This is a genomic window from Sphingomonas floccifaciens (assembly GCF_042681125.1).
GTDB lineage: Bacteria > Pseudomonadota > Alphaproteobacteria > Sphingomonadales > Sphingomonadaceae > Sphingomonas > Sphingomonas floccifaciens.
The window spans coordinates 301,300-355,361 of record NZ_JBHUFC010000001.1; the positions used below are offsets into that span (position 1 = coordinate 301,300).

The window sequence follows — 54,062 nt, forward strand, 5'->3', positions numbered from 1 at the left end:
CATGGTGATATTCGCCACGATCATGAGCATCGTGTGGGAGCGGGCGTACCGGCGGGAGCTAGATGGAGCGCGACATGGGCGCTGAACGGCTGGACCCGCTGATCCACCCACCGGCGCGGCTACAGCTCATGGCATTGTTGGCCGATGTGAGCGAGATGGAGTTTGGGATCGCGCGCGACATCATCGGGGTCAGCGATTCCGTTCTGTCCAAGCATCTCGCGCAATTGAGTGATGGTGGATACATCGAGTTGCGGAAGGCTACGGTGAACACCCGCCAAAGGACGTGGATCGCTGCTACGGCCGCGGGGCGAAAGGCCTTCAAGGGCCATGTCTCGGCGTTGCAGGCACTTGCGTCTGGACGGGTGCCTGACGGTGCGTGACAGCCTGGACAACGCCAGACCGGGTCGCGAGGCTGGTGTAAAGGGGTTGAATCCTCGAGCTTCAGACGCCTCTGATCGACGGGCTGCATGACCAAGGTGGCAGTTAGCGGCTTGGTGAGCGAGCCGATCCGATACCGCAGGGCAGGACCGCTCGCCTGGCGTGGAGCTACGCTTGCGAGGCCATATGACTGCCGTAACAGGACACGACCATTCCGTGCGACCAGCACCGTCCCGTTGAAGCCGCGCCGCTTGGCATAGCTGTCCACCAGCGCCTTTAGATCGTGGACGATTACCTTGGCCGAAGCAGTCTCGGTCGCGGCCGGAGCCGCCAGCGCGACTGTCGCGGCCAACCCCAACGCAAACTTGCAAGCCTTTCGAATGAACCAGAGAGGTGCGAGAGAATGACACGCGTTCAAACCGAACATGGCAGACGACCCCATCGACTACATTTGTAGTCGATTGCCGCCCTGGCGGCAGTGCTGTCAACGACGACGGTCCCAGCCGCTGTGAGGATTACGCGGGTCCGCGGGCTTTTACGCCTGACATGTGCATGTAAGAAACAGGTTACGGCTTGGATCGCGCCGGATTACCGTCCTTCGGTTGAACCGATCGAAATACGGCTCAGGCAGCGAAAGTATCATGATCGTGCTACGATCAAGGCTTTGCGCAGGATGCGATACCAGGCACGAAAACATCGGCGATGCTATCGATAAACGTTTCAGGTTCTGCGCCAACCAGATTGGTAAGCACGATCACTGCCAAACCGTCGTCTGGATAGACGTAGAAGGCGGAGCGGGCACCCCCGATCCCGGCATAAGCCGGATGACATGCCGTTCTGACGGCGGGCCATCCCGCGCCCCAAGGGCCAAACCCACCGCCAGCCAGCGGTTCGGGTGCCCACATCTCTGCCAGCCTGGAGCGATCCTTGATGAGTTTGCCGTCCTGCAAGGCGATGATCCACTGCGCAAGCTCCTGAGCGATTGTCTGGATTCCGCCGCCGGTGCGCAGACCCGCCGGCAAGTCTTCCGCCCAGCGGCTCAGGCTCTTTGTCTCGACAGCCGCCTGACCCGGAACCTTGCGCATGAAGGCATAAGGCGTTGCCGCATTCGGAACGACGTCGAACGTGTCGCCGAATGTCGTCTGGATCATGCCGGCGGGGATAAACTGACGCTGACGATAATATTGCTCGAAGGGCATCCCCGAAAGCTTGGCAATGATGCGGGCGAGCAAGGCGTAGTTCGTCTGATTGTAGGCAAAGCGCGTTCCGGTGGGCGCGTCCAGCGGCAAGGTCGTTATCTTGGCCCATGCCTCCGCCTCGCTGCCCCCGCCGATCAAGCCGCGACGATCAACGATGTTCGGTAGGCCCGAGGTGTGCGCGAGCAGTTGGCGGATACGGATCGCGCGCCAGGATGCTGGAAGATCATCCAGATAGCGCGAAATGGGAGCCTGGAGGTCGACCTTGCCTGCCTCTACAAGCTGCATCATCGCAACGCCGGTGAAGGACTTGGTCGCCGAGTTGATCGCGAAAAGGGTCTTGTCGCTGACCGGAACATGGCTCTCGACATTTGATAGGCCGAGTCCGCGCTGGAGTATGATCCGCCCGTCTTTGACCACGGCAACTTGAAGCCCGGGTATGCGACGATCCCTCATCTCATGCTCGATGATGGCGAGCGCGCGCGCTGTTTGAGCTTTGATATCGCCTCGCGCGGATTCATCACCATGACGTTGAATTACCGTGCGGGTCATTGGGCTGATAGGCGCGATAGCGGCGGCGGGCATCGCAATCACGCCAACGGCGGCGATTGCAGGCATCAGCTTCGATGCTCGCTTACGAACCGCTGCGCCAATCATGCCGATACCAGTCTTGTCGATTACAGATGTGGTCGATTAATCAGTCCCTACGTGGGTTGTCAACGCGGCTAGGGACGGCACCAAGTGAGAAGCCTCTCGCGAGCTACCTGTCAGTTGCGCTTCGCTGCTCCACAGGTATCGCGGCGCGGTGCCAATACGATCCTTTCAGGTCATTTGCCCGCGGAGGAAGGCGATCAGCTTCGGATCGCTTCCCGTGCTTTCGAGGATAGGCAGGATGACTCGCCACCCGTTGTCGCTGTTCGTCAGGATCACGATGCCGTCGCCGCTTGTGCGATTGATCGCGGCGAAGGTGAAAGCTCCTGCATCCTTGCCGGTGTGGAGCATCGTCGTGCCCTCAGGAAAGCCGAGGAGCTGCCAACCTAATCCAAAGCCGGTCCAGGGCGGGCAGGTGGCCGCTTTCGATCCGGCACATATTCCGGGCGTCAGGTCGGCCTGCGATTTGCTGCGCTCGGCCGCAACCGACGGGACCAGGCCCCGATCGTTGCGGGCGTCGATGAGAAAACGCGCATAATCCCGCGCGGTCGCGTGCGCCAGATCGGCAGCGTTGTATTGCGTCACTTGCGCGACCGGCAGCGGCTTGCCTGAGTCGTCGTAGGGCACGGCGATCGGCACCGTCTCGCCTTGCGCCGACACATAGCCCGACGCGCGCATGCGGGCGGGCGCGAACAGCCAGCGACCAGCAAGCGTCTCGAACGATTGTCCGGTACGGTGTTCGGCGTAGCGCGACGCATATTGATAGCCTTCGCCCGAATAGCCGGTCGTCGTGCCGGGATCATGATCGAACGCCAGCCCCTTGGCATTGCGCCAGTTCGGCAGCCCGGTGCGATGACTCAGCGCCATGCGGACCGTCAGCTTCATCCGCCGGGGATCGCGCGACAGGTCGGGGTCGCTCCAGTAGCGATCCATCGGCTCATCGAGCGACAGCTTGCCGGCCGACACCAGCCGCAGGATGACCTCTGCCGTGAGTGGCTTCGTCAGCGAGGCGAGGTTATAGGGCGTGGCAACGGTCGCCGCCCGGTCGGGGCCAGCCATGCCCCAAGCACCCGTCGAGACGATCCGTCCGTTGCGGATTAAGGCGACAGAGGCGCTCTCAACGCGCTGCTCGCGCAGGGTTGCGGTCATATTCGGCAGTGTGGAATTCGATCTGGCATCCGCCACGAAAGCAGTAGCCGCCAGCGCGATCAAACCGCTGTAGACTGCCTGCTTCAGCATGCCAGCTGTATTACTCATGTGTAACAGTTAGCGGTATGTAAGCGCGGTCGCAATCTGGATCTTGAATGACCGTTTCTGGGTCGTTTGAACCGCTTCTCGAATGAGCCGTTTACGACAGGACGCGCATTCCTGCGCACCGACGGAGCTCGAATGACCGATACGATCAACACCACCGAAACTGGCGGCAAGACCGGCTTGTCCGATGCCTTTCGGGAACATTTTTCGGGTGACGCGCCGCTGACGCATAAGGCGACGAATTTCGCGAAGGCGCGGCCGTGGACCAGTGCAGCACTCGCCGGCGTCGCAGCCATGGCGGTGTTGAATAGCCTGCGTGGTCGCAGCTGAGTTCATGAGACGGCGCGCAAGCCGTCCATGTCAGCCAGCATGATCGGAAATGAATGGCGCGCAAGCAGAAGCTGAAAGTGTTTCGGACCCCTATCGGGTTTCATGATGCCTATGTTGCGGCGCCAAGCCGCAGACTGGCTTTGAAGGCATGGGGTGCCGATGCCGACCTGTTCGCGCGGGGCGTCGCCGAGGAGGTTACGGACGCCGCCTTGATAGGAGCGCCGCTCGACCGGCCTGGCGAGATCATAAAAGTGGCGCGCGGGAGCGAGGCGGAGCATCTGGCGGCGGCAAGCTCCAAGCGCGGCAAGCCCAAAAAAAGGCTTGGCGCGAGTTCGCGTGGCGAGACAGTCAAGTCGCAACCGCAGCCATCGCGGAGGAACTTGGATGCTGCCGAAGCGGACGTGCGAAAGCTGGACGAGGCGTACCAGGCGGCCGCGGGCAAATTAACCGAGCAAGCGGAAGACCTTAAGCGACAGCTTGCCGATCTAGAAAACGAGCGACGCGAACTGGATGCAATGCACGACCGAGACCACGACGAAGCACAGGCGGCCGTCGATTGCGAGCGCAAGCGCCATTCCGCGGCGCTAGAGACTTGGCTTACCGCTCAGGGCTGACGATAGCTACGACGTGGAGTTTGCAAATCGGACAACGGGCTGTTCCAGCGGCGGCGATGCGGCCACCGGGCGAGAAATTCGCTCGAACCTGAGATTTTTGCTCATTCGATTATCGCTCATTCGATGATCAGAGCGGTTTCTGCCCCGTTCCACTTTCCCGCGAGACCACTTCGCGGGTTAGGCCAAATTTGCGTGCCCGGACGCAATGCGCGTATGACGATAATATCGCCGACATCGACGGACTTGGGCGCAGCTCCTTAAATGGCGCGGCGCATCCGGCGCTACTCGTTTGCAACGCCGCTGCGCAGGGAGTGGCTTGAGCAGACGCGTAACGAGGTCGAAACCGGCGTGCCACGTAGCGTGCAGCACGCCGGTGCGTCGGCGATCAGCCCGACACGGCGTCCTTGGCCTTTTCCGCCAACTTGGTCAGCAAACCTTTCTCCGCCTCCTCGGCTTCCGCCTTGGTCCGAAAGGCCGCACCTTCGGGCTCGGCGGGTGGGGCATAGACTGAGTAGAGCTTGAGCGCCGACGAGCCCTTGTTGACGATATTGTGCTCGGCACCCTTGGGCACGACGACCAGATGGTTGGGACCGGCCTTGGTATGGCTTCCGTCGATCGTCACCTGCGCTTCGCCCTCGACGACAAACGTGGTCTGGTCGGCGCGATGCGTCTCCATGCCTATCTCCTCGCCAGCGGGAATGCTCATGAGGACGATCTGAACCTTGTTGTCGCGATACACTTCCTTCTGCCACAACTCGTTTTTCGCGGTTAGCTGGATGATGTCCTTGTTGAAGATCGTCACGGTTGGTTCTCCCAGATGTCCCGGGTCAACGATCGCAACGGAGAGGGGATGCATGGACCCATTGATGCAACCTCGCGGCTACATAAAAGTCCGCTGACGAATGCCTGTGGATACGTGGCGGTAAGGGCAGAATGGCAGATCGGGTTGCGCAAATAGCCTGAAAAAGACTCAATCGCCCTCTGTTTTCGGGGGTTTACCCCCGCACTTCTCACTTAAACTTCTCTTTTCGGGATGCTTCTCGAAAGGTGTTGGACCGATCGTCCGCCCGGAAACGACCAGACGTCGGGAAATGTCAGCCAGAGTGCGAATGAGCGTCTGCAACCAAGTCATATCGACGCGGATGGACAGGTTGCCGCCTACTGTTTTCCAATACCTCGCTCACGCCCCCAGACGACTGCGCCACTGCGGCGGTTTACTCCGATTTTTGAGTAGATCTTGGCCACATGATTTCGGACGGTGTTTCGCGATATTTCGAGACGCTCGGCAATCGCCGCGTCGTCGAGGGCGTCGCAGACCAGCTCGAGGATTTCGCGCTCGCGTGGACTGAGCTCGGCTGCGGGTGGATGAGAAGACGGTCGTCGGAGCGTAGCCAGCTTGTCGAGGATTGATCGGCTAAGCCAGCTCGTATCTTTCAGAACTTCGTCGATCGCCGTGCCGAGCTCAGCTTCGCTGCGTCGTCGTTCGGTCACATCCTGATAGATCCAGAGTACGCATGGCGTGCCGTCGACGCTGATCGTTTCGGCCGACACCGCGCAATCGATGACGGTCCCGCTCTGTGACACCAGTCTGGCATCAATGTCGCGAACCCGACCGTCTCGGGCGACATCCGCTTCCACCGCCGCGCGTCGCTCCGCACTTTCCCAGAGTGCGACCTCGTCGGCGGTGCGATGGTTCAGGATGTCGGCGCCGTACCCCGTAAGCGTGCGGAACGCGGCATTGGTCGTGGTGATGCGGTGGTCGGCGTCTCGAGTGGTTGCCATCGGCACCGGCGCCATTTCGAAGACGGCCTGGAGGTGACGCTCGCTCGCGGCAAGGGAGGCCTCAGCTTGGCGACGCGGCTCGAGATCGGCAAAGGTCAGCAGTAGGGCGTCGTCGCCGGTGACGTCGATTGGCTGCCCGGCGAAGAGTACCAGTCGGCGCGCGCCGTCCGCGACCAGCAGCTCCGCATCGGTCTGGGGCACGACCTCGCCTGCTTCGATGCCGCGGCGGACCGCGTGACGGTCCGACAGGTCGGCGAACAGGCCGGCGCCGAAGATAGACTTGCCGATGATTTGGGCGGGCGTGAAGCCGGTGAGGGCGAGGAAGCCGGCGTTGGCTTCGACGATCCGCTGATCGCGCAGGCGCACGATGATAGCGGGGGCGGGGTTCGCCTGGAACATTGCCTTGAACCGCGCCTCGGCGTCGAAGCGTTGCGATATGTCGCTGAGCACGAGCGCGAGATAGTCGGGCTCCCCGCCGTCGACGTCCAGGACGACGTCCCGGACCTTATGTACCCAGCGCGCCTCGTCCTCTCCTGCGGGCGCGACCTCGACGATCATGTCCGCAATGTCGTCGCCGGCCAGGAGGTTGAAGAGGGGATATTCGCGACGCTTCAGGCGGCGATGGTCCGCCGACCACAGGGTGAAGCGTTCGGCATAAGCTTCCGCGGTGTCGCCGAATTCTGCAACGCTCTGCACTCCATGCATCGCTAGAGCGGCGGGGTTCGCGCTCAGGATCGTGCCCGTAGGATCGATCAGGATCACACCGTCGAGGAGGCGTGCCATCAACTGCTCAAGGTGACGCAACGTCGGGGAATGATCAGTGATCGGCGGCTGGCTCGACATGACGCTGAAGCGCCCGAATACTCCAGGCGTTCCGTGCCAGATACTAATCGCCGTAGTTCAAGCGCACTAGGTCGAGTGACTGCGATCGGGGGCCGGTCTGAACATTGAACCCCCGTGCGGGTTCTGACGTCCGATACATTTCTCGAAAGGAACACCCATGGGCCTCATCGTGCTTCTCGTCGTCGGCGGACTGATCGGCTGGGTTGCCAGCCTGATCATGCGCACTGATGGCCAGCAGGGGATCATCCTGAACGTCGTCGTGGGCATCGTTGGTGCGCTGCTTGCCGGGTTCATCGTGACCCCGCTGATCGGCGGCGCTCCGATCACCAGCGGCGTGATCAGCATCCCGTCGGTGCTCGTGTCGCTGCTCGGTGCGGTCGTCCTGCTCGCGATCATCAACCTCTTTCGCCGCGGTTCGGTGCGTTGACCCAAGGAGACATGACAATGACCCCATCTCTGGCCTCGGCCATCTTCGACAGCCAGGCGGAAGCGCAGCGCGCCGTGGCGGAACTCCGCAGTGCGGGCGTACCCGATGCGGCGCTCTCGGTCCTTACCCAGCGCGACGGCGTGACAACCACGTCCGACGCAGACGGCGCGGTCACCGATGAAGAGCATGGCAGCGTGCTGCGCGGCATCCTGGGCGGTGGCGCACTGGGTGCCGGGCTGGGTGTGGCGGCACTCGCGATACCCGGCGTCGGGCCTCTCGTCGCCGCCGGCGCGATCGCCGCATCCGCCGTCCCCGGCGCGATGGCGATCGGTGCCGCTGCCGGCGCTGCCGCGGGCACGCTGAACGAAACGCTGGTCAAACACGGCATCGACGAGGACGATGCGGCCTACTACGGCGACGGTCTCGGTCGCGGCGGCGTGCTGGTTTCGGTCGACACGAGCGCCGGCTCGATCCCTGCGGAAACCGTGTCCGACATCCTGCACAGCAACGGCGGTCACAATTCGCGGCAATCGCGCGCCGCCAGCTACTGACCGCCGTCTGACATCATGAGGCCGGGACGCCGCGAGGCATCCCGGCCTCATCGCGTGGCACAACGACGCAAGAACGGCATAGCCGCTGCTCGTCCGCGAAGCTTCATTCTGTATGCCCGCCCCGATGCCTGTGCCTTGCCCGCGCTGACGTGCTAGGGCCGCCGCTATGTCGAAGTCTCAATGTACCGTTGGCGCCGTCGATATCGATGGCGCCACCTATGATTGGCATCTCCACCGCGAACCTCATCAGTCGGACGACGAGGGATGGAAGGGCATGACGATCTCCCTTATTCAGCGCGATGCCAAGCGCGAGGCATGGGTGGAATTCCCGCCGCCGAAGCGGCTTTTGAGGGGACTGCCGCGCGGTCGCCTTCAGCTCGATGACGCGACGATTTCCCGGTCCATCCGCGCTGCGCTGGCGGCCGGATGGGAGCCGATGTCGCGGGGCAAACCCGTCCTTTTCGCAGTGGACGCCGACGGCAATTGATGTGCTCGCTAGCCGGACCGGTCACTGCGCCCGTCAGCGTCGAATGCTGCCAACGCCAAAAAAATTCTGCTAGCGCGGTCCAATGCTCAAATTGCAGACCAAGCGGCGACTGCTGAATGCCGGTCGTGACCGCGACCGCTTGGTCGCCATTGAGGCCTCCGTCGCGGCGCTGACCGACGATGATCTCCTCGACCTCGCCGACATCTTTGCCCGCGCCGGCCCCACGCCGCTTCGGGATATCGCGGGCGCCTAGATGAAGCGTCGCAACATCACGCTGTGACCCGGTATCCCTTACGCTGGTCCTGTCAGCCTAAGACGAATCGATCTCTCCAAGGTGATTTTCAGGCTTTATGCGCTCGCAAGGATTTGCCACTCAGCCAGGGCGGCTGAGCGGCGTTCTTTGTGGGTCGGTCGATCGACGAGGTGGCGTTCGAGGCTGAAAAGACTGTGAACGTTGGCATGGACGGAGGCGAACTTTTGTAAGCTGCTTATCCGCCTGAAGCGCAGCATCGCTAGCTCCCGTCGTCGGAATGAAAGGTGGCTGTCTTCCACCCGGTTGTTCGCCCAGCGACCCGTCTCCTGCTTCCCGCGGCAGCCTAACTCGTCCATCGCTACGCCGTAGCTGCGCGGTCCGTCGGTCGTAATCGCTGCGGGTGACCCATGGCGCTTAAGTGCCTTCTTCATGAAGGCCAGAGCGGCAGCTTTGTCACGTGACTTGGTGATGTAACTGTCGAGGATTTCACCCTCGTGGTCGACCGCCCGCCAGAGGTAGACCGCCTCGCCATTCAATTTCACGTACGTCTCGTCGAGCTGCCATCGCCAGCGCCGAAACCCGCGCATGCGGCTCCCTCGCTGTCGGCGTATGTCACCTGCGAACAGCGGCCCGAACCTGTTTCATCGCATCCGCACCCTCTCGTGGCAAATGTCGATCTCACGCTCGAACAGCAGATCCTCCACGTTGCGCAGCGACAGTGGGAACCGGACGTACACCATTACCCCCAGCCGGATCACTTCGGGCGACGGGTTGAAGTAGCGAAACGGGCTATTTGGTTTGCGCGGGCAAGGCATCGCCGAGCGTTGGCATAAGGTACGTCACGGCTGGTGCGTTTAGCCTGACAGCGCCGCTCTCCGCGGTACGACACGTGCGAAGTCGGCGCAGTTTGGCGCCGGTTTCCGCTTGGATGTGTCAAATGTCGGATTTTTGCAGACTAGATGGCGGAGCGGGAGGGATTCGAACCCTCGATACGGTTTTGCCGTATACTCACTTTCCAGGCGAGCGCCTTCGACCACTCGGCCACCGCTCCGCATGCACTGGAGTTGCGCGGACTAGGGGGAGTTTCGGCTTTCCGCAAGTCGGTTGCTTGCGCTTCGTGCGCGTGCCAGCTTGGGCGCCATGACGATCGCTCTTCTCGCTGCCGCGGCCGCCCTCGTTCAGGCCACTCCTGCACCCGCCGCCGCGCCTGCAGCCAAACCCTATGACGCGTTGCCCGGCGACTGGGTTGCGGTGCCGGATGACGAGATGCTGGTGTTCACGCTCGGCAACGGGCGGCGCTTCGTCGTGCGGCTGGCGCCGTCTCGCTATGTGCCGGTGCATGTCGACAACATCCGCCGGATCGCGCGGGCGAAATGGTGGGACGGGGAGAGCGTCTACCGTGTCCAGGACAATTATGTCGCGCAGTGGGGCGACGCGACCGAGAAGAAGCCGTTGCCGGCCGGTGTCGTCGCCAACCCGCCGGCCGAATATAGCTGGCCTGCGTTCGATGCCGTGGCGACGCTGAGCAAGGGCGATCCCTATGCGACGAAGGCGGGTTATAGCCGCGACGGCTGGCCGCTCGCGACGAACGGGCGCGAGGCGTGGATTCCCCATTGCTACGGCATGGTCGGCGTCGCGCGCGACCTGGCGCCATCGACCGGGTCGGGCGGCGACCTTTATACCAACATCGGCCATGCGCCGCGGCATCTGGATAGAAATATCGTGATCGTCGGGCGGGTGATCGAGGGGATCGACGCATTGTCGACGCTGCCGCGCGGTACCGGGGGCGGGCTGGGGCTGTACGAGGACCCCAAGCAATATGTCCCGATCGTCTCCGCGCGCCTGGCCAGCGACCTGCCAGCCGCGGAACGCCCGCGCTATCAGTATCGCAAGACCGAGGGGCCGCGCTTTGCCGCCTGGATCGCGGCGCGCGAGAATCGCGAGCCGCCGTTCTTCACGGTGCCGGCGGGGGGCGCGGACATCTGCAACGCGCTGCCTCCGGTGCGCAAGACGCCGTAAGGGGCGGCGCTCCGGCGAGGGCCGGAGCGTTGGCGTTTAAGGGCTGCGGGTGCCAAGGCTCCGACCGTCGCCGGAGCACAAGGGGCGTGATTGCGTGTCTCGTGCTTATCACGCCTAAGTCCGCCACGCCGTCAGACGGACCGACTGCGCCGGTCCGCTGCCCGACGTGACGTCTCCTCGTCTTGCTTACGCAAGCCGAGGGCGTCCGCGCCTTACCGCCCGACCCAGTCCGCCACTTCAGTCGCGACCTGGTTCGCGGCCTGATTGATCGCTGGGCCGACCGTCATCGCATCGATCGGCGACACCGGCACGCGAGCCTCGAAGCGGCGCTTCTCGACCGGCTTGCCACCGTCGCGCTGAAGCATCGCGTCGAAGGTCACGACTGCGCTCGACGTCGGTTCGTCGATGCCGAAGCTGCGCAGGTCGCCCGCCAGGCTCGCGCCCGGTTCGCCCATCAGGCGGGTCGCGATGACGACGCGGCCGGTGCGGGTGGTGACCGCGTCCGACATCAGCCGCGCGAACAACCGGTTCGGCGGCTCGACCCAACGCGTGTCCTTCACATAGGCGACCGCCGTGTCGCTGGAGCGCACCGGCACGCGTAGCGTCGCGACCTCCTGCGGGATCGACGGGACCGCAATGGTCACGGTGCCCGACGTCGCCGTCTGCGTCTGGCCGACCGCGACCGGTTGCGCCGCGGTCAGCGTGAGCAGCGAGGCCGGGGGCTTCTCCCCGAAGCTGAGGCAGCCGCCGAGCGTGAGGGCGAGCAGCGCGGGCGCGAACGCGGTGGCTTTCATGGGCGATCTCACTTCTTGGGCTTATAGTCGGGGAGCTTGGGCGAACCGATCAGCGAGCCCGCGCCCTGCTGGTCGACCTTTTCGGCGACCGCGGAGAGCGAGGCCGACATGACGCGCAGGTCGTGGACCAGCTGGTTCACCTCGGGCAGCGTGTTGCGGCTGAAGCCCTGTACCGCGGGCTTGGCGTCGGTGATGACGTCGTTCAGCGAGTCCATGCTCTTCTGCGCGGAGCCGATCGCCTTGTTGAGGTTCGCCATCGCCGGCTTCACGTCGTTGGCGACGACGCCGTTGGTCGTCTCCGCCAGATCGCCGATCTGCTTTGCGGCGTTGCCTGCCTGTTCGATCGCGACGCGGGTCTGCGCGAGCGTCGCGGCGATCTCCGGCCCGCGGTCGGCCAGCGCGTCGGTCAAGCGGTTGGTATTGTCGAGGATGCCGGCGATCGACGCCTGGTTGCGGTCGCTGAGCAGGCCGGTCAACCGTTCGGTCAGCGTCGTCAGCCGTTCGAGCAACTGCGGCGCCGAACTGAGCAGCGCGCCCAGACCACCCGCGCGCGGCGGGATCAGCGGCACGCCGAACGGACAGGCGCGCTGCGGCTCGACATCGGGGCAGGCAATGGGCGGGGCGCCGGGGCGCGCGCCGTCGATCTGGACCGTGCTGGTGCCGGTGAAGCTGCCGACGACGGCCGCGGTCGCGCCCTGCAATACCGGGGTTTCCGGCCGCACCGACACGCGGACGCGCACCAGCTGCGGATCGGGCGGATAGAGCGCGATGTCCTTGACCTGGCCGACCGGGACGCCGGAATAATTGACCACCGACCCGCGCGCGAGGCCGTCGACCGCCTGCTTGAACAGGATGTCATATTCCTTGTCCTCGGCGACCCCCATGCGGGACAGCCAGACGGTGAAGAGCGCCAGCACCAGCAGCAGGATCAGCACGACGCCGCCGACGAGGACGTGGTTCGAACGGGTTTCCATCAGCCTGTCACCTGCTTGGGAGTCTGCGCGTTGGTTTGCTCCTCCGTCCGCGCGATCGCGGCGGTGGCGGCGCGGCCGCGCGGGCCGTTGAAATATTCCTGGATCCACGGGTGATCCAGTTCGAGCAGTTCGGGGATCGTGCCGACCGCGATCACGCGCTTGTCGGCCAGCACCGCGACGCGGTCGCAGATGGCGTAGAGCGTGTCGAGATCGTGGGTGATCAGGAACACGGTCAGCCCCATCGTCCGCTGGAGCGACTTGGTCAATTCATCGAACGCCGCCGCGCCGATCGGGTCGAGACCCGCGGTCGGTTCGTCGAGGAACAGCAGCTCGGGATCGAGCGCCAGCGCGCGGGCGAGGCCGGCGCGCTTCTTCATGCCGCCCGACAGTTCGGACGGGTATTTCGGTCCGGCCTCGGCGGGCAGGCCGGTCATCACCACCTTGTAGCCCGCGATCTCGGCCATCAGCAGCGGGTCGAGTTCGGGATAGAATTCGCGCAGCGGCACCTGGATATTCTCGCTGACCGTCAGCGTCGAGAACAGTGCGCCGCCCTGGAACAGCACGCCCCAGCGCTTGCGCACCGCGATCGCGTTGCGGCCCTCCTCATCGGTGTCCTTGCCGAACACGCCGACGGTGCCGGCATCGGCCGATTGGAGGCCGATGATCGAGCGCATCAGCACCGACTTGCCGGTACCCGACCCGCCGACCACGCCCAGGATCTCGCCCTTGCGCACGTCGAGGTCGAGGTTCTCGTGCACCACCTGATCGCCGAAGCTGTTCTTCAGTCCCCGCACGCGGATGATGGCTTCGCCGGAAAAGGTCGGATCGGTGCCCATCAGATCCACCCGATATAGGTAAAGAAGACCGCGAAGAACGCGTCGAGCACGATGACGAGGAAGATCGCCTGCACGACCGCCGCGGTGGTGCGCGTACCGACCTGCTCCGCGTCGCCCTCAACCTGCATGCCCTGGAAACAGCCGGCGATGGCGATGATCGCGCCGAACACCGGCGCCTTGACCAGGCCGACGTACAGGTCAGTGATCGGCACGACTTCGCGGATTCGCTGGATGAAGGTGATCGGCGGGATGTCGAGGCTGATCCAGCACAGCAGCCCGCCGCCGATGATCGCGATCAGCGAGGAATAGAAGCCGAGCAGCGGCATCAGCAGGATCGCCGCGATCGTGCGCGGCACCACCAGCGCCTCCATCGGCGACACGCCAATCGTGCGCATCGCGTCGATTTCCTCGGTCAGCTTCATCGTGCCGAGCTGTGCGGCGAAGGCCGAGCCGGAGCGGCCCGCGACCATGATCGCGGTCATCAACACGCCGAGTTCGCGAAGGGTAATGCGGCCGATCAGGTTGATCGTGAACACCTCCGCACCGAACTGGCGCAGCTGCACCGCGCCCTGCTGGGCGATGACGATGCCGATCAGGAAGCTCATCAGCCCGATGATGCCGAGCGCGGAGACGCCGACGACCTCGAACCGCTGGACTACGGCGTTGAAGCGGAAGCGGCCGGGATGGCGGATCAACGCCCAGAAGGCGAGGACCGTCGCACCGAAGAAGCCGAGCAACCCGACCATCGTGCGGCCCGCGGTCGCGGTCGCTTCGCCGATCTCGCCGACGACGCGCAGGAACGAGGGCAGGGGCGTGGGCGGCGGGGCGATCGGCGCATCGGCCTTTTGCACCTGTTCCAGCAGATGGCGGCCGTCCTCCGACAGCCCCTCGACCGCGATGCCGTTGCGGTCGGCATAGCGATGGACCACCCAGGCACCGACGGTATCGATCCGCTCGATCCCCGACAGGTCGATCGCCCGCACGCCGGTCGTGGCATCGAGTCGCTCGGGCAGGTCGCCCATGCAGGCCAGCGACAGATCGCCCGAAAATCTCAGGGTGCCGCCGTCTTCGGTAAAGGTCGCTGGCTTGCTCATCCGCGGCCCTCTTTCCCGATTAGTTCTTCCACGGCAAGCCGAGGCGTGCGTACAGAGCGATAATGCGCACGAAGCTCGCCATCTACGACATGGACAAGACGATCACGCGAACGCCGACGTGGACGCCGTTCCTGGCCTTCGCGATGCGGCGCCGGGCGAAATGGCGGCTCGCCCTGTTGCCATGGGCGGCGATCGCGGGCCTCGCCTATGTCGCCAAGGTCATCGACCGCGCGCGCCTCAAGCAGACTACCCAGAAATGGCTGCTCGGCGGACAGATCGCGGCGGATCATGTCACGACGCTGAGCGACGCCTTCGCCGATCACGTCGTCGCGACCGGCGTTCTCGACGGCGCGCGGACGCGAATCGCGGAGGATCGCGCAGCCGGATACCGGCTGGTCATGGCGACCGCGTCCTACGCCTTCTACGCCCGCGCGATCGCCGAGCGGCTGGGCTTCGACGACGTCATCGCGACCGAGAGCGAGCATGATCCCGCCGGCGCGCTGACCCCGCGGATCGCGGGCGAGAACGTCTATGGCATGGGTAAGCTGCGCGCGGTCGAGGCGTGGATGACGCGGACCGGCCGCGTGCGGAGCGACTGCCATATTCGCTTCTACAGCGACCATGTGTCCGATGCGCCGGTCTTCGAATGGTCGGACGAGGCGTTTCCGGTGAATGCGCATGGGCCGTTGAAGCTGCTGGCCAAGGCCAGGGGCTGGCCGATGCTGGATTGGCGCTCCTAACCCCCGCGTCCATTCTTCCACCGTTCGTTTCGAGTAGTCGTCGAGCTTGTCGAGACGACGTATCGAGAAAGCTGTCTCGATGCGCGCTCTCGACTTCGCTCGATCGCTACTCGACACGAACAGGGTAGGGGGCAATCGATCCACCCTCACAACCAAGCCCCCACGGTATGGATCGTTACCCCGACCAGCCCACCGACCAATGTCCCGTTGACCCGGATGTACTGAAGGTCCTTGCCGACCGTGTTCTCCAGGCGGGTCGTCAGCGTCTGCGTGTCCCATCCGCGTATCGTGTCGCTGACCAGCCGGACGATGCCGTCGCCATAGTCCGACGCCGCGCCCACCGCCGCGCGGCGGACGAAGCGGTTGATCGTCGCGGCGAGCTTCGGGTCGCTCTGCAACGTCTCGCCCAACTGGCGCAGCGCGCCGCCCAGCTGGCCGGTCAGCAGCGTGTCGGGATCGCGGGTCGCGCGCAGCATCGCCTGACGCGCCTGATCCCACAGTCCCTGCCACCAGTCGGCGAGCGCGGGATTGTCGAGCATGTCGTTCTTGAACCCCTCGACCTTCGCGCGGGCCGACGAATTGCGCTGCAGGTCGACGGCCAGCGTCGCCAAACCCTCCTCCGCCTTGGCGCGGACGGGGTGTTCGGGGTCCTCCGCCATTTCCAGCAACAGCTTGTAGAGCCCGTCGAGGATCGCGTTCGCCAGCGTCTCGTCTAGCCCGGTCCAGCGCAGGATATTGCCCGCCTTGGACGAGATCATGCCGCGCAGGATCGGTTCGTTCGCCTCGATCGTCTTGCCGGCCCAGCGCACGACCGCGTCGATGATCGGCTGGTGCCGGTTCTGCACGATCGCGGCCTGAAGCGCCTTGCCGAGCAGGGGCGAGACTTCGATCCGGCGCAACTGCCCCGCCAGCGCCGAGCGGACCATGCCGCCGAGCCGCTCCTGATCGAGCGATTCGAGGATGTCGCTGGCGAGGCGCGACGCCCCGCGCCGCAGCCGCCCCGCGCCGACTCCGGTCGGGCTCGACAACCAGCGGCCCATCGCACCCGCGACGTCGATCCGCCCCATGCGCCGTGCGACGACGCGCGGAATCAGGAAGTTCTGGCGCAGGAAGGTGCCGAGCGTATCGGCGATCCGTTCCTTGTTGCGCGGCACGATCGCGGTGTGCGGGATCGGCAGGCCGAGGGGGTGACGGAACAGCGCGGTGACCGCGAACCAGTCGGCGAGACCCCCGACCATCGCCGCTTCGGCAAAGGCGCGTACGTATCCGACAGCGGGATGCGCGGCCTCGTTAATGCGGGCGACGACGTACACGACGGCCATCGCCACCAGCAGCCCGGTGGCGACGATACGCATCCGCCGGAGGGCGGGGGGAGGGGCTCCCCCGACTCCGAGGGCGGTTCCGGCAAGTGCCATGGGCGAAACAATCCCCGAAACCGGGGATTGTTCAAGCACCAATGGCGTTATTCCGCCGGCTGCGGCGCCTCGTCGCCCTTATCGACGCCGATCTTGCGCTGACCCTGTCCCAGCATCGGACGATCCGGGCCGTCATGGTCGATCACCGGCTGGCCGTCGTCGCCCGGGCGATAGGTCAGCAGGCGACGGCCGAGCTTCGGCCCGATCCAGCGCTCGATGCCCACCGCCAGGCTGAACGACGCGGGGACGATGACCAGTGTCAGGAGCGTCGACAGGATCAGGCCGCCGATCACGACAACGCTCATCGGCTGGCGGAACGACCCGTCGCCCGACAGTGACAGCGCGGTCGGCACCATGCCGGCGACCATCGCCACGGTGGTCATTACGATCGGCTGGGCGCGCTTGTGCCCGGCGTCGAGGATGGCGTCGAGCGGATGGACGCCCTTCTCCATCTCTTCCAGCGCGAAGTCGATCAGCAGGATCGAATTCTTCGCGACAATGCCGAGGAGCATCAGGATGCCGATATAGACCGACAGCGAGATCGGCATGCCGCAGATCCACAGCGCGATCAGCCCGCCGAGCGGCGCCAGCATGAGCGAGCCCATGTTGACGAACGGCGGCATCACGCGGCGATAGAGCAGGACCAGCACCGAGAAGACAAGGAAGATACCCGCCAGCACAGCGCCGACGAAGTTCTGGATCATCTCCGCCTGCTGCTTCGATTCGCCCAGCTTCAGTTCGCTGACGCCGATCGGCAGGTTCTGCATCGCCGGCAGGGCGCGGATCTTCTTCATCGCCTCGCCCGAGACTTCGCCCGGTGCCAGATCGGCGCCGATCGTCAGGCGACGGACCTGGCCCGAACGCTCGATCTTGGTCGGGCCGGCGCCGAAGCCGATGTCGGCGACAACCTTCAGCGGCACCGATCCGCCCCCGGCGGTCGGGACGGGCAAATCCTCGATCGTCGACAGGCGTTGGCGCGCCGACTGGTTGAGCGCGACGCGGATCGGCACCTGACGATCGCTGAGCGAGAAGCGGGCAGAATTCTGGTCGATGTCGCCCAAAGTCGCGATACGGATCGCCGAGGACAGGGCCGAGGTGGTCACGCCGAGCTGCGCCGCCAGGTCGAGACGCGGGCGGATGACGATTTCCGGCCGCTTCAGGTCGCCGGTGATCAGCGGATTGCGGACCGTCGGCAGCTTGCGCATCTGGTCGACGATCGCGACCGCGGCCTGGTTCAGCTTGACGGGATCGTCGCCGCCCAGCGTGATCGTCAGCGCGCGACCCGAACCGCCGCCCCAGCCACCGGCCCGGAACGACACGCGGGCGTCCGGGATCTGGCTGAGCGTCGGGCCGATCGCGCGCTGGAATTCGAAGCTCTTCTGCTTGCGATCTTCCTTCAACTGCGCGGTCACGCGGCCCTGGCCGACGAACGAACGGGTGTAGACCGACGACACGTCCGGCTGCGCGCGCAGCACGTCGGCGGTCTTCTGCACCACGGCCTCGGTCTGCGCGAGGGTCGAGCCGGGGACCAGCTCGACGATCGCGGTGACCGAATCATTGTCCTCTTCCGGCAGGAACGTGTTGGGCAGCACCATGAACATCAGCACCGTCGCGACGAGCGAGACGATGCCGCCGACGACCGCCGACCAGCGGTGCATCAGCGTCCAGCGCAGGATGGACATGTACCAGTCCATCAGCTTGCCCTCGCCGTGCGCGGCGTGGCCCTTCGCCTTGAGAAAATAGGCCGCGATCATCGGCGTCAGCAGACGCGCGACCGCCAGCGACATCAGCACGGAAGCGACGACGGTCAGGCCGAAGTTCTTGAAGAACTGACCCGACACGCCCGGCATCAGGCCGACCGGCAGGAAGACCGCGACGATCGACATGGTGGTCGCGAGCACCGCGACACCGATCTCGTCGGCCGCGTCGATCGAGGCCTGGTAGGCGGATTTGCCCATGCGCATGTGCCGGACGATGTTCTCGATCTCCACGATCGCATCGTCGACCAGCACGCCGGCCACAAGGCTGAGCGCGAGCAACGTCATCTGGTTGAGGTCGAAGCCCAGCAACTCCATGAACCAGAAGCTGGGGATGGCCGACAGCGGGATCGCCAAGGCCGAGATGAATGTCGCACGCCAGTCGCGCAGGAACAGGAACACGACCAGAATGGCCAAGCCGGCGCCTTCGAGCATCGCATGGATCGCGACCTCATACTGCTTCTCGGCATATTTCGAATAGTTGAAGAGCAGGTGGAACTGGACCTGCGGATTGCGCTTCTGAAGCGCTTCCAGCTTCTTCTCTGCTTCCTTGAACACGGTGACGTCCGACGCGCCCTTCGCGCGCTGGAAGTCGAAGCTGAGCACCTGATGCCCGTCCGCGGTCGAAAGCGACCGCTGTTCGGCGTAGAGATCGCGCACTTCGCCGACGTCGGACAGGCGGATCGAACGGCCGCCGACCGAGATCTGCGTCTGCCCCAGCGAATAGGCATCGCGCGCATTGCCGAGCACGCGGACCGACTGTTCGGAGCCGGCGATTTCGGCGCGGCCACCGGCGGCGTCGACGTTCACCTGCCGCAGCGCCTGGTTGACCTGGCTCGCGGTCAGGCCCTGGGCCTGGAGCTTTAGCGGATCGAGGATGACGCGGATTTCGCGATCCACGCCGCCGTTGCGGTCGACCGCGGCCATGCCCGGTACCGACAGCAATTCGCGGCTGACGGTATTGTCGATGTACCAGCTGAGCTGTTCCAGCGTCATCGACGTCGTCGACGCGGTGAAGCTCGCCACGTCGTTGCCGCTGGTGTTGATGCGGCCGATCTGCGGCTCCAGGATGCCGTCGGGCAGGTCGCCGCGGATCTGCTGGATCGCGTCGCGGATGTCGTTGACCGTCCGGTCGATCGGTGTGCCGAGGTCAAGCTGGACGACCGTCTGCGACTGACCCTCCGTCACCGTCGAGTTGATCTCGTCGATGCCTTGCAGCGATCGCACGGCGGCCTCGACGCGCTGCGTGACCTGGCCTTCCAGTTCGCTGGGCGCCGCGCCCGGCTGGCTGATCGAGATGAACGCTACGGGGAAGTCGATGTCCGGCTGGTTGTTCACGTCCATCCGCATGAAGCTGACCAGCCCCATGATCGTCAGGAACAGGAACAGGACGATCGGCGGAACCGGGTTGCGGATCGACCAGGCCGAGATGTTGCGGAAACCCATGAGCTAGCCTTCGACAACCGAGTGCGTGACAATGTTGCTTACGTATCTGAACCCATTCCCGTTCGCCCTGCGCCTGTCGAAGGGCCGTTCTTCGATCCGCACGCAATGACTTTGCGGATCAGAGAACGGTGCTTGGACACGCTCAGCACGAACGGGGGCGTGGGTCATTATCGCGACTTCTGCAGCTGCGGCTTGACCTGCTGACCTTCGTTCAGGAACGCGCCGGCCGACGCCACGACCCGCTCGCTGCCGTCGAGCCCGCCGGCGATCGAGACGCCCGCGTCGGACACTTCGCCGACCTTGACGTCGCGGCGCACCGCCTTGTTCGCGCCGTCGACGATGTAGACATAGTTGCCCTTGCCGTCGCTCAGCACCGCCGATTCGGGGAGCAGGGGGGCCTGGACGCCGCCGACGTCGATGCTGGCGCTGGCGAAGCCGCCTGGGCGCAGCGCGGTGTCATAGCGAAGCGCGATTCGCGCGATGCCCTGGCGCGTCTGCGGGTCGATGATCGGCGATACCTGCCACACCTCGCCGGTGAAGACCTTGGTCGATCCGACCGGCGTCACGCGGCCGACCATACCGGTGCGTACACGAGCAAGGTCGGTTTCGGCCATCTGCGCGCGCATCTCCATCTGGCCGCCCATCGCGATGCGGAACAGCTGGCCGCTGCCCGAGCTGACGATCTGGCCCGGCTCGACGCCGCGGGTCAGGACCAGGCCCTCGGCGGGCGCGCGGATGTCGAGCCGCTGATTACGGGCACGCGTCTCGGCCAGCTGCGCCTGCGCCACGCGGACGCGCGCGGTCGCCTGCGCCAGCGTCGCCTCGCGCCGCTGGACATCGGCCTTCGACACGAAGCCGCGGTCGACCAACTGCTTCGCGCGATCAAGTTCGGCCTTCGCCAGATCGGCATCGGCGCGCGCGACGCTGATGCTCGCCGACTGGCTCTGGGCGGTCTGCGCCTGGACCGAACGGTCGATCGTCGCGAGCACCTGGCCGGTGCGGACCCAGCTGCCGGGCTCGACCAGCACGCGCGTCACCATGCCGCCTTCGCCCGCGACGCCGACCGGCATCTCGCGCCGTGCGGCGATGGTGCCGTTGCCGGTCACGACCGTCGCGACGGCGGAGCGGCCGGGAACGACGACGGAGACGGTGGGCACGCCCTGGCCGCCCTTGGCCGCCGCGCCGCCGGCAGCAGGAGTGTCGGACTTTCCGCCGCGCAGGGCCAGCGCCACGCCGATCGCGAGCAACACCACCGCAACGATCGCGATGATGATCCACGTCCGCTTGCCCGATCGCGCACGATCATCGGTCAGCGCGAATTGCGTCTCGTTCCCCTGCATCAAGCTCTCGTCTTTTCCGTATCGTCCAGCCCCTCCGCGCCCCCCGCGAAGAGATATCGGCAACTGTATTAGACAAATAAGTCACCAAGCTCAAGCGCGGAACAAGCGCAAGTCGCGCGCGCGTGGCAAGGCTTTTCGTCGCCGACCGCCCTTATGCTGCAACGAAATGGCTGGATTGCGGCGACCCGGTTCCGGCGCTGCCGCAAAAGTGGCTGATCCAGATCGTTCATCGCGCGTTGCCGCACCGCGCGGTAGCGTGTGCAAACCAACAGGAGAAAGTCCCGCCGATGCCCATTTTCGCCATGCTTGCCACTGCCGCCGTCGCCGCGCAGGTGCCGGCCCAGCCGGTCGCGATCGTCGATGGCACCATCCTCGACGTGACTGCGGTCGGCAAGACCAGCCAGGCGCCGGACGTCGCGACGATCAGCGCCGGCGTCGTGACCCAGGCGGCGAGCGCGGAGGCGGCGCTTGCCAGCAATGCCGAACGCGTGCGGCGGGTGCTCGCCGCGCTCAAGGCCGCGCGCGTCGCCGACCGCGACATCCAGACCTCGACCATCTCGCTTCAGCCGCAATATCGCTACGGCGAGAATGTGCCGCCGGTCATCACCGGTTATCAGGCGTCGAACAGCGTCTCGATCCGATTCCGCGATGTCGCGCGCAGCGGCGCGATCCTCGATGCGCTGGTGAAGGTCGGTGCGAATCAGATCGACGGGCCGAACCTGTCGATCGACAAGCCCGAGGCCGCGGAAGACGCAGCGCGCACCGATGCGATCGCCAAGGCCCGCGCGCGCGCCGAAGTCTATGCGCGCGCCGCGGGCCTGCGCGTCGATCGCATCCTGTCGATCACCGAAGGCGGCGGGTACCAGCCGCCGATCGGACCCATGCCCGCCATGGCGATGCGGATGGAAGCCAAGGCCGCCGACACCGCCATCGTGCCTGGCGAGCAGGACGTTCGCGTGACGACGACGGTGAGGTTTCTGCTGAAGTGAAGGGGAGGGGGGCGGGCTGTGCGTCCGTCCCCGACCTTTTGGGGTTGAGCTGCAGGAAGTTACCAGGCTGCCCGCGCGCTGACGAAGGGCGTGACCGTGCTACGCGCAGGCCTGAGCGTTGTTCCGGATCGACCTTCACCGATTGAGGGACGTCCGCTCATCTTTCTTCGTCATCCCGAACTTGATTCGGGATTCAGAGCCAAGAGCCGTCCCGCTTGGAACTCTGGATTCCGGATTAAGCTTTGGGCGACACCGTCTTCCGAATATCTATTCGCCGCAGGGTTGTAAGGCGCCGGCTCGTATATGTTTGAAGCGACACAGTTTTCGCACCCGCACCACATAGAAAAAGGGGCCGCCCCATGGGCGACCCCTTTTCACGACCGTATCGTGCAGGCTGGCGCTTAGCGCATCGACCCGCGACGGACGAGGTTGACGATCGCGAGCAGCACGATCGCGCCGATCAGCGAGTACAGGAAGCTCATCACGGTGATGCCGTTGTTGATGTTGGCACCGGTGACGAAGCCGGCGATGACGGCACCGACGATGCCGACGACGATGTTCAGGAAGATGCCCTGCTGTGCGTCGGTGCGCATGATGATGCTTGCGAGCCAACCGACAACGCCACCGACGACCAGCCAAATAATGATACCCATGACCAATCCCTCCGTTACATCCGGCCCTTTCCGGACTGTGTGACGGGAAAATGCGGCAGGGCGTGCTTTTGTTCCGGCGGCGTTTCTAATCATAGGTTGGAAAGTCGTTGAAAGCGGACCCGAAAGCGAAACGGCCCGCCTTCCCGGAGAGGGAAGACGGGCCGTTCCTGCGGATGACGTCAGGGGAGTCGACGCCGGACCTCGTCAAAATTTCTGCTGGCGTTCGTACAGCGAGCGATAGTGCTGGATGCGGGTCACGCGCAGGCCGGGCATGCCCGACCGGTCGATTGCGCGTTGCCAGCCGGCAAATTCCTCGGCGGTCAGGCCGTAACGATCGCAAACCTCGTCGACGGTCAGCAGGCCGCCATTAACTGCGGCCACGACTTCGGCCTTGCGCCGCACCACCCAGCGGGTCGTGCTTGGCGGCGGCAGCGTGTCCAGCGTCAGCGGTTCGCCGAGCGGGCCGATGACCTTCGCGGGCCGGATTTTCTGGTTCTCGATCATTCGTACCTCAAAAATCGGATGCGGTCCCGTCGCCGGATGCCGCCTCCCATTCCCATTCCTGTCTAACGACCGTTAGCGGCCGAGCTTGAACATCCTCTCAAGCGCCTCGGTAAACGGCGCCTTCATTCCTCTTTCCACCGTCTTAGCGCCGAGGCGGTAGTTTCACTAAAGCTGCCGGCAGCCGGCGCCATCAACGCATCGACCGGACCTATGCGATCAATCGCCGCCTGGATCCGTGCGGTCGGGCTCGCTGCCTGGCGGCTCGCCACCCCGACCATCAGCACGGCCAGCTCGACGGGCAGGGCGGTGACCTGTCCGGCGTTGAGGCGGGTGAAGCTGAGGTCCAAGTGCGCGTATCCGTTACAGGTGTCGATCCGAGACCCGGCTAATGCGGTAAGAGTGCTGAAGGGCGGGTAAAGGCGATGCGAATTTTGCGTCGAGCCGTTCGTCCCGCTAAGGGACGTCCACCATGTCCCCGGTTTCGTTCGACCTCTCCCAGCCGCTGTCGAAGCGGCGCATCGTCGTCGCCATGTCGGGCGGCGTCGATTCCTCCGTCGTCGCCGCGCTTGCCGCGCGATCGGGAGCGGAGACGATCGGCGTCACGCTACAGCTCTACGATCACGGCGAGGCGGTCGGTCGCGCGGGTGCCTGCTGCGCCGGCCGCGACATCCGCGATGCGCGTGCGGTGTGCGACGGCTTGGGCATCGCCCATTATGTCTTCGACCATGCCTCTTCGTTCCGCGAGCAGGTGATCGAGGATTTCGCCGACGAATATCTCGCCGGGCGCACGCCGATTCCCTGCGTGAAGTGCAACATGGGGCCGAAGTTCACCGACCTGTTCGCGCTTGCCCGCGATCTCGGCGCCGATTGCCTGGCGACCGGTCATTATGTCCGCCGCGTTGAGGGGGAGGGCGGGGCCGAGCTTCACCGCGCGCTCGATCCCGCGCGCGACCAGAGCTATTTCCTCTTCGCGACGACGCAGGATCAGCTCGACTATCTCCGCTTTCCCCTGGGCGGTCTGCCCAAGGCGCGGGTGCGCGAGATCGCGGCGGAGATGGGGCTCGGGGTCGCGGCAAAGCCCGACAGCCAGGACATCTGCTTCGTGCCCGATGGCAATTACGCCGATGTCGTGCGCAAGGTGCGGCCCGGCGCCGACGACGGCGGTGAGATTGTCGACGAGGACGGGCAGGTGCTCGGCCGGCACCGCGGGATCATTCACTATACCGTCGGCCAGCGTCGCGGGCTCGATATCGGCGGCGGCCATGATCCGCTCTATGTCGTCGGTCTCGATGCGGCGGCGAAGCGGATCGTTGTCGGGCCGAAGACCGCGCTGGCGGTTGCCGCGGCGCGGCTGACGGGGATCAACTGGCTCGGCGGCGATTTTTCCGGCCCGCTTACCGCCAAGGTCCGCAGCCTCGCCAAGCCGGTGCCCGCGCGGCTCGACGGTGACCGGCTGGTGTTCGACCAGCCCGAATATGGCGTCGCGCCGGGGCAGGCGGCGGTACTTTACGCGGGCGACCGCGTGCTCGGCGGCGGGTGGATCGCGGCGACGGAGCGGGCGGGGACTGGCGTCAAGGAGGACAGGGCGCAGTTCGTCTAAGTCTCGATCAGCCTGCTCAGATCTACGGGTATTTTGAAACGGTCGAAAAGTAGGGCCGTACCCATCCTGTTCGTGCTGAGCCTGTCGAAGCACCGTACTTCGTGCCGCAAGCGACGCGCGGGCGTATCGAAGTACGGTGCTTCGACAGGCTCAGCACGAACGGAGAAACCAAGGCAGTCGTCGCTCGGGCTCTATGATCTCACACGAACGGCGAGACATAGGCTCCGCAGGCCTTCGCCTGCCACTGTTGCTTCTTCCAGCACGCATCGTCGAACCGCGGCAGCGCGACGGGGGGCGGCGGGTTGAAGCCCCAGGGGAAGCGCTGCTCGCCGGCCAGCACCAGGCTGTTGCGCAGCTGGCGCAGGCGTTCCTGTGCCAGCGTCGTGAAGCTGCCGCGCGGCGTGAACACCGCCATATGCGCAATCTCGCCCGCCGTCTGGCAGAAGGTCAGCTGCGCGCCGACCGTCGAGAAGCTGGAATAGACGCGCGTGCCGTATTTATCGAGTTCGGTCTGGCCGGCCTTCGGCGTCTTGTTGACGCGGTTGAAATACTTGCCGAGCACGGCGTACTGGCTCGCCAGTTCCGCCTCGTGATCCTTGATGAGCTTGTTGTAATTGCCCAGTGTCAGCAATTGCGGCGCGAACTGGCACTGGAGCGCGGCGACGTTCAGTGCCGCGCGCAGGTTCCAGGCGAGTGCTGCCTTCAACTCGTCCGGCGTCGCGCCGGGAAGGGCCTGGCTCACCATGCCGGGCTCCGTACCGTCGACCGGCTGGCCGCGCAGGTCCGGCGACTGGAAGAAGAACTGCGCCTGTGCCGGCGCCGCCGCCGCGACCGCCATACCCGCGGCCACGACCATCGTCAGGATACGCAACGTCTTGTCCACCCTCTCGCATTCGGCGGCACGACACCGCTCAAGCCGGTGATTCAATATGCTTAATCGACGTTCCGCCCAAGCGGTTTCTGCGCTCGGTACGGCGCGCAGGACCTGAGATTGCGACGAACCGAATCCGCGGGAGGGGGGCAGTGCTTCCCTTACCGCCATCCGTCCCGGTTTCGCTCGGCACCATCCCGATCGATCACGCCAGCCGGCGGACGGCGGAACCCGTAAAGGAAAAGGGCCGCCCGGTCGCCCGGACGGCCCCAATCTATTCCGTCACGATGGCCGCGGGAGGCTTGGCCCCCGCGTACCCGTCCGCGACGCGATGATTACATCGCGTTCGTGGTCGTCGTCGTGGTGGTGTTCGACATCATCATGTCGTTCGACATGGTGGTGTCGTTCGACATCATCATGTCGTTGCCCATGGCGCCGTCGACCGGGGTCATGTTGTCCGACATCGTGCCGTCCATCGTCGCGTCAGTCGCGTTCAGGTCGGTGATGACGGTGTTCTCGGTGGTGTTGGTGGTCGAACCACCGCAAGCCGAAACGAGCAGCGCCGCGCCGGCGATCATCGAGCCGGTGACGGCCTTGGTGAGAAGTGCACGCATTGTGGAAGCTCCCTAGATAAGGCGATCCGGGCCGGCTGGATGCCCTGTAATACCCAAATCGTGGTGGACATTAGTCAAACAGTCCCCGCCCCTCAAGTGTCGATTTTCACGGGGCAGGCAAGTGCGTTCAAAAACGCCTGAGCCGAAAACGCCAATGCGGCGTCGAAGGTTGCGAAGGATGCGTCCTTCCCCAGCGCCTCGGCACTGGTGACGCCGAAATCGGCGATGCCACACGGCACGATGCCGCCGAAGTGCGACAGGTCGGGCGCCAGGTTCACGGAGAAGCCGTGCATCGTCACCCAGCGCTTCACCCGAACCCCGATCGCGCCGATCTTCGCCTCGCCGCGCGTTGGATCGTGCGTCCAGATGCCGATCCGCCCCTCGGCCCGGAACGCCGCTATGCCGATTTGCGCCAGCGCGTCGATCACCCAGCCTTCGAGCGCGTGGACGAAGCAGCGCACGTCCTTGCCGCGCTTCGCCAGGTCGAGCACCAGATAGCCGACCCGCTGGCCGGGACCGTGATAGGTATAGCGCCCGCCGCGTCCGGTAGCGTGCACGGGAAAGCGCGGATCGACCAGCTCGGCCACATCGGCGCTGGTGCCCGCGGTGTAGAGCGGGGGATGTTCCAGCAGCCAGACCAGCTCGCGCGCCTCGCCCGCCTGAACCGCGCGGTTGCGCGCCTCCATCTCCGCCAGCGCGAAGTCATAGGGTACGGGCGCGGCACTGACCCGCCATTCGATGTCGTCGAGTTCCGCCATGATCCGCGTCACATGCGAAGCCGCACGGTGATTGGCAAGCGGTGACGGCTTACGCTAAGCGCCGGGTTCGAAAATCGGTGGGATCGGTAGGACGCTGCGATGGTGACGATGGGCTATGTTTGGGACCGAACCGTCGAGACGGTGGGGGAGCGGCTGTCGGTCGTCCTGCCGATCGCGATCGTCGGCCTGTTCCTGCCCGCGACGATCATCGCGAGCCTGCAAGGCGTGCTGACCGCCGGTGACGCCCGTGTGCAACTGATCGTCAACCTGGTCTCGCTCGCCTTTTCGGTGCTGTCGCTCTGGGCGCAGCTCGCGATCGTCGCCGCGGCGGTCGATCCGCGTCGTGGCTTGGGTGCGGCGGCGCGACACGGCGTCGCGCGGTTGCTGCCGGCGATCGGCATCGTCCTGCTGCTGATGCTGGCAATGGCGGTCGCCTCCATCCCGGTGTTCGGCTTGCTGGCGTCGGGCGGGATCGATGCCGCGGCGGTGCAGAAGGGGCAGATCGCCATCGCCAATCTGAACCCCGGCATGGTGGTTGCGGCGATCCTCTATGGATTTGCCGTCCTGCTGGTCCTGCTGTTCGTCGGCGCGCGTCTAGCACCGCTGCTGTCGGTTGTATCGGAGGAGCGGCGCGGGGTCGGTGCGATCGCGCGCGCCTTTCGCCTGACGCGCCGGCTGACCTGGCGGCTGGCGGGCGTGGTGGTGCTCTACGTCGTGATCGTGACCGTCGCGACGATGGCGGTGCGGACGGTCTTCGGCACCGTGTTGCGGCTGTTCGACGGCGGCAGCGGGCCGATCACGCTGACGAGCGTCGTGACCGCGATCGCGACGTCGGCGGTGTCGGCGGCGTTCTCCGTCCTCGCTACCATCTTCTGTGCGCGCCTTTATGTGGTGCTTGCCGAAGCGACGGATCGCGCGGTTACGCAAAGCGCCGCACCGGCCGTGCCGGTCCATGACGCTCCTGCCCGTGCCGGTTTGGCCCACGACGGTCCTGCGTCGTGAGCCAGTCCTTCTCCGCCCCCTTCCTCGACGCGCGGGCGGCCTGGCGTCGCGATAGCGCGCTGCTGCTGCCGCTTGCCGGCCTGGGTTTCTTCCTGGCGCCGCTCGCGGTTCAGTTGCTGCTTCCCGCGCTGCCGGCGATGCCGCAGACCAGCGACGAAGCCGCGGCCCGTGCCTGGTTCGCGGCGATGCAGGCCTGGGCGGGGCGCTACGGCATCTGGTATCTGCTGGCACCCGCGATCGCGCTGGTGGGGGCGCTCGCGGTCTTCACGCTCTATCTTTCGCCGGAGCGGCCGACGCTCGGCCGGGCGCTGGCGCGGGCGGGGCTGTTGTTCCCACGTTATCTGCTGGCGTCGATCCTGGTGTCGCTGCCGATGGGGATGCTGCTGTGGGTGACGCTGATCGCGCCGTTCCTGCTGATCATCGCCGCCGGACCGATCTTCTACATCTACGGACGCACGATGCTGATGGGGCCGGCGATCGTCGCCGAAGCGCCGATGGGCGCGGTCGCCGCGATCGCGCGCAGCTGGGCGCTGACCCGCGGGCGCGGCTGGATCCTGGCGGCGACCTATGCCACCATCTTCTTCGTCCCCGGCCTGCTGGGCAGCGTCGTGCTGTCGATCGGGGCGTTCGGTGGCAACAATCCGGTCATCATCGCGATCACGACCGGTCTGGCCTGCCTGTTCGTCGCCGGCGGCTCGCTGCTTCTCGCCCTCGTCGAAGTCTCGCTCTACCGCCGGTTGTCGCGCTAGAGCGGGGAGCGATCAGCTTTGATCACTCCCGTTCGTCCTGAGCGAAGTCGAAGGGCAGCTCTCCGCAAGGTGCTTCGACTTCGCTCAGCACGAACGGTTGAACAAAGCTGATCGAAACCGACCCTAATCCGCCAGACAGGGCACATGCGGCGCCACGTCGCGCGGCAGGATGCCGGTCGCGCGCGGGTCGGGGAAGGTTTGGAGGGTGCGCTTGTACGGGACGAAGCCGCTCGCCCGGTAGAACCCCAGGGCGCGCGGATGATCCAGCGTACAGGTGTGCACCCACACCCGCGTGACGCCGGGCGCCCAGGCCCGTTGCAGCGCATGCGCCATCAGCCAGCGACCATGGCCCTGGCCGGCGAGTTCCGGAATCAGTCCGACATAGGACAGCTCGCACGTCCCGGTTTCGCGGAAATCGAGTTCGAGCATCCCAACCTCGATCCCCGCAGGATCGACCGCGGCGTAGATCTCGACCCGGTCGTCATGGACGATTCGCGTCAGCACGGCATTGTCCATCACCAGTCGCGAGAACCACAGCCACGGCCCCCCGATCCGCCGGAACAGCGCGCGATAGGTGCCAAGCGCCGGCGTCTTCCACCGCACCAGCCGCAGTCGCGAATCGGGCAGCGGGCGGGGGCGGGGCCGCTCGCGCATTTCCAGCGAGGTGACGATCGTCGCCACGTCGCCGTTCGAGACGGGGATCAGGCCCATATCGCGCGCGGCGGCAGGCTCATCAGGATCGCGTCGATATTCCCGCCGGTCTTGAGCCCGAACAGGGTGCCGCGGTCATAGACCAGGTTGAATTCGGCATAGCGCCCGCGCCACGCCAGCATCGCCGCTTCGTCCTCTGGTGTCCAAGCGTCGTTCATACGCCGCCGCACGATTCGCGGGTAAGCGTTGAGGAACGCCCGGCCGACGTCCTGCGTGAACGCGAAGTTCGCCGCGAAATCGCCCTCCAGATGGTCGTAGAAGATGCCGCCGACGCCGCGGTTAACCCCGCGGTGGGGGATGCGGAAATACTCCTCCGCCCAGGCCGAGAAGCGGTCGTAATAGTCCGCCCCATGCGCGTCGCACGCCGCCTTCAGCTCGGCATGGAAGTCCTGCGTATCATGCGGCTCGGGCAGCGGCGGATTCAGGTCCGCGCCGCCGCCGAACCAGCGTTTGGTCGTCGCGAGGAACCGGCAGTTCATATGGACCGCGGGCACATGCGGATTGGTCATGTGCGCGACCAGGCTGATGCCGGTGGCGAAGAATCGCGGGTTCTCCGCCGCACCGTGGATCGACTTAGCGAAGTCGCCCTCGAACGTACCCCCGACGGTCGAGACGTTGACCCCGACCTTCTCGAACACCTTCCCCTTCATAACGCCCCGCACGCCCCCCCCACCGGGCGCGCCCGACGGATCGGCGCGGTCCCATGGCGTATAGTCGAACGCGGCTTCGGAACCCGCCTCCCGCTCGATCGCCTCGAATTCGGCACAGATGAGGTCGCGAAGGTGCTCGAACCACTGGCGAGCTTGGGTCTGTTCGGCGTCTAGCGGCTGCATGGGCAGCGCCTTAGCGGAGCCAGGGCGGAGAGGTCGATAGGGCGGAATGTCTCAGGGCGGTCATGCCTCCGGTGAGGGCTTCGCTCCAGCGCTCTTGGCATCGCTAACGTCGCCGATTTCGGTCTGTTTCTCAATCCGTTCGACCGCGACCTTCTTTGCGGGATCTAGGAATTCGGAAAACGCGAGCCCCAGGGCGAGCGTGGTGGCGCCGGTCGCAGCGGATCGCGAGGGCTTGGCCTTTCGAAGGAGCCAGGGGAGCGCAAAGAGGAAGAGCGCAAATGCGACGAGGGACAGTAGCGAAACCATCGCCATCACATGTGTCCGCCGGACGGCGCAGACAATAGTGCCCCATCACGCAGTCGCCAGCGGCCACCCACCAGTTTGTCGCAGCCCTTCCGCCAGCACGATCGCCGCCGACACGCTCAGGTTCAGCGAGCGCAGGGGCGGGGCCATCGGGATGACGACGCGGGCATCGGCGCGGGCGTGGACCTCTTCCGGCACGCCTGCGCTCTCACGCCCGAACAGCAGCACGTCGTCCGCCTGGAACGCGAAGTCGTGGAGCGGCGTCGCGCCGCGCGTCGTCAGCAGCACCAGCCGGCCGCCGGCTTGTGCCTGGAATGTGTCCCAATCGGCGTGGCGGGTGACGGAGACGTGGTCGATATAATCCATTGCCGCTCGTGCGACCCGCTTGTCGTCCCACTGGAAACCCATGGGTTCGATCAGGTCGAGTGGGACGCCCAGACACGCGCAGGTGCGCATCACGGCGCCGACATTGCCGGCGATATCGGGCTGGTACAGGGCGATACGCATGGGTGGGCCGGTAGTCCTGTGCAAGCGCGGACGCAAATTGCTGTTGGCAAAGCGGGCGGGGCCTGTTTATCAGGCGAGCCAACCACCGGGGGCAACCGGGGGTGCATGGCGGCGTGTCCGCGATGATTCCCGCGTATCGGCGCCTGTTCGTGGCGCTACTGTTTCGAAGTGCAAGGGCTAGTGCATGGCAACTGACCACGAGGCGATCGCAGAGGGTCCGCAGGACCCCCGCCGCCGCGATTATCTGCAGATCGGCGCGGTTGCGTTCGCCGGCGTCGGCGTCGGCGTGATCGCGCTGCCGCTCATCAACCAGATGAACCCGTCCGCCGACGTGCTCGCCGCGTCGAGCACCGAGGTCGACGTCTCGGCCATCCAGCCGGGGCAGGCGATCAAGACGACGTTCCGCAAGCAGCCGCTGTTCGTCCGCAATCTGACGCCGGCGGAAATTGCCGCCGCCGATGCAGTGCCGGTGTCGTCCTTGCGCGATCCCGAGACGCTGGAGCAGCGGACCAAGCCGGGCAAGACCAACTGGCTGATCACGCTGGGCGTGTGCACCCATCTGGGCTGCGTGCCGCTGGGCGCGGGCGAGGGCGAGAACAAGGGGCCGTTCGGCGGCTACTTCTGCCCGTGCCACGGCTCGGCCTATGACACCGCCGGTCGCATCCGGCAGGGTCCGGCGCCGACCAACCTGCACGTGCCCGACTATGTATTCACCTCCGACACCGTCGTGACGGTCGGCTGATAGGGATCCTGACACCATGAGCTTTCCCTGGGCCAGGCATTATGAGCCGAAGGCGCCGCTGATGAAGTGGCTGGACGACCGGCTGCCGCTGCCGCGTCTCGTCTACAATGCCGTCGGTGCGGGCTATCCCGTGCCGCGCAACCTCAACTATTTCTGGAACTTCGGCGTGCTCGCCGGCGCGGCGCTGGCGATGCAGATCGTCACCGGCATCGTGCTCGCCATGCACTTCTCGACCGATGCGAACACCGCGTTCGGCTCGGTCGAATCGATCATGCGCGACGTCAACGCCGGCTGGTTCCTGCGCTATGCGCACGCCAACGGCGCGTCGATGTTCCTGGCGGTCGTCTACATCCACATCGGCCGCGGCCTCTATTACGGCTCGTACAAGCCGCCGCGCGAGATGGTGTGGCTGCTCGGCGTCGTGATCTTCCTTCTCATGATGGCCACCGCCTTCATGGGCTATGTGCTGCCGTGGGGCCAGATGAGCTTCTGGGGTGCGCAGGTCATCACCGGCTTCTTCTCCGCCATTCCGCTGGTCGGCGAGACGATCCGCATCTGGCTGCTGGGCGGTTACGCGCCGGACGCAGCGGCGCTCAACCGCTTCTTCTCGCTCCACTATCTGCTGCCGTTCGTGATCGCCGGCGTGGTCATCCTCCACATCTGGGCGCTGCACATTCCGGGGTCCAACAACCCGACCGGCGTCGAGGTGAAGGACGAGCAGGACACCGTGCCCTTCCACCCGTACTACACGGCGAAGGACGGCTTCGGCCTGGGCGTGTTCCTGCTGATCTTCGCGACGCTGATCTTCTTCGCGCCGAACCTGCTGGGCCACCCGGACAACTATATCCAGGCCAACCCGCTCTCGACGCCGGCGCACATCGTGCCCGAATGGTACTTCCTGCCGTTCTACGCGATCCTGAAGTCGTTCACGATCGACTTCCTGTTCCCGGCGAAGCTGTGGGGCGTGCTGGCGATGTTCGGCTCGATCCTGCTGCTGTTCTTCCTGCCGTGGCTCGACACCTCGCCGGTGCGCTCGGCCAATTATCGGCCGGTCTACCGCTGGTTCCTGGTCGCGCTGCTCGTCGACGTCCTGATCCTGGGCTATGTCGGCGGTGCGGAACCGATCGCGCGCAACATCATCATGGGCCAGATCGCATCGGCCTATTACTTCCTCCACTTCCTGGTGATCCTGCCGATCGTGTCGGCCATGGAACGCCCGCGCCCGCTGCCCAACTCGATCACCGAGGCGGTTCTGGCAAAGCACGGCGGCACCAGCCCAGCCCATACCGCGATGAGCGGCGGCGCGATCGCGCCGGCCGAATAAGGGACGAGAGACATCATGGTTCGCATCATCGGCGGTCTCGTCGGTCTCGCCTTCGCGGTCATGGCGCTCGTCGGGTTCATCTCGACGACCGTCGGCGCCATCCAGGAGCCGGAGAAACCCACCGCGGAGCACGAGTTCCACAAGGGGCCGGAAGAGCTGAAGCTGGCATCGAACGGTCCGTTCGGCCACTTCGACAACCAGCAGCTGCAGCGCGGCTTCCAAGTCTACAAGGAAGTCTGCTCGGCGTGTCACTCGCTGAAGCTGGTGTCGTTCCGCGACCTCCAGCAGATCGGCTATTCGGAAGCCGAGGTTAAGGCGATCGCGTCGCAGTGGGCGATCGAAACGCCCGCCCCGAACCCGGAAACGGGTGAGATGGCGACGCGCAAGAACCTGCCGTCGGATCGCTTCCCGGCGCCGTTCGCCAACGACATCGCCGCGCGCGCCGCCAACAACAATGCGGTGCCGCCCGACCTGTCGCTGATGACCAAGGCGCGGCACGACGGCCCGGCCTATGTCCACTCGCTGCTGACCGGTTATCAGAACCAGCCGGCGGAACTGCTGCGCAAGTTCCCGGATGCGAAGACGCCGAAGGGGCTGCACTACAACCCCTATTTCGCGAACCTCAACCTCGCGATGGCGCCGCCGCTGACCAGCGATGGTCAGGTCCAGTATACGGACGGCACCAAGCCGACGGTCAATCAGATGGCGACCGACGTCGCGGCGTTCCTGACCTGGACCGCCGAGCCGAAGCTGCAGACGCGCCATGCGGCGGGTTGGGCATCGGTCCTGTTCCTGGTGATCTTCTGCTTCCTGACCTGGGGCGCCTACAAGAGCGTCTGGCGCGATACGAAGCACTGAGCGGGCTGCCCCCGATTTGCTCAGACAGATCGGGGAGTTCTCTAGGCGGGCAGCGATGCCGCGGCTGGAGAAGCGACAATTCAATGCGGGCGGTGTGTCTACAGACGCGCCGCCCGTTTTGCTTTTGGGGGGCATTGTGTCCCGCCAGCTCCAGGCGGTTGGCGTATCAGAGGACACCCGTGCCGGGGCCATCTCGCCCGCTCCCGCTCGTCCCGGAGCACGGTCCTGCCGTCTCGATACCGGCTAACGTTTCAACCTTAGCATCCGCGAACCGGTGCCGTGTTCTGCCGTGTTGGAGTCGGTTTCGATCAGCCCTGTTCCACCGTTCGTGCTGAGCGAAGTCGAAGCACCAAGTGGAAGGCAGCCCTTCGACTACGCTCAGGGCGAACGGGAGCGAACAAAGCTGATCCAGGACGGCCTGTATCAAATTCGATGCGTCTGCCTGCTCCGGTGAAGGCCAGAGCACTGGCAATTGCAAGCGCTTCGACCTTCACCGCTCCGGCCTGCATCCGGGCGCAAATGGTCTCCGGTTGTCTGGTTCACGCCATTGGGGCGCTCGGATTTCCATACTGACCAGAGATCACGTCGGCCAATAGGAGACATCCTGTGCCTTCAGCAGGATGCAAGACGACCGCACCCCGTTTATTCGACCCTCGCGAGAGTGCGACCCCTCGTACATCGGTGTCGTCCAATCCTACCGCAATGCTCTCTCGACCGGCGCGAGCGTGCCGTCACGGTCCGCTACCTGGGGCATGCCGAGCACCCGGCGGATCAGGGCGTAGACGTCGACATTGTCGAACACCGGTAGCGTTCTCCCCGAAGCGAAGGCGGGGCCGCTGGCGATGAAGATCGCGCGCATGTCGGGAGCATCGTGGTCATAGCCATGCTCGCCGCCGGTTGGCCGCGTGGGCGGCTTCGCCATGATGCGCCAGCCCGGATCGGCGAGGCAGAACCAGGCCGGGATGCGCGGGTTGCTGCCGTAATAGAAGCGGGCGGGGATCTGCGCCTTGGGCCAGCACCGGACGTGCGCGCGCGGACGCGACAGACTCGCGGCCAGCGCAGCTTCGCGGCCCTTTACCGGTTGGAAACTCGCGAACACGCCCGTCTCGACGGCCCGCCCATCGGCCTCGGAGGCTAGTTCGGCAAGCGGGATGACCTGATCCTTGGTCACCGGCGTCATGCCGTGATCCGACACAACCACGATGTTGGCCGGTTGGCCCAGCGCGGCAAGTTCCGCGGTCAGATGCCCGATCGCGCGGTCGACCCGGCCGATCGCGTCGTTCGTGCGGGCATCGTCGGGGCCATAGCGATGCCCCATCGTGTCGACCTCGTCGAAATAGAGCGTCAGGAAGCCGGGGCGGGTCGCCGCCGGGCGTCGCAGCCAGTCGATGACGGTGTCGACGCGCTGATGGTCGTCAACGGCTTCGCCATAGGGTGTCCAGTCGTCGGGGCGCCGGCCGCCGATCACGTCGTTGGGCCACTCATCCTCCCGCACGCCGCCGAAGGCGACCGAGGCGCCTGGCCAGAACATCGCGGCGCTGCGAATTCCGGCGGCCTCTGCGTCGATCCACAGGGGCGAGGCTGCATTCCACCACCAGGGGTCGTCGGTCGCCATCGTGAATTTCTCACGCTTGCCGGCGGGGTCTTCCATATTGTTGGACACGATCCCGTTGCGGTCGGGCCGCAGCCCGGTGACGATCGCCCAATGGTTGGGGAAGGTTTTGGACGGGAAGGACGGGCGCATCGCGGCGCGCGTGCCGTTCGCGGCCAGGCGTGAGAGGTTGGGCGTGATCCCGCGATCCAAGTAGTCGGGGCGGAAGCCGTCGATCGACACCAGGATCGTGACCGGCGCGCGGACGGCTGCGTCGGCAGGGACGGCGGCGGGAAGGAAAGGCCGGGCGGTTTCCGTCCGAGCCGACGGTACCGTGGTACAAGCGCCGAGCGACAACACGGCAAGACCGGCAAGCAAGATGGGGGAGCGCATCCCCCATCCTTGCCTCAGCCGTGTGACAATCTCCAGACGCCTGCCGTCAGCGGCGCGCTGCGATCAGTAGAATGCGCCGGGGCGGGGGTCGATGTCGTAGGCGGCGGGGATCATCATCAGCGCCGCGCCAGGGGCGTCGACGATCCGCGGGCGAATCGGTGCGCCGGGCAGCTTGCGCTCGGGTTTGCGCGGCATCGTCGCGCGCGAACCGGATTCGGCGCGGGAGCCGGTCTCCGTGCCGGTCGATGGCGGGGCGGTGTCGGCCGCCTGCACCGCGGGCGCGGCGAGCAGGGCGGCAGCAGCGAGCAGGGAACGAAGCGTCATAGTCATATCATACACCTTCGCTCTCCCCGCCGCAAGCGATCGATGGGCCTTCGTCCGCGTGGATGCAACCCTGATCGCAGCCGTGAGTAAGCCGACCTTCCTGCACCGGCGATGAAGGCTGCGGGCGGCCGCCCCCTTGCGGATCAGACGTTGAAGCGGAACAGCATCACGTCGCCGTCCTTGACGACATAGTCCTTGCCCTCCGAGCGCAGCTTGCCGTTGTCGCGCGCGCCGGCTTCGCCCTTGAACTGGACGTAATCGTCGTAGGCGATGGTTTCGGCGCGGATGAAGCCGCGTTCGAAATCGGTGTGGATCTCGCCGGCCGCCTGCGGGGCTTTAGCGCCGACATGCGTGGTCCAGGCGCGCGCCTCCTTCGGGCCGACGGTGAAGAAGGTCAGCAGCTTCAGCAGGTCGTATCCGGCGCGGATGACGCGGGTCAGGCCGGTTTCCTCCAGACCCAGCTCGGCCAGGAATTCGGCGCGGTCCTCGACCGGCATCGTCGCGATGTCGGCCTCGATCGCCGCCGACACCACCACCGCCTGCGCGCCCTCGGCCTTCGCCTTTTCGAACACCTTGGCCGACAGGGCATTGCCGTTGGCCGCGTCTTCTTCGTTGACGTTGCAGACGTAGAGCACCGGCTTGGCCGTGATCAGCTGGGATTGCGCAAAGACGCGCTCCTCCTCGACGTCCTTGGGCTGGGTCAGGCGGGCAGGCTTGCCATCGCGGAGCAACTCCAGCGCCTGGCCCAGCACGGACGCGGCGACCTTCGCTTCCTTGTCGCCCTGCGTCGCCTTCTTGGCGAGGTTGGGGACGCGCTTTTCGAGGCTTTCCAAGTCGGCGAGCATCAATTCGGTCTCGACCGTTTCGGCATCCGCGATCGGATCGACCTTGTTGTCGACGTGCTGGATGTCGTCATTCTCGAAACAGCGCAGGACATGGACAATCGCGTCCACCTCGCGGATGTTGCCGAGGAACTGGTTGCCCAGCCCCTCGCCCTTCGACGCGCCGCGGACCAGGCCGGCGATGTCGACGAAGCCCAGCTGCGTCTCGATGATCTTGGCCGAGCCTGCGACCTCAGCCAGCTTCGACAGCCGCGGGTCGGGCACGGCGACGTTGCCGACGTTCGGCTCGATCGTGCAGAAGGGATAGTTGGCGGCCTGTGCGGCGGCCGTCTCGGTGAGCGCGTTGAAGAGCGTCGACTTGCCGACGTTCGGCAGGCCGACGATGCCGCAGCGGAAACCCATGTGTCAGAACCTATCGGATAAGAGCGTTTTCAGCCGGTGCCGATAGGGGAAGGGCGGCCGGAACGCCACCCCTGCGCAGGCTCAGACGTAACCCAGCGCCGATCCCGCGGCATAGCCGGTCAGGAGCACGGCGGAGGTGCTGAGCAGGCCGACCAGAGCATAGCCAGCATAGACCAGCACGGGCGCATGGGGACGCCGCTGGCGGTGGTTGCGCTCGACGCCCGTCAGGACGAAGCTGAGCAACAGGCTGCAGGAAAAGGCCAGCACTTCGAACATGATATCCCTCGTGACGAACGAATTTCGACACCAGGCCCCCCGCCCGGTCCGACCGTGCTGACGCATGCCCGGTACGCGGGCAAGCGCGATGCTTCGCACGTGCGGAAAAATACGACGAGTTGAGTGGAACCTTTTTGGCTTCGCCGCATCGATCCGTGAGGCGACATTGACAGAGGTTGGTTAACGATAGTTGAAGCTGATCGAAATCCGGTCCTCTTTCGCCGCGTTCGGCATCACTTCATGCCGCAGCCAGCTTTCCCACAGGAACACGCTGCCCGCCTGCGGTTCGGCATAGACGAAGGTGTCGGGGCGGGCGGGGGCGGCCATCAGCATGGGCAGGCGCGGGTCTTCCAGCTTCAGCGCGCCCGATCCCGGTGGGACGGCGACATAGACGGTGCCGGAGACGACGCTGTGCGGGTGGATGTGGCCGCTGTGCGTGCCGCCGGGTTTCAGGACGTTGACCCACAGGCTGTCGAGTTTGAGCTTTTTGGCCAGAGTGAAGCCGCAATCCTTGGTGAAGGCGGCGACGTGACGGTTGAGCAGCCTAACGAGATCGTCGAACCGCGGATCGCGCAACGGCAGATCGTCGAGCGACGCGTAGCTGGTATAGCCGCGATAGCCATGCTGCTTCGACCAGGCGCGGCCGGCGCGATCCTCCTGCGCCAGTTCGCGGGCGGCGTCGGCGAGTTCCGCGACCAGCGCATCATCGCCCAGGTCGGCTTCGTAGAATTGGGTGGGAAACAGGCTGCGGCTCGGCATCAGTTCTGCATCCTGAGAGCGACATCGTTCATGAAGCGGACGTCGTCGCCCTTGGCCAGCCAGTCCGCTTCGGCGGCGATCGCGCCGAGCAGGTCGCTCAGCGGCTCGACCTCGGTCTTGTGCCAGTTGGACAGGACGTGGCCGGTTACGCGGTCCTTGTGTCCCGGATGGCCGATGCCGATGCGCACGCGGCGGAAGTCGGGGCCGATATGCTGGACGATCGACTTCAGCCCGTTCTGCCCCGCGGTGCCGCCGCCGGTCTTCACCTTGAGCGTCAGGGGCGCGATGTCTAGTTCGTCGTGAAAGACGGTGATGTCGGACGGAGCGAGCTTGAAAAAGTCCATCGCCGCGCGGACCGACCGGCCGCTTTCGTTCATGTAGGTGCCGGGTTTCAGGATGACGACCTTGTCGCCACCGACGCGCCCGTCCTGCGTCCAGCCCTGGAACGCCTTCTTCGGTGCGGAAAAGCCATGGACCTCGGCGATCGCATCGACCGCCTGGAAACCGGCATTGTGCCGGTTGAGGGCATATTCGGGGCCTGGATTGCCCAAGCCGACCCAGAGTTGCATTCGGTAAACTCCCTCTCCCCGTCAGGGGAGAGGGGCGGGGAGAGGGGCGGTGTCTCACCGAGACCTGTCGCCCGCGGCACTGCCCCTCTCCCAACCCTCTCCCCGGCGGGGAGAGGGCTTCACATGGCTTACTCGCCCTTGGCTTCGCCGTCGGCGTCGTCGCCTTCGGCCGCATCGCCTTCGGCGGCTTCGGCCTGCTGCTCGGCAGCGGCTTCAGCGGCCTGGGCATCGGCTTCGGCCAGCGATTCCTGGACGTCGGCCTTCATCGCCGACGGGGCGATGATGGTGGCGATGGTGAAGTCGCGGTCGTCGATCGTCGGCTCGGTGCCCTTGGGCAGCTTGACGTTCGAGATGTGGATGGTGTCGCCGACTTCCAGGCCGGCGAGCGAGATCGTCACTTCGCTGGGGATTTCGGCTGCGTCGCAGACCAGCTCCAGCTCGTGACGGACGATGTTCAGCACGCCGCCCTTCTTGATGCCGGGGGCGTCTTCTTCGCCCGTGAACACGATCGGCACCGCGACGGTGACGGTCGAATGCTCGCCGATGCGCAGGAAGTCCACGTGCAGCGGGCGATCGGTGACGACGTCGAAGGTGACGTCCTTCGGCAGGGTGCGCACGGCCTTGCCGCCGGCGTTCACCATCACCACCGAATTCATGAAGTGGCCCGTGTTCAGCAGCTTCATGAGCTCGCGCTCATTGACGCTGATGCTCTGCGGATCCTTCTTCAGGCCGTAGATCACGGCGGGGACGCGGCCTTCGCGACGCAGTGCCCGGGAGGCTCCCTTGCCAGCCCGGTCACGCGTCTCGGCCGACAGGTTAAGCGTGTCGCTCATTGTCGTATTTTCCGATTCGCTAGATGCTAATGTTCGTTTCGCCCCGGCAGGCCTCCAGGGATGACCCTGCCGCGACAAGCGCGCGCCCTTAGCGGGGATGGGGCGGAAATGCAATAAAGCTCCCTCTCCCATCTGGGAGAGGGAAGGGGCCCGCCCGGCGTCAGCCGGGTGGGAAGGGTGAGGGCAGGCGGCAGCCCATCGCCGCCCTCACCCTCCCGCAGCTTCGCTGCTCCTTCCCTCTCCCACCGGGAGAGGGACAGTGGTTCAGTACTGAACCCGCACCGCCTTCAGCTTGTACGCGCCCAGATTGTCCTGCACGCTACCCTTGCCGGCCAGATGGCCCGCGCCGACCGCGATGAACACGGTGCCCGGCTGCTTCATCCGCTCCGCGATCCATGACGCCCAGCGTGCGTTGCGGTCGTAGAGGATGGTCTTCGCGACTTCGGGCGAGTCCTTCATGCTTTCGTTGAGCAGCACCGCCAGCTTGTCCGGCTCGCCCGCCGCCCAGTCGGCGACCATCGTTTCCATCGTCTGGCCGATCTTGGGCATTTCGTCGACGGTGCCGGTCAGGAATTCGGTCTGCGCCTTTGGCGACAGCGCGTCGAAGAAACCGATCTGCTGCTCGGCGGTTTCCAGGCCGCTGACCGTCTTGCCGCTCGACTTCGCGGCCTGGGCCAGCGTCTTCTCCGCGCCGCTGTTGGGGTCATAGCCCGCCTTCATCAACGGGATGAGGCTGAGATTCACGGCGGCGAACCAAGGCTTGTACCCGTCGAACGCGGTTGCGGGCAGGCCCACCTCCGACATCGCCTTCAGATACTTGCCGCGCGCCGGCTCGGGCAGGCTGGCGGTCAGCGTCTGGCCGGCCGGCTGGGTCGCCTTGCTCAGCACGATCTTCTGCATCGTCGCCGCATCGGGCTCGACCATTTCGAGCACCAGTTCCTTCGACCCGTCGAACGCGGTCTTCACCGCCTCGTCGAACCAGGTCAGGCCGGGCTTCAGCACATGGACGGTGCCGAACAGATAGATGGTCGTGTCCTCGTCCTTCACCACCCACAGCGCCGGATCGGCGTCCTTGGCGGCCGGGGCAGGGGCCTGCTGCGCGCAGGCGGGGAGCGCGAGCAACAGCGCGACGGCGGACATGGAGGTCTTCATCAAGCGATTCATGGACAGCGTCCTTCGATAAGAAAAGGGAAAGTGTCGGATCAGCGGTAGCGTTTCCAGGAATATACGGCCCCGGCGACGGTCAGCGTCGTCCAGAAGATCGCGTCGTGGACGTAAGGGACGACCAGCCCGATTTGGCCGGCGAGATATTGCGCGAAGAACAGCGCGGCGTAGACCGTCATCCCGCAATAACAGGCCCACAGATTGGCATCGCGTTCATGGTCGTCGATCGCGCGCATGTAGACGATCGTGCTCCGGACAAGGGCGTAAGCGACAGCGAGCGCGCCAACGGCTGCCAGGGCGATCCGCGGGGCGCCGGCCGGTACGATCGTGGCGAAGACGCCCGAAATGCCAAGTACGAAACCCACGATCAGACAGTCGCGCCAGATGCCGGACACCACCAGTCGACGCGCATTCGCGCTGCGTTTCCACGCGACGTCCGTGTCGTAGGCAATGTGGCGGCGATAGTCCCGCCACAGTTTGAGCGCGCCGATCAACAAGCCGAGCGTAAAGACGATCAGCATGACCACCCGCGCCGTATCGTGCCGGTCAGGTCCGGGGACATGGGGGGCGAAGTAGGCGGATGTGAACCCGATCAAAATCGGCGGGACGATCGTCCAGGCAACCAGTGCGCCCGCCCAACCAAGCGCGCGTCGCGTCGTCCAGAACCGGGCGTCATCCATCGTGATGCTCGTCATCGAAAATCTCCTCGATCCGCATGTCGAACAGGCGACCGATCCGGAACGCGAGCGGCAGGGAAGGATCGTACTTCCCTGTTTCGATTGCGTTTACAGCCTGTCGCGACACGTCGAGCCGACCAGCGAGTTCCGCCTGACTCCAGTCGCGTTCGGCACGCAGCACTTTGAGGCGATTCTTCATGTCCACCTCCTGTTGCATGGCCTGTGATCCTTGTCACCGTCCCTTGACCCAATGTCAGGTTTCCATGACTAAATGACAGCGAGTTGTGACCATGTCAATAACACCTGACAAAATGTGTGGTAAGGCTGTCATGTGCGGGCGGCGGAGTTGACCCCCCGCGGCTTACGCGGCAGTGCAGCGCGCGTGACCGATACCCGACCGCTCTCCTTCCAGCGCATGATCCTGACGCTCCATGATTACTGGGCGGCACGGGGCTGCGTGATCCTGCAACCCTATGACATGCGCATGGGGGCGGGGACGTTCCACCCGGCGACGACGCTGAAGTCGCTCGGTCCCGATCCGTGGAAGGCGGCCTATGTCCAGCCCTGCCGCCGCCCGACCGACGGCCGCTATGGCGAGAACCCCAACCGGCTGCAGCATTATTATCAGTATCAGGTGATCCTGAAGCCGAGCCCGCCCGACCTGCAGGAACTGTATCTCGGCAGCCTGGCAGCGATCGGCGTCGACATGGCGACCCACGATATCCGCTTCGTCGAGGATGACTGGGAATCGCCGACGCTGGGCGCGTGGGGGCTGGGCTGGGAAGTCTGGTGCGACGGGATGGAGGTGACGCAGTTCACCTATTTCCAGCAGATGGGCGGCTTCGACTGCCTACCCGTCGCGGGCGAGCTGACCTACGGGCTGGAGCGGCTGGCGATGTACATCCAGGACAAGGACAACGTCTACGACCTGGCGTTCAACGACGATGGCGTGACTTACGGCGACGTGTTCCTGGAGAACGAGCGCCAGATGTCGACCTGGAACTTCGAGGTCGCGGAGACAGACGCGCTGTTCGACCTGTTCCGGAAAGCAGCGGCGGAGTGCGAGAACGCGTTGGAACGGGGCCTGCCGATCCCGGCGTATGAACAGGCAATCGAGGCAAGCCACATCTTCAACCTGTTGAACGCACGCGGCGTGATCTCTGTCGCGGAACGGCAGGCCTATATCGGCCGTGTGCGTGATCTGGCGAAGGGCAGCTGCGCGGCGTGGATGGCGAAGAATGGGTGGTCGGCGTGAGGCCCGTTTTCGAAGAATTGGTTCAGAGAAGGCGCGAAGGCGCGAAGATGTTTCGCTTGCGGCCACTTCAACCGCGTCCGCGGCCTTCGATCCTGACGCGTTCGACCCGACCGCAGGTCTCGCTGACGCGAGACAGGGCCACAGGCAATCCCTCTTCGCGCCTTCGCGCCTTCTCTGAACAAACCTTCTTCTGCCAGGCCCAAACCCGATGACCGATTTCCTGCTCGAACTCCGCTCGGAGGAAATCCCGGCGCGCATGCAGGGGAAGGCGCGGGAGGATCTGGCGAAGCTGTTCGCGGGTGAACTGGCGAAGGCCGGGCTCGCGGCCGATGAGATCGTTACTTACGCGACCCCGCGCCGGCTGGCGCTGATCGCGCGCGGCCTGCCGCAGGCTACGGACGCGGTGAGCGAGGAGCTGAAAGGCCCGCGCACCTCCGCACCGCCGCAGGCGCTGGACGGGTTCCTGCGCAAGACCGGCCTGACCCAGGACCAGTTGGTCGACCGCGACGGCGTCTATTTCGCGGTCGTCGACAAGCCTGGCCGCGCGATGGCGGACGTGCTGGCCGAAGCGATCCCCGCGATCGTCCGCGCCTTCCCCTGGCCCAAGTCGATGCGCTGGGGCGCGGCGTCGGCCTCGACCGAGAGCCTGCGCTGGGTCCGTCCGTTGCAGGGCATCGTCGCGTTGTTCGGCGACGACGTGATCGAGTGCGAAGTCGCCGGCATCCGGAGCGGTGCGGCGACGGTCGGCCACCGCTTCCACCATCCGGGCGCGATCACGATCGGTTCGGCGGCGGACTATGTCGAGAAGCTGCGCGCCTGCCACGTGATCGTCGACCAGGCCGAGCGCGCCGGCATCATCGCGATGGGCGCGACGATGCTGACCGCGAACGCGGGCCTGACGCTGATCCGCGACGAAGGCTTGCTGGAGGAGAACGCCGGACTCACCGAATGGCCGGTGCCGCTGCTCGGCCGGTTCGACCCCGAATTCCTGAGCGTGCCGGCGGAAGTCATCCAGCTGACCGCGCGGGTGAACCAGAAATATTTCGTCTGCAACGACAGCGCCGGCAAACTCGCCAACGCCTTCGTCTGCGTCGCCAACATCGACGCGACCGACGGGGGCGAGAAGATCGTCGAGGGCAACCGCAAGGTGCTCGCCGCCCGCCTGAGCGATGCGCGCTTCTTCTACGAGACGGACCTCAAGACGAAGCTTGAAGCGCTGCCTCCAAAGCTGGAAAAGATCGTCTTCCACGAGAAGCTGGGCACGGTTGCGGACAAGGTGGACCGCGTCGCCAAGCTGGCGCGGTGGCTGGTGAAAGAGGGGATTATTCCTCTCCCGGCGGGAGAGGAAGGGGCCCGCCCGGCGCAGCCGGGTGGGAAGGTGAGGGCAGGGGAAGGCGCCGTTGGCGACCCTCACCCTTCCGCGCCTGCGGCGCCCCCTCCCTCTCCCGATGGGAGAGGGGCGTGGGCCGACCTCGCCGACCGCGCCGCGCGTCTTGCGAAGGCCGACCTCGTCACCGGCATGGTCGGCGAATTCCCCGAGCTCCAGGGCCTGATGGGCGGCTATTACGCCGCCGCCCAAGGCGAAGCCCCCCGCGTCGCCGCCGCGATCCGCGACCATTACAAGCCGGTCGGGCAGGGCGACGACGTGCCGACCGATCCGGTGACGGTCGCGGTCGCGCTGGCGGACAAGCTCGACAGCATCACGCAGTTCTTTGCGGTCGACCTGAAACCCAGCGGCTCGAAGGATCCGTTCGCGCTGCGTCGCTCTGCGCTGGGCGTGCTGGCGATCATCCTCGACAACCGTCTGCGCTTCCCGCTGCGCTCGGCGGTCAGTGCCGACGTGCTCGACTTCTTCGCCGACCGCCTGAAGGTCCAGCAGCGTGAGGCGGGGGTCCGCCACGACCTGATCGACGCGGTGTTCGCATTGGGCGGAGAGGACGACCTCGTCCGCCTGCTCGCTCGCGTCCACGCGCTCCAGGCGTTCGTCGCATCCGAAAACGGCAAGAACTTGGTCGCCGGCTACAAGCGCGCTGCGAATATCCTCAAGAAGGAAGCATTTGAGGGGGCGGAGAACAAACCGCTTTCCTACATGCCCGAACCCGCCGAAGAAGCGTTGCGAGCGGCACTTGACGAGGCCGAGCCGAAGGCGAAAGCGGCGGTCGAAGCCGAGGATTTCGAGGGTGCGATGGCTGCGCTTGCCAGCCTGCGCGCGCCGATCGACGCCTTTTTCGAGAGCGTGACCGTCAACGACACGGATCCGGACAAGCGATTGAGCCGTTTGGCGCTGCTCGCCCGCATGCGCGACGCGGTGCATGCGGTGGCCGATTTTTCGAAGATCGAAGGTTGAGGGGTTATCGGCCCACACGACTCAACTTTCTCAACATTCGCCGCAAGCGCGAAGTCTGACACGGGGACAGGAACGATGACGCAGTACGTTTACCGCTTCGGCGGCGGGGTGTCGGACGGTGGGCGCGGCGACCGCAACCTGCTGGGCGGGAAGGGCGCAAACCTCGACGAGATGGCGTCGATCGGCCTGCCGGTGCCGCCGGGTTTCACCATCTCGACGCCGATGTGCGCGGTCTATTATGACGAGGGCGGCAAGTTCCCCGACAGCCTGAAGGCTGAGGTCGCCAACGGCATCGCGCACATCGAGCAGATCACCGGCAAGCGCTTCGGCGACGCCGCCGATCCGCTGCTCGTCTCGGTCCGTTCGGGCGCGCGGGCGTCGATGCCGGGGATGATGGACACGGTCTTGAACCTCGGCCTGAACGACGCGACGGTCGAAGGGCTGGCTACGGTGTCGGGTGACGCGCGCTTCGCCTGGGACAGCTATCGCCGCTTCATCCAGATGTATTCGGACGTCGTCCTGGAGTTGGATCACAGCCGCTTCGAGGAAGCGCTGGAGATCGCTAAGGAAGACAATGGCTATTATCTCGACACCGACCTGACCGCCGACGACTGGCGCAAGCTGGTCGACGAATACAAGGCGCTGGTTCAGGAACTGTGGGGCAAGCCGTTCCCGCAGGACGTCCACGATCAGCTGTGGGGCGCGATCGGCGCGGTGTTCGGATCCTGGCAGTCGGAGCGCGCGAAGGTCTATCGCCGCCTTAACGACATTCCGGCCAGCTGGGGCACGGCGGTCAACGTCCAGGCGATGGTGTTCGGCAACATGGGCGACACGTCGGCAACCGGCGTCGCCTTCACCCGCGACCCGTCGAAGGGCGATAACGCCTATTACGGCGAATTCCTGATCAATGCGCAGGGTGAGGACGTCGTCGCCGGCATCCGCACGCCCCAGTATCTGACCAAGGCCGCGCGCGAAGCCGCCGGCGCCAAGCCCGCCTCGATGGAAGAGGCGATGCCGGAGGTGTACGGCGAACTCGCCAACGTCTTCGACCTGCTGGAGCGCCACTATCGCGACATGCAGGACATCGAATTCACGGTGCAGCAAGGCAAGCTCTGGATGCTCCAGACGCGCTCGGGCAAGCGCACCGCCAAGGCGGCGCTGAAGATCGCGGTCGACATGGCGAACGAAGGACTGATCACGCGCGAGGAGGCGATCGCGCGGATCGATCCCGCCGCGCTCGACCAGCTGCTCCATCCGACACTCGATCCCAAGGCGCCGCGCGACGTGCTGACCAAGGGGCTGCCGGCCTCGCCCGGTGCCGCGTCGGGCAAGGTCGTCTTCACCGCCGACGCCGCCGAGACCGCGGCGAAGGACGGGCAGGACGTCATCCTGGTCCGCGTCGAAACCTCGCCTGAAGACATCCACGGCATGCACGCGGCCAAGGGCATCCTGACCGCGCGCGGCGGCATGACCAGCCACGCCGCCGTCGTCGCGCGCGGCATGGGCCGTCCCTGCGTATCGGGCGCGGGCGCGCTGTCGATCGGCAACGGCGTGATGCGCGTCGGGGACCGTGAGGTGAAGGAAGGCGATATCCTGACCATCGACGGCTCGACCGGCGAGGTCATGGCCGGCGCAGTACCGACCGTGCAGCCCGAGCTGTCGGGCGACTTCGGCACGCTGATGGAATGGGCCGACGGCATCCGCCGGATGAAGGTCCGCACCAACGCCGAAACCCCCCTCGACTGCCGCACCGCGCGCGATTTCGGCGCGGAGGGCATCGGTCTGTGCCGCACCGAGCATATGTTCTTCGAGGCAAGCCGCATCACGTCGGTGCGCCAGATGATCCTGGCGTCGGACGAGGCCGGACGCCGCGCGGCGCTGGAGAAGCTGCTGCCCGAACAGCGCAGCGACTTCGTCGAGATCTTCGAGACGATGGCGGGCCTGCCGTGCACCATCCGCCTGCTCGACCCGCCGCTGCACGAGTTCCTGCCGCATGCCGATGCCGAGTTCGAAGATCTGGCGACCGCGACAGGCATCGATATCGACACGCTGAAGCGCCGCGCAGCCGAATTGCACGAGTTCAATCCGATGCTCGGCCATCGCGGGTGTCGCCTCGGCGTGACCTACCCCGAAATCTACGAGATGCAGGCGCGCGCGATCTTCGAGGCGGCGGTCAGCCTGGAGGCCGCGCCGGTGCCGGAAATCATGATCCCGCTGGTTGCGACCAAGCGCGAGCTGGAGCTGATGAAGGCGGTCGTCGACAAGGCGGCCGAAGCCGTGTTCGCGGAAACCGGCAAACGCGTCGATTATCTGGTCGGCACGATGATCGAACTGCCGCGTGCGGCGCTGCGGGCGGGTGAGATCGCCGAAGCCGGGCAGTTCTTCTCGTTCGGTACCAACGATCTGACCCAGACGACGCTGGGCGTGAGCCGCGACGACGCCGCGCGCTTCCTGACCGACTATGTCGAACAGGGCATCTACGCGAAGGACCCGTTCGTCAGCCTGGATGTCGAGGGCGTGGGCGAACTGGTGAAGCTGGCGGCCGAGCGTGGACGTGCGACGCGCGGCGACATCAAGCTGGGCATCTGCGGCGAGCATGGCGGTGATCCGGCCAGCATCGCCTTCTGCGAGGCGGTCGGGCTCGATTACGTCAGTGCCTCGCCCTACCGCGTGCCGATCGCCCGGCTGGCGGCAGCCCAGGCAGCCCTGAAGGCTCGGTGACGTCGGACGTCGACGCGGCGAAGCTGGACCGCTTCGCCGCAGACCTGACCGCGGGCGGCATCGTCACCCGCGTGCTGGAAGCGTGGGCCGGCGGACCGGTGCGGGCGGAGCGCGTCGCGGGAGTGGCCGAGGCGTCGGCGCAGACGCGGGCGCTGCTGCGGGCGGACACTGGTACGCCGCTCGGCTTTCGTCGCGTGCGCCTGCTATCCGGCGATCGCCTTTTGTCGGAGGCGGACAACTGGTTCGTACCCAGCCGGCTCCCGTCGACGATGCGCGATATGCTGGAGGGGAGCGATACACCGTTCGGCATCGTCATCACGCCGTTGTCGCCGCGGCGTGAGACGCTGACGTGCGAACGGTTCGCGGGCGATTCGATATTGCTGGTACGGGCGCTCGTCCTGGCAGGCGACGGCACGCCGCTGGCGCTGGTCGAAGAGCGGTATCGGCGGGTCATTCTCGACTGACCTGCCTATCGCCGTCGAGATGGCGATCCGTCGCACAGTTCATTTGTACAAAACCAGATTATCACGTAATTTCAGTATCAAATTGGGGCATTTTAAGGACTTGGGCGCTTGGTCATCGGCGGAATCTAAGTTAACGCCGGGTTAACGAGTCATGTTCGGGGGGGCCCGCGCAGACGTCGTTACTACCAGATGTGGGGAGTCCTCCTTTGAAGAAACTGATCGCTCTCGCGCTTGCCGCGACGTCCATGCTCGCGTCGACCGCAGCCAACGCTGCGACGCTCGTCGACTTCGTCATCAATACCGGGATCAACGGATCGAACGTCCCGGGCGCGCCGACCGATGCGACGATCACCGGCACGTTCGACTATGAAGCACTCGGTGCCGGTACGACCACCGGCGTGTCCAACTTCAACGTGCTGCTCGCCAGCAACGGCTTGAACTACGGAAACTTCCCGGGCGGCGTCACCGCGAACGTGACCAACCTGACGAACTCGACGGGCACGCTGAACTTCTTCAACGCCGGCTCGACGATCTTCTCGTTCGACATTTCGAACTTCGGTGCGATGGGCACGTCGGCAACGACGGTCAGCAACGCGACCAACTTCACCTATGGTGACGGTACGCGCATCGGCATCACCGCCGGTTCGGAAGGTCGTATCAGCGTCGCGGCTGCGGTGCCGGAGCCTGCCACCTGGGCGATGATGCTGATCGGTTTTGGCGCGATCGGTGCGACGATGCGTCGCCGCAAGCAGACCGCGGTCGTCAGCTTCGCCTGATCTTCCTGGCGATTGCCGAACAGGGAAAGCCGCTGGTCGCAGGACCGGCGGCTTTTCCTTTGTCCGGACGAAAGGTTCAGAAGCGTCCCGCCGGCCGCGCCTCGTCCTGCGCGCGGATGCCCGATGGCGCTACCGCGACCGGCGCGGTGCGTGCCATGCGATCGCGCTCGACTTCGGCGGCCTTGATTTGTGCTTCGGCATCGCGGCGATAGGCGGTGTGCTCCGCTTCCATCTCGCGCAGCCGAGCCTTGGCCCTCCCGCCCGACCGCGCCGCAAGGCCGAAGATGAAACCGGCGAGCACGCACAAGGCGAGGACCGCAAACTGGGTAGGCGAGGAAAAGAGCATGACGACCGGCCTCCTGTTATGGAGGCTCAACGGCCGCCCGGCTCCTCGCGTTCCCTTATTTGCCGCTCAACAACGCGTCGTTGATGCTGCACGCGGCCGGGCCGAGGATGACGACGAACAGGACCGGCAGGATGAACAGGATCAGCGGGACCGTCATGATCGCGGGCAGGCGGGCGGCCTTTTCCTCGGCGCGCATCATGCGCTCGTTGCGGAATTCGGCCGAGAGCACGCGCAGCGCCGAGGCGAGCGGGGTGCCGTATTTCTCGGTCTGGATCATGGTCGTGACGACGCCCTTGATCGAATCGAGGTCGGTGCGCGTCGCCAGATTCTCGAACGCGACGCGGCGGTCGGTCAGAAAGCCCAGCTCGATCGAGGTCAGCTGGAATTCGTCGCCCAGTTCCGGATAGGCGCGGCCCAGTTCCTTCGCCACGCGGGCGAAGGCGGCGTCGACCGTTAGGCCAGCCTCGGCGCAGATGACGAGCAGGTCGAGCGCATCGGGCAGCCCCTTGCGGATTGCCTGCTGACGCTTGGAAATCTTGTTCTTGAGGTAAAGGTCGGGCGCCTTGTACGACAGGATGAAGGTGCCCGCGACCAGGCCATAGGCCTTCAGCGGCGACCAGTCGGCGAAGCTGTCGGTGCCATAGACCAGATACATCACCGGCAGGCCGAGCGCGATCGGCATGACCAGCCGGCCGAAGATGACCGCGACCGCCCATTCCTTCGACCGGATGCCGGCCTGGAGCAGCTTGATCTGCGCGGCCTTGACCTGCGAATCCTGCAGCACCTTCATCGACGACAGCAGCGCGCGGATGCGGTCGGTCGCCTCGTTCTTCTGGACGAGCTTCGCGCGGCGCTTGCTGGTCGACGCGGTAATGCCGGCCTTCAGCTGTTCGCGGCGATCGTTCAGCGCGCGGACGCGCTTCGTCATTGGATCGCGCACGGTGGTTGCCGCATAGATGGCGATCAGCATCGCAAAGGCGGCGACGCCCGAAAGGATGGTCGCGACGAACAGGACGTCGACGCCGAGAAGGGTGGGGCCGGTGCCGGGAGCGGTCATGATGGGGCCTTTGCCTTCAGATCTCGAAGTTGATCATCTGGCGCATGATGAACGCGCCGATCGACATCCACACCAGTCCGCCGAGCCCGGTCAGGATCAGGCGCTGGTCGACGAAGAAATTCTGCATGTAGCTGCCGTTGATGAACCAAATGAGCCCGAACACGATGAAGGGCAGCGCGCCGATGATGTAAGCGGATGCCTTCGACTCCGATGACATCGCCTTGATCTTCAGCTTCATCTGCCCGCGCTTGCGCAGCACATCGGCGAGATTCGCCAGCGTTTCCGCCAGGTTGCCGCCGGTTTCACGCTGGATGGCGATGGTGATGACGAAGAACTGGAATTCGGGCGTGCCGAGGCGATCGGACGTTTCCTGGAGCGCCTGATCCATCGTCTTGCCGATCTTCATCTTGTCGCTGACCGCGCGGAATTCCTCGCCGACCGGTCCTTCGACTTCGGCGCCGACGACGCCCATCGTCTCGGTGATCGGCAGGCCCGAGCGCAGGCCGCGCACCAGCAATTCGATCGCGTCGGGAAACTTCGCGGTGAACTTCGCGACCCGCCGCGAGATGAGGTTGCTGACGACCATGTGCGGAATGCCGAGGCCTGCGAACACACCGACGAACAGCGCAAGCAGGATCGGCATGCCGAGGACCAGGAACAGCACCCCGAACACCGCCATCACCCCCAGCGACGCCGAGCCGTACTGACCGACCGTCCAGTCACGCCCCGTCATCGCCAGCCGCTTCTGCAACAGGGCGGGGTTGGGCAGGATGCGCCCGACCGTCTCGTCCATCTTGCTGGCGCGGGCGGTATCGATCTTGCGAGCGCGCGTCTCGGTCGTACCACCGGCCGCGATTTCATTATGACGGCCGCGGACGGCATTCATCCGCCGCGCCTGGACGCGCGCCGGCGACGGGCCGGACAGGGCGACGGCCGCCATCATCAGCACCGTCAGCGCGCCACCACAGACCATTGCGATCGTCACGGGTTCCACGGTCAGCCAGACCCTCTCGTAAGCGATGTGGTCGTCCACAGCGGACGGCCGGGTGTCACTGCGTTTTCTTCTTCGCCGCGAGTTTCGCGCCGATCGTACCGAGCTTGCCGAGCAGCGATTCACCGTTGCCGCCGCCGGCCGGCGACTTGCGCCCCTTGCCCTTGCGATCGGCGACCGGGTCGTCGCCGGCACAGGCGGCCAGCTGCGCGGCCAGATCGTTCAGCGGGGCGAACGCCTTGTTGCCCTTGGCCGCTTCGGCCAGCGACTTGCCGAGCTTCGCCGCCTGTGCCGCGACCTTGGGGTCGAACGGGATGGCGACGTCGATCTTGCGCTCGATCGACCCTTCGAAGTCCTTGCGGCTGATTTCCTGCAACGCGGGCTGCTGGACGCGGTTGGCGACCAGGATGACGCGCGTCGCCGGGGCGTTCGACTTGAACCAGCTGAGGATGCGGATCGTGTCGCGCGCCGCCGCGAGGGTGAAGTCGGTGACGACGACCGCGATCTGGATATCGCTCAGCAAATGCGGGTGATTGACCAGCATCGATCGCGGCAGGTCGACGACGGTGCATTCGAATGCGCCGCGCATCTCCTCCTGCAACTGATGGAAGGCGGCGCCATCGGTGATGATCGGCGCATTGATCGGCGCTTCCGCCGACAGCACCGCGAGCATGTCGGATGCCCGCACCATCGCGCGTTCGATGAACAGGCCATCGATGCGGCTGGGGTTCTCGATCGCGTCGGTCAGACCGCGTCCGGGCTCCAAATCCAACGACAGCGCGCCGGTGCCGAAATGGACGTCGAGGTCGAGCAGCGCGGTCGTCCGCCTGGACCCGTTGCTGAGCAGCCAGGCGAGCGATGTCGACAGCATCGACGCACCGACGCCGCCACGCGCACCGACGACCGCGATCGCGCAATGCGGCCGCTCGACCGAAGCCGAGTCGGACACGCGCGGCGCGTTCAGCGTCGCCTGCGCCTGCGACAGGCTCTCGCGGATCTGTTCTGGATGCAGCGGCTTCAGCAGGTAATCCTGGATGCCGCTGGCGACGAGGTCGCGGTACAGGCGCACGTCGTTGACCTGACCCGCCGCGATCACGATCGTGCCGGGTTCGCAGACTTCGGCCAAAGAGTTGATGTCGTTCAGCGGATCGCCGCTTTCGGACAGGTCGACGAACAGGATGTTCGGGCTGGCCGACACCGACAAGGTCTGGACCGCATTGCGCAAGCCGCCGCGGTTCACCTTTTCGGGCTGCCAGCCCATTTCGTCGACGATCGGACGCAGCGCTTCGGCGGTCGATTCGTCGCAGACGAAGGCTACGAACGGATCGCGCGTTGCGGCGCGGGCGGGATTCCAGGGCGCGTTCATTACTTGCCTCCCGTGCTCTCGGCCTTCAGGCCGCCGGCGCCGGTGGGGGGAGCCTTGCGATAGGTATCGATCGCCTTGAACGCCGCCGCCGGATCGGACGAAGGCGCGCCCGGCTGACCACGGACGAGGTCCTCCGGCCGGGCGGTCATCGCCGCCAGGTTCGAATTGACCGCGCAACCATAGTTGGAGTTCGTGTTGCTCTCATATTCGATGCCCGACACGCGGCTGTGGTCCGGGCAACCCGGCACCGACGCGCGCATCCGCGACACGATCACACGGGCGGTGCCCGGTGCGATCTGCCCGGCGGTATAGGGCGCGTCTTCCGCAACCAGCAGGCCATAGCGCGCAGCCAGGGCTGCGACCGTTTCACGCACCGCGCCATCGGCGCCGGTGTTGGCATCGACTGAGATGCGATCGCCGTAGCCGGGCCGCAGCGACGCCATCCAGCCGGCGAGCCGGTCGACCTCCTCACGCGACAATCCGCCGTTGCTGGCGGCGATGTCGAACGCATAGTCGGCACGGCTGACGACCGGCTGATGGATCGACTCTACGCCCGTGTTGCGCGTCCCGCAGCCGGCGAGCGCGATGGCGGCCGAGGCCACCAGCAGGGTTCGAAACGTGCCCGACATCCGATGCATCTCCCTCACGCGCACACTCACTTGAAGCTGAAGCCCGGCATCGGTGCCGCGCCCTTTTTCGACTTGTCCTTG

Annotated in this window: 59 protein-coding genes, 1 tRNA gene and 2 pseudogenes (2 of these 62 only partly in view); 22 read left to right on the forward strand and 40 right to left on the reverse strand. The window is 65.6% G+C overall.

Annotated features, from left to right (window positions below; all coding sequences use genetic code 11):
• Both ACFSC3_RS01380 and ACFSC3_RS01385 read left to right on the forward strand, forming a co-directional pair.
• Positions 1-85 carry the 3' portion of a hypothetical protein gene (locus ACFSC3_RS01380; protein WP_380937982.1) on the forward strand. The gene continues 368 nt to the left of window position 1, outside the view, so 85 of the gene's 453 nt are visible here — the last part of the coding sequence; the start codon falls outside the window, past its left edge; it ends in the stop codon at positions 83-85.
• Positions 63-380, forward strand: a complete 318-nt coding sequence (locus ACFSC3_RS01385; RefSeq protein ID WP_380937984.1) for a transcriptional regulator — start codon at positions 63-65, stop codon at positions 378-380. The genes ACFSC3_RS01380 and ACFSC3_RS01385 overlap by 23 nt, the downstream gene beginning before the upstream one ends.
• Before the next feature lie 41 nt (positions 381-421).
• Here ACFSC3_RS01385 and ACFSC3_RS01390 read toward each other — a convergent pair.
• From ACFSC3_RS01390 to ACFSC3_RS01400, 3 genes and pseudogenes are all read right to left on the reverse strand, one after another.
• Positions 422-820 (reverse strand): annotated as a pseudogene (locus ACFSC3_RS01390) (serine hydrolase); the annotation flags it as partial.
• Between the two features lie 214 nt (positions 821-1,034).
• Positions 1,035-2,192 carry a serine hydrolase domain-containing protein gene (locus ACFSC3_RS01395; protein WP_380937986.1) on the reverse strand — a complete coding sequence of 386 codons (1,158 nt, stop codon included), beginning with the start codon at positions 2,190-2,192 and terminating at the stop codon, positions 1,035-1,037.
• Positions 2,193-2,396: 204 nt separating this feature from the next.
• Positions 2,397-3,482 carry a serine hydrolase domain-containing protein gene (locus ACFSC3_RS01400; RefSeq protein WP_380937988.1) on the reverse strand — a complete coding sequence of 362 codons (1,086 nt, stop codon included), beginning with the start codon at positions 3,480-3,482 and terminating at the stop codon, positions 2,397-2,399.
• 132 nt (positions 3,483-3,614) lie between these two features.
• Here ACFSC3_RS01400 and ACFSC3_RS01405 point away from each other — a divergent pair, with 132 nt between their 5' ends.
• Complete coding sequence (locus ACFSC3_RS01405; RefSeq protein WP_380937990.1) at positions 3,615-3,809, forward strand: hypothetical protein; 195 nt, start codon at positions 3,615-3,617, stop codon at positions 3,807-3,809.
• A gap of 53 nt (positions 3,810-3,862) precedes the next feature.
• Entirely contained in the window at positions 3,863-4,423 is a 561-nt protein-coding gene (locus tag ACFSC3_RS01410; RefSeq protein WP_380937992.1) for a hypothetical protein, read from the forward strand.
• 385 nt (positions 4,424-4,808) lie between these two features.
• Here the strand turns inward: ACFSC3_RS01410 and ACFSC3_RS01415 are convergent, their stop codons facing one another.
• On the reverse strand, positions 4,809-5,225 hold the full coding sequence (locus ACFSC3_RS01415) for a cupin domain-containing protein (protein WP_380937994.1): 417 nt from the start codon (positions 5,223-5,225) through the stop codon (positions 4,809-4,811).
• A gap of 356 nt (positions 5,226-5,581) precedes the next feature.
• Entirely contained in the window at positions 5,582-6,988 is a 1,407-nt protein-coding gene (locus ACFSC3_RS01420; protein ID WP_380937996.1) for a PAS domain S-box protein, read from the reverse strand.
• A gap of 217 nt (positions 6,989-7,205) precedes the next feature.
• Here ACFSC3_RS01420 and ACFSC3_RS01425 point away from each other — a divergent pair, with 217 nt between their 5' ends.
• The 4 genes from ACFSC3_RS01425 to ACFSC3_RS01440 all read left to right on the forward strand — a co-directional run bounded on the left by ACFSC3_RS01425 (position 7,206) and on the right by ACFSC3_RS01440 (position 8,766).
• Entirely contained in the window at positions 7,206-7,475 is a 270-nt protein-coding gene (locus ACFSC3_RS01425; RefSeq protein ID WP_380937998.1) for a GlsB/YeaQ/YmgE family stress response membrane protein, read from the forward strand.
• Between the two features lie 17 nt (positions 7,476-7,492).
• Positions 7,493-8,026 (forward strand): hypothetical protein, encoded by a 534-nt coding sequence (locus ACFSC3_RS01430; RefSeq protein ID WP_380938000.1) that lies wholly within the window; start codon positions 7,493-7,495, stop codon positions 8,024-8,026.
• Between the two features lie 166 nt (positions 8,027-8,192).
• The gene (locus ACFSC3_RS01435) at positions 8,193-8,513 is read left to right on the forward strand and encodes a hypothetical protein (RefSeq protein ID WP_380938002.1); all 321 of its coding nucleotides are present in this window, start codon (positions 8,193-8,195) and stop codon (positions 8,511-8,513) included.
• An 82-nt stretch (positions 8,514-8,595) separates the two neighbouring features.
• Entirely contained in the window at positions 8,596-8,766 is a 171-nt protein-coding gene (locus ACFSC3_RS01440) for a hypothetical protein (protein ID WP_380938004.1), read from the forward strand.
• A gap of 95 nt (positions 8,767-8,861) precedes the next feature.
• On the opposite strand, the pseudogene ACFSC3_RS01445 reads toward ACFSC3_RS01440, so the two are convergent.
• A pseudogene (locus tag ACFSC3_RS01445) lies at positions 8,862-9,581 on the reverse strand (IS6 family transposase).
• A 145-nt stretch (positions 9,582-9,726) separates the two neighbouring features.
• Positions 9,727-9,817 (reverse strand) — tRNA-Ser (locus ACFSC3_RS01450).
• An 89-nt stretch (positions 9,818-9,906) separates the two neighbouring features.
• Here ACFSC3_RS01450 and ACFSC3_RS01455 point away from each other — a divergent pair.
• The gene (locus tag ACFSC3_RS01455) at positions 9,907-10,785 is read left to right on the forward strand and encodes a peptidylprolyl isomerase (protein WP_380938008.1); all 879 of its coding nucleotides are present in this window, start codon (positions 9,907-9,909) and stop codon (positions 10,783-10,785) included.
• Between the two features lie 212 nt (positions 10,786-10,997).
• Here the strand turns inward: ACFSC3_RS01455 and ACFSC3_RS01460 are convergent, their stop codons facing one another.
• Genes ACFSC3_RS01460 through ACFSC3_RS01475 form a run of 4 tightly spaced genes read right to left on the reverse strand, consistent with a single transcriptional unit; the run spans position 10,998 to position 14,483 of the window.
• On the reverse strand, positions 10,998-11,579 hold the full coding sequence (locus ACFSC3_RS01460; RefSeq protein ID WP_380938010.1) for an ABC-type transport auxiliary lipoprotein family protein: 582 nt from the start codon (positions 11,577-11,579) through the stop codon (positions 10,998-11,000).
• 8 nt (positions 11,580-11,587) lie between these two features.
• Positions 11,588-12,553: an MlaD family protein gene (locus ACFSC3_RS01465; protein ID WP_380938012.1), complete on the reverse strand. Its 966-nt coding sequence runs from the start codon at positions 12,551-12,553 to the stop codon at positions 11,588-11,590.
• Complete coding sequence (locus ACFSC3_RS01470; protein WP_380938014.1) at positions 12,553-13,389, reverse strand: ABC transporter ATP-binding protein; 837 nt, start codon at positions 13,387-13,389, stop codon at positions 12,553-12,555. The genes ACFSC3_RS01465 and ACFSC3_RS01470 overlap by 1 nt, the downstream gene beginning before the upstream one ends.
• Positions 13,389-14,483 carry an ABC transporter permease gene (locus ACFSC3_RS01475; protein ID WP_380938016.1) on the reverse strand — a complete coding sequence of 365 codons (1,095 nt, stop codon included), beginning with the start codon at positions 14,481-14,483 and terminating at the stop codon, positions 13,389-13,391. Before ACFSC3_RS01475 ends, ACFSC3_RS01470 begins: the two co-directional genes overlap by 1 nt.
• Before the next feature lie 62 nt (positions 14,484-14,545).
• Between ACFSC3_RS01475 and ACFSC3_RS01480 the strand changes: the two genes are divergently transcribed.
• Positions 14,546-15,223, forward strand: a complete 678-nt coding sequence (locus tag ACFSC3_RS01480; protein ID WP_380938018.1) for an HAD family hydrolase — start codon at positions 14,546-14,548, stop codon at positions 15,221-15,223.
• 146 nt (positions 15,224-15,369) lie between these two features.
• Here ACFSC3_RS01480 and ACFSC3_RS01485 read toward each other — a convergent pair whose 3' ends face one another.
• The 3 genes from ACFSC3_RS01485 to ACFSC3_RS01495 form a co-directional block, all read right to left on the reverse strand.
• Entirely contained in the window at positions 15,370-16,578 is a 1,209-nt protein-coding gene (locus tag ACFSC3_RS01485; protein ID WP_380938020.1) for a DUF445 domain-containing protein, read from the reverse strand.
• A gap of 107 nt (positions 16,579-16,685) precedes the next feature.
• Positions 16,686-19,841 (reverse strand): efflux RND transporter permease subunit, encoded by a 3,156-nt coding sequence (locus ACFSC3_RS01490; protein WP_380938022.1) that lies wholly within the window; start codon positions 19,839-19,841, stop codon positions 16,686-16,688.
• A 167-nt stretch (positions 19,842-20,008) separates the two neighbouring features.
• Positions 20,009-21,181 carry an efflux RND transporter periplasmic adaptor subunit gene (locus ACFSC3_RS01495; protein ID WP_380938537.1) on the reverse strand — a complete coding sequence of 391 codons (1,173 nt, stop codon included), beginning with the start codon at positions 21,179-21,181 and terminating at the stop codon, positions 20,009-20,011.
• 287 nt (positions 21,182-21,468) lie between these two features.
• Between ACFSC3_RS01495 and ACFSC3_RS01500 the strand changes: the two genes are divergently transcribed.
• Positions 21,469-22,170 (forward strand): SIMPL domain-containing protein, encoded by a 702-nt coding sequence (locus ACFSC3_RS01500; protein WP_380938024.1) that lies wholly within the window; start codon positions 21,469-21,471, stop codon positions 22,168-22,170.
• Positions 22,171-22,571: 401 nt separating this feature from the next.
• Here ACFSC3_RS01500 and ACFSC3_RS01505 read toward each other — a convergent pair whose 3' ends face one another.
• From ACFSC3_RS01505 to ACFSC3_RS01515, 3 genes are all read right to left on the reverse strand, one after another.
• A complete protein-coding gene (locus ACFSC3_RS01505; protein WP_380938026.1) occupies positions 22,572-22,823 on the reverse strand; it encodes a GlsB/YeaQ/YmgE family stress response membrane protein in 252 nt (83 codons plus the stop codon).
• Between the two features lie 204 nt (positions 22,824-23,027).
• The gene (sciP, locus tag ACFSC3_RS01510) at positions 23,028-23,327 is read right to left on the reverse strand and encodes a CtrA inhibitor SciP (RefSeq protein ID WP_380938028.1); all 300 of its coding nucleotides are present in this window, start codon (positions 23,325-23,327) and stop codon (positions 23,028-23,030) included.
• Positions 23,328-23,449: 122 nt separating this feature from the next.
• Positions 23,450-23,674, reverse strand: a complete 225-nt coding sequence (locus ACFSC3_RS01515) for a hypothetical protein (protein ID WP_380938030.1) — start codon at positions 23,672-23,674, stop codon at positions 23,450-23,452.
• Positions 23,675-23,796: 122 nt separating this feature from the next.
• On the opposite strand from ACFSC3_RS01515, the gene mnmA reads away from it, so the two are divergent.
• Positions 23,797-24,927 (forward strand): tRNA 2-thiouridine(34) synthase MnmA, encoded by a 1,131-nt coding sequence (gene mnmA / locus ACFSC3_RS01520; RefSeq protein ID WP_380938032.1) that lies wholly within the window; start codon positions 23,797-23,799, stop codon positions 24,925-24,927.
• A gap of 199 nt (positions 24,928-25,126) precedes the next feature.
• On the opposite strand, the gene ACFSC3_RS01525 is transcribed toward mnmA, so the two are convergent.
• From ACFSC3_RS01525 to lipB, 3 genes are all read right to left on the reverse strand, one after another.
• A complete protein-coding gene (locus ACFSC3_RS01525) occupies positions 25,127-25,810 on the reverse strand; it encodes a hypothetical protein (protein ID WP_380938034.1) in 684 nt (227 codons plus the stop codon).
• 323 nt (positions 25,811-26,133) lie between these two features.
• Positions 26,134-26,412, reverse strand: a complete 279-nt coding sequence (locus ACFSC3_RS01530; RefSeq protein WP_380938036.1) for a hypothetical protein — start codon at positions 26,410-26,412, stop codon at positions 26,134-26,136.
• A 92-nt stretch (positions 26,413-26,504) separates the two neighbouring features.
• Positions 26,505-27,170, reverse strand: coding sequence for a lipoyl(octanoyl) transferase LipB (gene lipB, locus ACFSC3_RS01535; protein ID WP_380938539.1), 666 nt, complete (start codon positions 27,168-27,170; stop codon positions 26,505-26,507).
• A gap of 99 nt (positions 27,171-27,269) precedes the next feature.
• On the opposite strand from lipB, the gene ACFSC3_RS01540 reads away from it, so the two are divergent.
• Positions 27,270-28,172 carry a hypothetical protein gene (locus tag ACFSC3_RS01540; protein ID WP_380938038.1) on the forward strand — a complete coding sequence of 301 codons (903 nt, stop codon included), beginning with the start codon at positions 27,270-27,272 and terminating at the stop codon, positions 28,170-28,172.
• Positions 28,169-28,921, forward strand: a complete 753-nt coding sequence (locus ACFSC3_RS01545; RefSeq protein ID WP_380938040.1) for a hypothetical protein — start codon at positions 28,169-28,171, stop codon at positions 28,919-28,921. The genes ACFSC3_RS01540 and ACFSC3_RS01545 overlap by 4 nt, the downstream gene beginning before the upstream one ends.
• A gap of 123 nt (positions 28,922-29,044) precedes the next feature.
• Here the strand turns inward: ACFSC3_RS01545 and ACFSC3_RS01550 are convergent, their stop codons facing one another.
• From ACFSC3_RS01550 to ACFSC3_RS01565, 4 genes are read right to left on the reverse strand one after another with little or no spacing between them, the layout of a single operon-like run.
• A complete protein-coding gene (locus ACFSC3_RS01550) occupies positions 29,045-29,632 on the reverse strand; it encodes a GNAT family N-acetyltransferase (RefSeq protein WP_380938042.1) in 588 nt (195 codons plus the stop codon).
• Entirely contained in the window at positions 29,623-30,465 is an 843-nt protein-coding gene (hemF, locus tag ACFSC3_RS01555) for an oxygen-dependent coproporphyrinogen oxidase (protein ID WP_380938044.1), read from the reverse strand. Before hemF ends, ACFSC3_RS01550 begins: the two co-directional genes overlap by 10 nt.
• 60 nt (positions 30,466-30,525) lie before the next feature.
• Complete coding sequence (locus ACFSC3_RS01560; protein WP_380938046.1) at positions 30,526-30,777, reverse strand: hypothetical protein; 252 nt, start codon at positions 30,775-30,777, stop codon at positions 30,526-30,528.
• A gap of 39 nt (positions 30,778-30,816) precedes the next feature.
• Entirely contained in the window at positions 30,817-31,275 is a 459-nt protein-coding gene (locus ACFSC3_RS01565) for a tRNA (cytidine(34)-2'-O)-methyltransferase (RefSeq protein WP_380938048.1), read from the reverse strand.
• 184 nt (positions 31,276-31,459) lie between these two features.
• Between ACFSC3_RS01565 and petA the strand changes: the two genes are divergently transcribed.
• From petA to ACFSC3_RS01580, 3 genes are read left to right on the forward strand one after another with little or no spacing between them, the layout of a single operon-like run.
• Entirely contained in the window at positions 31,460-32,017 is a 558-nt protein-coding gene (gene petA / locus ACFSC3_RS01570) for a ubiquinol-cytochrome c reductase iron-sulfur subunit (protein ID WP_380938050.1), read from the forward strand.
• A 16-nt stretch (positions 32,018-32,033) separates the two neighbouring features.
• Positions 32,034-33,341, forward strand: a complete 1,308-nt coding sequence (locus ACFSC3_RS01575; protein WP_380938052.1) for a cytochrome b — start codon at positions 32,034-32,036, stop codon at positions 33,339-33,341.
• 15 nt (positions 33,342-33,356) lie between these two features.
• On the forward strand, positions 33,357-34,199 hold the full coding sequence (locus tag ACFSC3_RS01580) for a cytochrome c1 (RefSeq protein ID WP_380938054.1): 843 nt from the start codon (positions 33,357-33,359) through the stop codon (positions 34,197-34,199).
• Positions 34,200-34,893: 694 nt separating this feature from the next.
• On the opposite strand, the gene ACFSC3_RS01585 is transcribed toward ACFSC3_RS01580, so the two are convergent.
• The 10 genes from ACFSC3_RS01585 to ACFSC3_RS01630 all read right to left on the reverse strand — a co-directional run bounded on the left by ACFSC3_RS01585 (position 34,894) and on the right by ACFSC3_RS01630 (position 42,228).
• Positions 34,894-36,183, reverse strand: coding sequence for an alkaline phosphatase family protein (locus ACFSC3_RS01585; RefSeq protein WP_380938056.1), 1,290 nt, complete (start codon positions 36,181-36,183; stop codon positions 34,894-34,896).
• A 63-nt stretch (positions 36,184-36,246) separates the two neighbouring features.
• Positions 36,247-36,507 (reverse strand): hypothetical protein, encoded by a 261-nt coding sequence (locus ACFSC3_RS01590; protein ID WP_380938057.1) that lies wholly within the window; start codon positions 36,505-36,507, stop codon positions 36,247-36,249.
• A 143-nt stretch (positions 36,508-36,650) separates the two neighbouring features.
• Positions 36,651-37,751, reverse strand: coding sequence for a redox-regulated ATPase YchF (gene ychF / locus ACFSC3_RS01595; RefSeq protein WP_380938059.1), 1,101 nt, complete (start codon positions 37,749-37,751; stop codon positions 36,651-36,653).
• Positions 37,752-37,832: 81 nt separating this feature from the next.
• Complete coding sequence (locus tag ACFSC3_RS01600) at positions 37,833-38,027, reverse strand: hypothetical protein (RefSeq protein WP_380938061.1); 195 nt, start codon at positions 38,025-38,027, stop codon at positions 37,833-37,835.
• A 180-nt stretch (positions 38,028-38,207) separates the two neighbouring features.
• Complete coding sequence (locus ACFSC3_RS01605; RefSeq protein ID WP_380938063.1) at positions 38,208-38,786, reverse strand: TIGR02466 family protein; 579 nt, start codon at positions 38,784-38,786, stop codon at positions 38,208-38,210.
• Complete coding sequence (pth, locus tag ACFSC3_RS01610) at positions 38,786-39,355, reverse strand: aminoacyl-tRNA hydrolase (protein WP_380938065.1); 570 nt, start codon at positions 39,353-39,355, stop codon at positions 38,786-38,788. The genes ACFSC3_RS01605 and pth overlap by 1 nt, the downstream gene beginning before the upstream one ends.
• A 128-nt stretch (positions 39,356-39,483) precedes the next feature.
• Complete coding sequence (locus tag ACFSC3_RS01615; RefSeq protein ID WP_380938067.1) at positions 39,484-40,188, reverse strand: 50S ribosomal protein L25/general stress protein Ctc; 705 nt, start codon at positions 40,186-40,188, stop codon at positions 39,484-39,486.
• Between the two features lie 264 nt (positions 40,189-40,452).
• Positions 40,453-41,352: a TraB/GumN family protein gene (locus tag ACFSC3_RS01620; RefSeq protein WP_380938069.1), complete on the reverse strand. Its 900-nt coding sequence runs from the start codon at positions 41,350-41,352 to the stop codon at positions 40,453-40,455.
• Between the two features lie 38 nt (positions 41,353-41,390).
• A complete protein-coding gene (locus ACFSC3_RS01625) occupies positions 41,391-42,047 on the reverse strand; it encodes a hypothetical protein (RefSeq protein ID WP_380938071.1) in 657 nt (218 codons plus the stop codon).
• Positions 42,025-42,228, reverse strand: coding sequence for a helix-turn-helix transcriptional regulator (locus ACFSC3_RS01630; RefSeq protein WP_380938073.1), 204 nt, complete (start codon positions 42,226-42,228; stop codon positions 42,025-42,027). The genes ACFSC3_RS01625 and ACFSC3_RS01630 overlap by 23 nt, the downstream gene beginning before the upstream one ends.
• 216 nt (positions 42,229-42,444) lie before the next feature.
• On the opposite strand from ACFSC3_RS01630, the gene ACFSC3_RS01635 reads away from it, so the two are divergent.
• From ACFSC3_RS01635 to ACFSC3_RS01655, 5 genes are all read left to right on the forward strand, one after another.
• A complete protein-coding gene (locus ACFSC3_RS01635) occupies positions 42,445-43,284 on the forward strand; it encodes a glycine--tRNA ligase subunit alpha (protein ID WP_380938541.1) in 840 nt (279 codons plus the stop codon).
• 208 nt (positions 43,285-43,492) lie between these two features.
• On the forward strand, positions 43,493-45,631 hold the full coding sequence (gene glyS, locus ACFSC3_RS01640; RefSeq protein WP_380938075.1) for a glycine--tRNA ligase subunit beta: 2,139 nt from the start codon (positions 43,493-43,495) through the stop codon (positions 45,629-45,631).
• A 75-nt stretch (positions 45,632-45,706) separates the two neighbouring features.
• Positions 45,707-48,352 (forward strand): pyruvate, phosphate dikinase, encoded by a 2,646-nt coding sequence (gene ppdK / locus ACFSC3_RS01645; protein ID WP_380938077.1) that lies wholly within the window; start codon positions 45,707-45,709, stop codon positions 48,350-48,352.
• The gene (locus ACFSC3_RS01650; protein ID WP_380938079.1) at positions 48,349-48,816 is read left to right on the forward strand and encodes a hypothetical protein; all 468 of its coding nucleotides are present in this window, start codon (positions 48,349-48,351) and stop codon (positions 48,814-48,816) included. The genes ppdK and ACFSC3_RS01650 overlap by 4 nt, the downstream gene beginning before the upstream one ends.
• Before the next feature lie 206 nt (positions 48,817-49,022).
• Positions 49,023-49,592, forward strand: a complete 570-nt coding sequence (locus ACFSC3_RS01655; protein ID WP_380938081.1) for a PEPxxWA-CTERM sorting domain-containing protein — start codon at positions 49,023-49,025, stop codon at positions 49,590-49,592.
• A gap of 76 nt (positions 49,593-49,668) precedes the next feature.
• On the opposite strand, the gene ACFSC3_RS01660 is transcribed toward ACFSC3_RS01655, so the two are convergent.
• The 6 genes in view from ACFSC3_RS01660 to ACFSC3_RS01685 are tightly spaced (at most 55 nt apart) and all read right to left on the reverse strand, a layout consistent with a single transcriptional unit that may run on beyond the window.
• Positions 49,669-49,938 carry a hypothetical protein gene (locus ACFSC3_RS01660; protein ID WP_380938083.1) on the reverse strand — a complete coding sequence of 90 codons (270 nt, stop codon included), beginning with the start codon at positions 49,936-49,938 and terminating at the stop codon, positions 49,669-49,671.
• Positions 49,939-49,993: 55 nt separating this feature from the next.
• Positions 49,994-50,995 carry a type II secretion system F family protein gene (locus ACFSC3_RS01665; protein ID WP_380938085.1) on the reverse strand — a complete coding sequence of 334 codons (1,002 nt, stop codon included), beginning with the start codon at positions 50,993-50,995 and terminating at the stop codon, positions 49,994-49,996.
• 16 nt (positions 50,996-51,011) lie between these two features.
• Positions 51,012-51,989, reverse strand: coding sequence for a type II secretion system F family protein (locus ACFSC3_RS01670; RefSeq protein ID WP_380938543.1), 978 nt, complete (start codon positions 51,987-51,989; stop codon positions 51,012-51,014).
• 55 nt (positions 51,990-52,044) lie between these two features.
• Complete coding sequence (locus tag ACFSC3_RS01675; RefSeq protein ID WP_380938087.1) at positions 52,045-53,352, reverse strand: CpaE/TadZ family protein; 1,308 nt, start codon at positions 53,350-53,352, stop codon at positions 52,045-52,047.
• Positions 53,352-53,981, reverse strand: a complete 630-nt coding sequence (locus ACFSC3_RS01680) for a CpaD family pilus assembly protein (protein ID WP_380938089.1) — start codon at positions 53,979-53,981, stop codon at positions 53,352-53,354. The genes ACFSC3_RS01675 and ACFSC3_RS01680 overlap by 1 nt, the downstream gene beginning before the upstream one ends.
• Before the next feature lie 26 nt (positions 53,982-54,007).
• On the reverse strand, positions 54,008-54,062 hold the 3' portion of the coding sequence (locus ACFSC3_RS01685) for a type II and III secretion system protein family protein (RefSeq protein ID WP_380938091.1). The gene runs 1,526 nt beyond the window's last position; the window shows 55 of its 1,581 coding nt (coding positions 1,527-1,581); its start codon lies beyond the right edge, outside the window — the gene reads right to left on this strand; the stop codon is at positions 54,008-54,010.

What these genes read in the sequence shown, in the direction of transcription:
- ACFSC3_RS01410 (WP_380937992.1), top strand. Translation starts at nt 3,863, where the DNA reads ATGGCGCGCAAGCAGAAGCTGAAAGTGTTTCGGACCCCTATCGGGTTT.
- ACFSC3_RS01675 (WP_380938087.1), bottom strand. Translation starts at nt 53,352, where the DNA reads ATGAACGCGCCCTGGAATCCCGCCCGCGCCGCAACGCGCGATCCGTTC.
- ACFSC3_RS01490 (WP_380938022.1), bottom strand. Translation starts at nt 19,841, where the DNA reads ATGGGTTTCCGCAACATCTCGGCCTGGTCGATCCGCAACCCGGTTCCG.
- ACFSC3_RS01400 (WP_380937988.1), bottom strand. Translation starts at nt 3,482, where the DNA reads ATGAGTAATACAGCTGGCATGCTGAAGCAGGCAGTCTACAGCGGTTTG.
- ACFSC3_RS01575 (WP_380938052.1), top strand. Translation starts at nt 32,034, where the DNA reads ATGAGCTTTCCCTGGGCCAGGCATTATGAGCCGAAGGCGCCGCTGATG.
- petA (WP_380938050.1), top strand. Translation starts at nt 31,460, where the DNA reads ATGGCAACTGACCACGAGGCGATCGCAGAGGGTCCGCAGGACCCCCGC.
- ACFSC3_RS01615 (WP_380938067.1), bottom strand. Translation starts at nt 40,188, where the DNA reads ATGAGCGACACGCTTAACCTGTCGGCCGAGACGCGTGACCGGGCTGGC.
- ppdK (WP_380938077.1), top strand. Translation starts at nt 45,707, where the DNA reads ATGACGCAGTACGTTTACCGCTTCGGCGGCGGGGTGTCGGACGGTGGG.
- ACFSC3_RS01395 (WP_380937986.1), bottom strand. Translation starts at nt 2,192, where the DNA reads ATGCCTGCAATCGCCGCCGTTGGCGTGATTGCGATGCCCGCCGCCGCT.
- ACFSC3_RS01480 (WP_380938018.1), top strand. Translation starts at nt 14,546, where the DNA reads ATGCGCACGAAGCTCGCCATCTACGACATGGACAAGACGATCACGCGA.
- ACFSC3_RS01405 (WP_380937990.1), top strand. Translation starts at nt 3,615, where the DNA reads ATGACCGATACGATCAACACCACCGAAACTGGCGGCAAGACCGGCTTG.
- ACFSC3_RS01660 (WP_380938083.1), bottom strand. Translation starts at nt 49,938, where the DNA reads ATGCTCTTTTCCTCGCCTACCCAGTTTGCGGTCCTCGCCTTGTGCGTG.
- pth (WP_380938065.1), bottom strand. Translation starts at nt 39,355, where the DNA reads ATGCAACTCTGGGTCGGCTTGGGCAATCCAGGCCCCGAATATGCCCTC.
- ACFSC3_RS01430 (WP_380938000.1), top strand. Translation starts at nt 7,493, where the DNA reads ATGACCCCATCTCTGGCCTCGGCCATCTTCGACAGCCAGGCGGAAGCG.
- ACFSC3_RS01635 (WP_380938541.1), top strand. Translation starts at nt 42,445, where the DNA reads ATGATCCTGACGCTCCATGATTACTGGGCGGCACGGGGCTGCGTGATC.
- ACFSC3_RS01505 (WP_380938026.1), bottom strand. Translation starts at nt 22,823, where the DNA reads ATGGGTATCATTATTTGGCTGGTCGTCGGTGGCGTTGTCGGTTGGCTC.
- ACFSC3_RS01425 (WP_380937998.1), top strand. Translation starts at nt 7,206, where the DNA reads ATGGGCCTCATCGTGCTTCTCGTCGTCGGCGGACTGATCGGCTGGGTT.
- ychF (WP_380938059.1), bottom strand. Translation starts at nt 37,751, where the DNA reads ATGGGTTTCCGCTGCGGCATCGTCGGCCTGCCGAACGTCGGCAAGTCG.
- ACFSC3_RS01435 (WP_380938002.1), top strand. Translation starts at nt 8,193, where the DNA reads ATGTCGAAGTCTCAATGTACCGTTGGCGCCGTCGATATCGATGGCGCC.
- ACFSC3_RS01440 (WP_380938004.1), top strand. Translation starts at nt 8,596, where the DNA reads ATGCTCAAATTGCAGACCAAGCGGCGACTGCTGAATGCCGGTCGTGAC.
- ACFSC3_RS01485 (WP_380938020.1), bottom strand. Translation starts at nt 16,578, where the DNA reads ATGCGTATCGTCGCCACCGGGCTGCTGGTGGCGATGGCCGTCGTGTAC.
- ACFSC3_RS01620 (WP_380938069.1), bottom strand. Translation starts at nt 41,352, where the DNA reads ATGAATCGCTTGATGAAGACCTCCATGTCCGCCGTCGCGCTGTTGCTC.
- ACFSC3_RS01385 (WP_380937984.1), top strand. Translation starts at nt 63, where the DNA reads ATGGAGCGCGACATGGGCGCTGAACGGCTGGACCCGCTGATCCACCCA.
- ACFSC3_RS01600 (WP_380938061.1), bottom strand. Translation starts at nt 38,027, where the DNA reads ATGTTCGAAGTGCTGGCCTTTTCCTGCAGCCTGTTGCTCAGCTTCGTC.
- ACFSC3_RS01580 (WP_380938054.1), top strand. Translation starts at nt 33,357, where the DNA reads ATGGTTCGCATCATCGGCGGTCTCGTCGGTCTCGCCTTCGCGGTCATG.
- sciP (WP_380938028.1), bottom strand. Translation starts at nt 23,327, where the DNA reads ATGATCGAGAACCAGAAAATCCGGCCCGCGAAGGTCATCGGCCCGCTC.
- ACFSC3_RS01630 (WP_380938073.1), bottom strand. Translation starts at nt 42,228, where the DNA reads ATGAAGAATCGCCTCAAAGTGCTGCGTGCCGAACGCGACTGGAGTCAG.
- ACFSC3_RS01590 (WP_380938057.1), bottom strand. Translation starts at nt 36,507, where the DNA reads ATGACGCTTCGTTCCCTGCTCGCTGCTGCCGCCCTGCTCGCCGCGCCC.
- ACFSC3_RS01680 (WP_380938089.1), bottom strand. Translation starts at nt 53,981, where the DNA reads ATGTCGGGCACGTTTCGAACCCTGCTGGTGGCCTCGGCCGCCATCGCG.
- ACFSC3_RS01540 (WP_380938038.1), top strand. Translation starts at nt 27,270, where the DNA reads ATGGTGACGATGGGCTATGTTTGGGACCGAACCGTCGAGACGGTGGGG.
- ACFSC3_RS01605 (WP_380938063.1), bottom strand. Translation starts at nt 38,786, where the DNA reads ATGCCGAGCCGCAGCCTGTTTCCCACCCAATTCTACGAAGCCGACCTG.
- ACFSC3_RS01565 (WP_380938048.1), bottom strand. Translation starts at nt 31,275, where the DNA reads ATGCGTATCGCCCTGTACCAGCCCGATATCGCCGGCAATGTCGGCGCC.
- hemF (WP_380938044.1), bottom strand. Translation starts at nt 30,465, where the DNA reads ATGCAGCCGCTAGACGCCGAACAGACCCAAGCTCGCCAGTGGTTCGAG.
- glyS (WP_380938075.1), top strand. Translation starts at nt 43,493, where the DNA reads ATGACCGATTTCCTGCTCGAACTCCGCTCGGAGGAAATCCCGGCGCGC.
- ACFSC3_RS01500 (WP_380938024.1), top strand. Translation starts at nt 21,469, where the DNA reads ATGCCCATTTTCGCCATGCTTGCCACTGCCGCCGTCGCCGCGCAGGTG.
- ACFSC3_RS01665 (WP_380938085.1), bottom strand. Translation starts at nt 50,995, where the DNA reads ATGACCGCTCCCGGCACCGGCCCCACCCTTCTCGGCGTCGACGTCCTG.
- ACFSC3_RS01455 (WP_380938008.1), top strand. Translation starts at nt 9,907, where the DNA reads ATGACGATCGCTCTTCTCGCTGCCGCGGCCGCCCTCGTTCAGGCCACT.
- ACFSC3_RS01550 (WP_380938042.1), bottom strand. Translation starts at nt 29,632, where the DNA reads ATGGGCCTGATCCCCGTCTCGAACGGCGACGTGGCGACGATCGTCACC.
- ACFSC3_RS01585 (WP_380938056.1), bottom strand. Translation starts at nt 36,183, where the DNA reads ATGCGCTCCCCCATCTTGCTTGCCGGTCTTGCCGTGTTGTCGCTCGGC.
- lipB (WP_380938539.1), bottom strand. Translation starts at nt 27,170, where the DNA reads ATGGCGGAACTCGACGACATCGAATGGCGGGTCAGTGCCGCGCCCGTA.
- ACFSC3_RS01460 (WP_380938010.1), bottom strand. Translation starts at nt 11,579, where the DNA reads ATGAAAGCCACCGCGTTCGCGCCCGCGCTGCTCGCCCTCACGCTCGGC.
- ACFSC3_RS01420 (WP_380937996.1), bottom strand. Translation starts at nt 6,988, where the DNA reads ATGGCACGCCTCCTCGACGGTGTGATCCTGATCGATCCTACGGGCACG.
- ACFSC3_RS01470 (WP_380938014.1), bottom strand. Translation starts at nt 13,389, where the DNA reads ATGGGCACCGATCCGACCTTTTCCGGCGAAGCCATCATCCGCGTGCGG.
- ACFSC3_RS01465 (WP_380938012.1), bottom strand. Translation starts at nt 12,553, where the DNA reads ATGGAAACCCGTTCGAACCACGTCCTCGTCGGCGGCGTCGTGCTGATC.
- ACFSC3_RS01475 (WP_380938016.1), bottom strand. Translation starts at nt 14,483, where the DNA reads ATGAGCAAGCCAGCGACCTTTACCGAAGACGGCGGCACCCTGAGATTT.
- ACFSC3_RS01530 (WP_380938036.1), bottom strand. Translation starts at nt 26,412, where the DNA reads ATGCGTGCACTTCTCACCAAGGCCGTCACCGGCTCGATGATCGCCGGC.
- ACFSC3_RS01625 (WP_380938071.1), bottom strand. Translation starts at nt 42,047, where the DNA reads ATGACGAGCATCACGATGGATGACGCCCGGTTCTGGACGACGCGACGC.
- ACFSC3_RS01495 (WP_380938537.1), bottom strand. Translation starts at nt 21,181, where the DNA reads ATGCAGGGGAACGAGACGCAATTCGCGCTGACCGATGATCGTGCGCGA.
- mnmA (WP_380938032.1), top strand. Translation starts at nt 23,797, where the DNA reads ATGTCCCCGGTTTCGTTCGACCTCTCCCAGCCGCTGTCGAAGCGGCGC.
- ACFSC3_RS01560 (WP_380938046.1), bottom strand. Translation starts at nt 30,777, where the DNA reads ATGGCGATGGTTTCGCTACTGTCCCTCGTCGCATTTGCGCTCTTCCTC.